Raw genomic sequence first — 55,544 nt, forward strand, 5'->3', positions numbered from 1 at the left:
ACGGCTTGAAGCAGACGCTGGGCGAATCGGCCGGCACCCAGACTTTCGATTCGGTCATGCAGTCGGATGTGATCATGGTCATCGGCGCCAATCCGGTCGCTGCGCATCCCGTGTTTGCCTCTCAGATGAAACGCCGCCTGCGCCAAGGCGCCAAGCTGATCGTGGTCGATCCGCGCACCACTGAAATGGTGAAGTCGCCCCACGTTGAAGCCGATTACCACCTCAAGCTGCGGCCCGGCACCAACGTCGCCCTGATTACCGCGTTGGCGCACGTGATCTTGTCCGAAGGCATGCAGAAAGAAGACTTCGTTGCCGAGCGCTGCGACCAGAAATCGTATGCCGACTGGAAGGAATTCGTGCTGCGGCCGGAGAATTCTCCCGAAATGACGGCCGCTATCACCGGCGTGCCTGCCGACCAGCTGCGCGGCGCCGCGCGCCTGTTTGCCACTGCCGGCAACGGCGCGATCTACTACGGCCTGGGCGTCACCGAACATGCGCAGGGATCGACCATGGTGATCGGCATCGCCAACCTGGCGATGGCGACCGGCAACGTCGGCCGCGAAGGCGTCGGCGTCAATCCGCTGCGCGGCCAGAACAATGTGCAAGGTTCCTGCGACATGGGTTCCTTCCCGCATGAATTGCCCGGTTACCGCCATGTATCGGACAGCACCGTGCGCGGCGAATTCGAGCAAGCCTGGGGCGTCACGCTGAGCCCTGAGCCGGGTTTGCGCATCCCGAACATGTTCGATGCCGCGCTCGACGGCAGCTTCATGGGCCTGTACTGCGAAGGCGAGGATATCGTGCAGTCCGATCCGAATACCCAGCACGTGACGGCGGCGCTGTCGAACATGGAATGCATCGTGGTGCAGGACCTGTTCCTCAACGAGACCGCGAAATATGCGCATGTATTCCTGCCCGGTTCGTCCTTCCTCGAAAAGGACGGCACTTTCACCAACGCCGAACGGCGCATCTCGCGCGTGCGCAAGGTGATGCCGGCCAAGGGCGGCTTGTCGGATTGGGAAGTCACGGTGGCCTTGGCCAAAGCCATGGGTTATGACATGCCGTATGCGCATCCGTCGGAAATCATGGATGAAATCGCCGCGCTGACGCCGACCTTCCATGGCGTCAGCTACGCCAAGCTGGAGCAGGCCGGCAGCCTGCAATGGCCGTGCAACGACGCGGCGCCGGACGGCACGCCGATCATGCATATCAAGGAATTCGTGCGCGGCAAGGGCAAGTTCATCAATACCCAATACTTCGCCACCGATGAAAAGGTAACGCTGAAATTCCCGCTGATCCTGACTACCGGCCGCATCTTGTCGCAATATAATGTCGGCGCCCAGACCCGGCGCACCGAGAATGTAGAATGGCACAGCGAGGACCGGCTGGAGATCCATCCGCATGACGCCGAGGACCGCGGCATCACGGATGACGATTGGGTCGGCATCGAGTCGCGCGCCGGGCAGACGGTATTGCGCGCTACGGTGACTGAACGGGTGCAGCCTGGCGTGGTGTACACCACATTCCATTTCCCGGAATCGGGGGCGAATGTGATCACCACCGACAATTCCGACTGGGCCACCAATTGTCCCGAATACAAAGTGACTGCGGTGCAGGTGATGCCGGTCAGCCAGCCGTCCACATGGCAGAAGCAGTTCAGCCGTTTCACTGAGCAGCAGCTGAAGCTGCTGCAGGGGCAGGCGGCCGAGGCGGCGGTCAGCAAATAACGGTACAGAGGAAAAACATGGTTTCACCCGAATACGCCAGCAGCACCGAAGTCGACGTCGAGCAGTGGCGTAACGGCGCCGTCGGCAAGAGCCGCGACGTGGTTGCGGAAGAGGTGCCGGTGGCGCTGGAATACAACGGCATTTCGCACGCCGTGATGATGGCGTCGCCGGCCGACCTGGAAGATTTTGCCCTGGGGTTCTCCTTGACTGAGGGCATCTTGCAGGATCGCAGCGAGCTGTTCGATTGCGAGATCGTCACAGCGGCCGACGGCATTCAGGTGCAGATGCAGATCGCCACCGAGCGTTTTGTCGCGCTCAAGGAAAAACGGCGCAACCTGACCGGCCGTACCGGCTGCGGCTTGTGCGGCGCGGAAACCTTGCAGCAGGCAGTGCGCAAGCCGGCGCCGGTGGTTTCCGCCGCGCGGTTTTCAGCGGCCGGCATTTATGCGGCGATGGCGCAGATGCAGCAGCAACAGCATTTGCAGAAGGTGACCGGGGCTACCCATGCCGCCGCATGGCTGCAGGCTGACGGCAAGATCGCGCTGGTGCGGGAAGACGTCGGCCGTCACAACGCCCTCGACAAATTGATCGGGGCCCTGGCGCAAGAAAATCCGCGCCGGGATTTTTCCAGCGGCGCGGTGCTGATTACCAGCCGCGCCAGTTATGAAATGGTGCAGAAGGCGGCCAGCATGGGCTGCGGTTTTATCGTTGCGGTGTCGGCGCCGACCGCGCTGGCGATCCGCCTGGCGGAACAGGCTAACGTCACCCTGCTGGGTTTCGTGCGGGAGCCTGGCCACGTGGTGTACGCCAATCCGCAGCGGCTGTTGCCATGAATCTTGCCGGCCCGGCCGCCAACCGCAGAATCGCAGCAGAAAGGGTAGTCGTATGAATCTGGAACACCTGGTGAAGATGGCAAATCAGATCGGCGCATTCTTCGAGACCATGCCCGACCGCCAGCAAGCGATGGCGGATTTCGCCAGCCACCTGAAGCGCAGCTGGGAGCCGCGCATGCGGCGCGAACTGCTGGCGTATATCGATACGCAAGGCGGGCCGGAGCTCAATCCGATGGTGCTGGAGGCGGTGCGCCTGCACGCCGCCACCTTGCAGTAACTTCCGGTGTCGCCCGCAGCATCGCGCTAGCGCACAAACACCATCTGCGAAGGACTGCCCAGCCCGGTATACCTGTCGATGAATTCCAGCTTGCCGCTGTGCTTGTCGATGGCGAACTGGGTGATGTTGTCGCTGCGCTGGTTCAGCGCATAGATATAGCGCCCCTGTGGTTCGATCACGATGCCGCGCGGATAATCGCCGCGGGTCCAGGTTTCGCCTACCCAGCTGAGCTTGCCCTGGGCGCCGACGGCGAACTGGGCGATGCTGTTGTGCAGGCGGTTCGCCACATACAGGAAGCGGCCGTCATGGCTCAGGGTCAGCCCGGAGGCAAAACTGGTGCCCTGGTAGTTTTGCGGCAGGCTGGAGATGGTTTGCCGTTCCTGCAGCGTCCCGCTGGCCTGGTCGAAATGGTAGAGCGTCAGGGTCGAGGCTTCCTCGTTGATCAGGTAGACATATTTGCCATTGGGGTGGAACACGAAATGGCGCGGGCCGGCGCCCGCCGATGATGCGTCGATGAAGGCCGGCGTGTTGGGCGTCAGGCTGCCGCTGTCCTGGTCAAGGCGCCATTGGTAGATACGGTCCAGTCCAAGGTCGGTTGAAAAGACAAACTTGCCGCTGGGGTCGCTGGCGATCATGTGCGCGTGCGGGCCATTGTGGTCGCTGGCGGCAAAGCTGCCGACGGCCGCGGCTTCCGGCCGCGCCGCTCCCGCCGGGCCGGCGCTTTGCTGGACCGACACTGCCGGCAGCAGGCTGCCGTCTTTCGCTACAGGGAACGAAGCCACCGAGCCGCTGCCGTAGTTGGCGGCCAGCAGGTAGTCCTGCCTTGGCGTCAGCGACACATAGACCGGATTCTTGCCTTGCGCATCCTGCTGGTTCAACAGCGTCAGCGAACCGTCGGCCCGGTTCACCGCATATGCCGCCAGCACGCCGTGCTGGCTGCCGTTATAGCTGGCCACCTCGCTTGCCACATACAGGGTCTTGCCGGCCGCATCGAGATTGAGCTGGGCTGCGTTGGGCAGCGTGCTGACGACTTTCACCCGGCTCAGCGCGCCAGACTGGCTGTCCACCTTGAACAGGTATACGCCTTCGCCGTTGGGGTTATACGTCCCGACATAGGCGAACAGGGCAGGGGACGGGGTTTCGGCTTTTAGCGGCATGCTGGTCATGGTAAGCAGTGCGATGGAAAGCGCCATTCTTTTGGCGCCGCGAATGAAAGGTCTCTGGTGTTGCATCTTTTCTCCTGTGCCATTTGTTCCGCAAGAACCGAAGCTGCCCGGATTGCGCCAAGGTGGCGGGTTCGCATCATTTTTGCATCACCGAATCGAATAACGATGACGCCAGCAGCTGGTCCAGCCAAGCTGCCAGGCTCTTGTACTTGCTGGCATAAAACCATGCTTCGTCAACGTGTGCGAATTGCCGTATGAACGGAAAGATGGCCATGTCGGCCAGGCCCGGCCTTTCACCGCACAGGAATCCGTGGCGTGCAATGCGCGCATCCAGCTGCGCCAGGATGGCTTCGCCCTGGGCCCGGTAATGGGCCGCTGGATATTCCGGAAAACGCGCGGCATATTTGTAGCGGTCCAGCCAGCCCTTGAACGGGCCGTCATTCTGCTGGATCAGTTCTTGCGCCTGCTGCCGCACTGCGGGGTCCGGGCTTAACCACTGTGCCGGATCATGCTGTGCGAGCGCCCAGTGCATGATGTCCAGGCTTTGTTCAAGCGGCGGGCCATCCGCCAATTTCAGGACCGGGACCGTGCCTTTGGGCGAACAGTCCAGCATCGCTTGCGGTTTGTTCCTCAAACTGACTTCATGCATTTCCACCTCGACGCCGCTGATCTTGATCGCAAGACGGGCGCGGATGGCATAGGGACAGCGGCGGAAGGTGAATAAAATCGGTTTCAAGTAAGCGTATCCATGGCAGGCGGGCGTTAACAAAATAGCAGAAATTCCCGTTCGCCGGCAGCCGAGGCGCTTGAATTGAACGGCAATGCGTCAATTCACCGCCGCAATGGACGAACCTTGGGCGGCGCCTGCTGTCAGAACGCCAGGCGCTGAAATCTCGGGATGCGCCGTGTTCTCGGCTAAAATGGCGCTCGCATCGTGATTTTAAAGGCCGGGATGGACTTCCAATTCATTAGCCCCAGAAAAAATGCCCTGGTTTACCTGGTCAAGATCCTGACCGGCGCGCTGATCACCTGGTACGGATTGCGCGCCCTGGGCTTGCAAGAGCCGTATTGGGCCATGATTTCCCTGATTATCGTGACCGAGCCGGATGTCAACCTGGCCAAGGCGAATTTCCGGGCCCGCTTGATCAATACGTTGAACGGTTGCGTGGTTGCCTGCCTGGCGCTGGTGCTGTTCGGCCCGGGATTCCTGTCCTTGCTGGTTGCTTTGGCAACATCGGTGCTGGTAGCCATGCTGTTGCAGAACTATCCGGCCAACTGGCGCCTGGGGCCTGCGACCGTGGTGATCCTGATGTCCGCTGCGATCGGCGGCAAAGGGCTGCACCAGGAGCTGGAGTATGCTTTGTTGCGGGTCGGTGAGGTGATCGCCGGCAGTACCGTGGCATTATTGCAGTCGCTGGCGTATTCCTATGCGCTCAAGCGATTGGCGCCCAGCACGAATTGATGGCCGGCCGCGAGATTCATTGGTCTAATCTATTGACGTAATTTCCTTAGCAACACTATAGTGACAAAATGATTTCAGAATTCCATCAATTATCAGAAAAAATCGGCCAGCTGGCTGAGTTGACGCACACCTTGCGCCGGGAAAACGCCCAGCTGCGCCTGCGTGCAACCGGCTTGCAGAGTGAAAACGAAGAGTTGAAGCAACGCATCGGCGAAGCGCACCAGCGGGTTGCCGCACTGCTTGAGAAGTTTCCTGCGTTGCCGCAAGAGTTATCGCAAGAGTCGCAAGATCAGGAGCTTACATGAGCCAGTTAAGCGTTAACATCATGGGCCAGCCCTATACCTTGGCTTGCAAGGAAGGCGAGGAAAAGGCGCTGCAGGAAGCCGTGGCTTACCTGGACGGCAAAATGAGCGCCATCCGCGACGCCGGAAAAATCCGCGGCAATGACCGCATCGCCGTCATCGCCGCGCTTGGCATCGCTGCCGAATTATTGGGCAGCAAAGCGCCTGCCGGTCCGTTGTCCGACCTCACCATGTCGGAAGTGAAGCAGAATATAACTGCAATGCATACGGTCCTGGATGAAGCCCTGGCAGCGCAGGAAGACTTGTTCTGACCCTGCGGCCAGCCATGCTGCAGGCCGTGTTGCCGGTCGTGTTGCAGGAAAAACTTTCGGCAAAAGGGGTTTGACTTGGGATGCGTTTGGAGTAGACTAACGTCTCCTGCCGTGTTCGCGATTGTCATAAAATCCTTGAACCATTTATACGCAACGGCTGCGGAATTTTGTTCGATAGGTGTGAGCGTCGCTAGTCCGATGAACCCGAAATTGAACTAACTGCGGCCAACTTGAACTGCTTTGGTTCAGGATGCCGACAAAGCGGCACAGGCGGGACTTGATTCTGAAGCGGTTGCATGCATGTGCAGCCGCTTTTTTTATTGCCGGCTTGTTTCTAACTTTTTTTCTGATATCCAGACTAGGGGCGAAATGAATTATTGGCTAATGAAATCCGAACCGGACGACGCCAGCATCGACGATGTCCTGGCCATGGCCGGACAAACCATCGCCTGGTACGGCGTGCGTAATTACCAGGCGCGCAATTTCATGCGCGATGCCATGCAGGTCGGCGACGGCGTGCTGTTTTACCATTCCGGCTGCGCCGTGCCGGGCATCGCCGGCCTGGCCGAGGTGGCGAGCACGCCTTATCCCGACGACACGCAGTTTGATCCGAAGAGCAAATATTTCGATCCCAAGGCAGATCGCGAAAATCCGCGCTGGATGCTGGTCGATGTGCGCGCCTTGCGCAAGACTCGGCTGATTCCCCTGCCGGAATTGCGGCAGCAGGAAGCATTGGCCGACATGCAGATCCTGCGCCGCGGCAACCGCCTTTCCATCACCCCGGTCGGCGCCGCCGAATGGCGCCACATCGGCAAGCTCATGAAGGCGTGACGCTGCCCGCAGCCGGTAGCGCATAACGCTCGCGCAATACATTCTTTTGCACTTTGCCCATGGTGTTGCGCGGCAGTTCTTCTGCGAAGAACACCTGTTTGGGCACCTTGAAATTGGCGATCGAGGTTTTCATCATGGCGATCACATCCGCCGTCGTCAGGCTGGCTTCGGGCCGCTTGACGATCACCGCGGTCACCGCCTCGCCGAAATCGGCGTGGGGAATGCCGATCACCGCCGATTCCAGCACGCCATCGATTTCATCTATCACGCTTTCAACTTCCTTCGGATAGACGTTATAGCCGCCTGAAATGATCAGGTCCTTGCTGCGGCCGACGATCGCCAGGTAACCCTCGTCATCGAATTTGCCGACGTCGCCGGTCTTGAAATAACCGTCGGCGGTGAACTCCTCCGCAGTCTTTTCCGGCATGCGCCAGTAGCCATGGAACACATTCGGCCCCTTGACCTGGATGTCGCCGATTTCACCTGCGCCGCACAGCGCGCCGTGGCCTGCCCGGTCGCTCTTCATCAGGCGCAGCGAGACGCCCGGCAGCGGCAGGCCGACGGTGCCGCCGCGCCGTTTCTGCGCATACGGGTTGGAGGTCAGCATGGCGGTTTCGCTCATGCCATAGCGCTCCAGTATGGTGTGGCCGGTGCGCTCCGCGAATTCGGCAAAGGTGTCGGCCAGCAAAGGCGCCGAGCCGGACACGAACAGGCGGATATTGCGGCAGGCGTGGCGGTCGAAGCCGCCATGCGCCAGCAGCCGCACGTAATAGGTCGGCACGCCCATGAAGACGGTGCTGTGCGGCAGCTGGCGGCAGACTTCGGCGGCCTCGAACTTCGGCAGGAAAATCATTTTGCTGCCGTTCAGCAGCGCGCCGTTGGCCGCCACCAGCAAGCCGTGGATGTGGAACAGCGGCAACGCATGCAGCAGCACGTCGCCGGCCTGCCAGTGCCAGTATTGCTGCAGCACCTGGGCATTCGAACCGATATTGCCGTGCGAGAGCATGGCGCCCTTGCTGCGGCCGGTGGTGCCTGAGGTATACAAGATGACGGCAAGGTCGTCGGCCTGTTTTTCAACCGTGTCGAACGAATCCGGATGGTGCATGGCGCGCGCCAGCAGCGAGCCGGAATTCCTGCGGCCGTTGCCGCCTTCATCCAGGGTGAACAGGTGGCGGGTGCCGGCCTTGAATGCAATCTGCGCTACCCAGCCGAAATTTTGCGGCGTGCAGACAAACACCGCCGGTTCCGCATCGCCGATGAAATATGCGATTTCGGCAGCACGGTATGCGGTGTTCAGCGGCAGGTAGACAAACCCGGCGCGCAGGGTCGCCAGGTAGAGTATCAGCGCCTCGGGCGATTTTTCCACCTGCGCGGCGATGCGCGCGCCGCTCGGCAAATCCAGGCTGGCGAGCAGGTTGGCGATGCGGGCGGAAGCGCGTTCGATGTCGCCCCAGCTGTAGTACTGGCCGTCATGGGTTTCGATGCAGCAAGCGGTGTCGTCGGCCGGGAAGCGCGACGCAAAAAGGGCGTAAAGATTGGCGGTCATGTTCAGGGCGGGGAAGGCGTGCGGGAAACATGCGCCTGGCTGGCTGCCAGGCGCACGCCGGTTCAGGTAGCAGAGCGCGTTGCGGCCTTGGCCGGCGGCGCATCGGCGGGGCCTGCATACTGGCGCGGATTGCGGTAAGCGATCACCAGCAGCACGATGCCCAGCACGATCATCGGCACCGACAGCATCTGGCCGGCGGAAATGGTGATGTCGCCGAACGTCACGTTATAGTCCGGCACGCGGAAATATTCGGTGAAGAAACGGGCGCAGCCGTACAGCAGCGAGAACATGCCCGCCACCGCCATGCGCGGCCGCGGCTTGCGCGAGAATATCCAGAGGATGATGAACAGCAGTATGCCGTCGACCAGCATCTGGTAGATCGGCGACGGATGGCGCGGCAGGCTGTCGACATTCGGCCAGATCATGGCCCATGGCAGCGACGGATCGGAAACCACCCGGCCCGGCAGTTCGCCGTTGATGAAATTGCCGAGGCGGCCTGCGGCGTAGCCGAGCGGCACCAGCGGCGCGATGAAATCCATGATGTCCATCAGCTTGCGGCCCGCCTTGCGGCCCCACCAGGCCATGGCGATCATGACGCCGAGAAAGCCGCCGTGGAACGACATGCCGCCCTTCCAGACCGCGATGATTTCGGCCGGATGCGAGAAATAAAAGGACGGATCGTAAAACAGCACCTGCCCTAGGCGGCCGCCGATCACCACTCCCAGCACGCCGTAAAACAGCATGTCGTCAATGTCCTCTTTTTTCCAGCCGGCGGCAGCGACATGCGGCTGCTTGATCCTGATCCTGCCGATCCAGATAAACAGGATGAACGCCAGCAGGTACATCAAGCCGTACCAGCGTACATGGAGCGGACCGAGGGAAAAGGCGATCGGATCGGGCAGGGGATGAATCAGCATATTCTTTATTTCTTTCGTAACAGTTCCAAAAATGCTTGCAGTACCGGTGAAACATTATCGCGGCGCCAGGCCAGGCCGGTTTCGACCAACGGCGCCTGGTCTTGCAATTCACGATAGTCGACCCCCGGGCGTTGCAGGTTCGACACCGATTGTGGCACAAGCGCGATCCCCATGCCAGCCGACACCAGGCCGACGATGGTTTGCATCTGGATCGCTTCCTGGCCGATATGCGGGGTGACGCCGGCGGCGCGGAAGCAGCCGAGGATGGTGTCGTGGAAGCCGGGCGAGATGCGGCGCGGGAAAATGATCAGGGGCATGTCGGCCACAGAGCTCAGCGCAATCCTGCCTTTCGCCCGCAACGCCTTGAGGCCGCTGGGCGCAGCCAGGATCAGCGGTTCCGCCAGCACCGGCTGGTAATCCAGCGCCAGCTTGGCCTTGTCCGGCAGCGGCGGGATCAGCAGGCCGGCGTCGATCCGGCCCTCCATCAGCTGCGCCAGCTGGAGGTCGCTGGTGGCTTCCTGCAGGTCGATCTGCACCTGCGGATAAGCTTCGCGAAAAGCGCGCAGCAGCGGCGGCAGGATGCTGTAGTCGGCGGTCGAGACAAACGATAGCGTGAGCAGGCCGGATTCGCCCGAAGCCGCGCGCCGCACCAGGTCGGGCAGGGTAGCGGCCTGCTGCAGCAGGCGCTGCGCTTCCGGCAGCAAGGCCAGCCCGGCCGGCGTCAGCGCTACGCTGCGCTTGGTGCGGGCAAAGAGCGGCGTGCCAAGGTTGGCTTCCAGCGCCTGGATCGCTTGCGACAGCGGCGGCTGCGTCATGTGCAGGCGCAGCGCGGCGCGGCCGAAATGTCTTTCTTCAGCAACCGCGACGAAATAGCGCAATTGCCGCAGCTCTATGTTCATGGATCCGAGCCTATGGGGCTAATAAAAAAGCCGGGAGGTACCGGCTTATGTTGTGCAGTCCCGCGCGTTTCAGCGCCGTTTATGGGGGTCGAAAGTCTTCTTGACCCGGTCTTTCCTGGTCTTTTCGATTTCCTCGTGGGCCTTGCGCTTATCCAGGCCCAACAGCCGCTCCAGGAACTCGAACCAGATAAAGGCCACCGCCATCAAAGCAGCGATCCACCACCAGGAGATACCGGCAAACGGGCCGACTTCGAAGTATTTTAACGCTATTAACGAAACGATAATGATAATCAGTGGCATGGCATTCCCTTTTCTTTGCGGAAAGGATAGGGCGAAAGATGCTTGTGGTCAACGGATGTCGGTCTGATATGTCGGATTCCAGATGTATGTAGGTGTTTCAGGGATATGAGACAATGCACGCGGGCAGGTAAAATGGTGTCACATTTTTTTGACGGAGATAAGAATGAAACGTTTGTTGATCTGTGCACTGCTGGGCGCAGTGGCCTCGGGATCCGCTCTGGCGGACGCCGGCCTGGACCTGGCGAAGAGCAAGAACTGTATGGCATGCCACTCGGTGCAAAACAAAGTGGTCGGCCCGGCATACAAGGACGTTGCAGCAAAATACGCGGGTCAAAAAGATGCGGAAGACAAGCTGGTGCTGAAAGTGATGAAGGGCGGATCAGGCACTTGGGGCGCGATCCCGATGCCGGCCAATCCGCAAGTCAGCGAGGCTGAAGCGCATACCCTGGTGAAATGGGTTTTGTCGCAGAAGTAATTCCGCTGGCAAGGCAACAAAAATGGCGCTCGATCGAGCGCCATTTTTTTTGGGGAAGACCAGGACCTTTATTTGGTTACCGTCAGCTGGGAGCGTTGCGCGCCCCGGTAAGTGTACAAGGTGATGCTGCCGTCCCTGATGTCGCCCTTGGCGTCAAACGAGATCATGCCGGTCACGCCTTGGTGGTGGATCTTGGCCAGTTCCGGCAGGTATTTTTTCGGATCGGCAGACTTGGCTTTTTGCATGGCGTCCACCATGGTCATCAGGGCATCGTAGGTGTACGGCGCATAGATCACGATGTCTTTGCCGTACTTGATCTTGTAGGCGGTCTTGTAGGCGTCCAGCGCTTTCCTGCCTGACTCTTCCACACCGCCGGCTTCCGCGCAGATCACCTGGTCGTTGCTGATGCCGTCGCCGGCCAGCTTGGGCAGGTCGGAAGTGCAGATGGCGTCGCCGCCCATGAACTTGGCCTGGATCCCCAGCTGCTTCATCTGGCGCAGCATGGGGCCGGCGCCGGCGTCGAGTCCGCCGAAGAATACGACGTCGGGTTTCTTGGCCTTGAACGAGGTCAGGATGGCGTTGAAGTCGGTCGCCTTGTCGTTGGTGTACTGGGTCGCCACGATAGTCATGCCGGCAGCCTTGGCAGCCTTGATGAATTCCTCCGCCAGGCCCTGGCCATAGGCGGTACGGTCATCGATCACGGCGGCTGTCTTGGCATGCAGGGTGTTGGCTGCGTAGCGGCCCAGGGCGCCGCCCAGCTGGCTGTCGTTGGCCACCACGCGGAAGGTCGTGTTAAAACCCTGCTGGGTGTATTTGGCGCTGGTGGTCGACGGCGAGATTTGCGGAATGCCGGCGTCGTAATAAATCTTCGATGCTGGAATCGAAGTGCCGGAATTGACGTGGCCGATGACGCCGGCAACTTTGGCGTCTACCAGTTTTTGCGCAACCGCGGTCGCCTGCTTGGGATCGGATGCGTCGTCTTCCGCCATCAGTACGAACCGGGTTTTCTTGCCGTCGAGCGTGATGTCCTGCTTGTTCAATTCTTCGATCGCCATCCTGGCGCCGTTTTCGTTGTCCTTGCCGAGATGGGCAATGGGACCGGTGATCGGGCCGACATGGGCAATCTTGACCGCCTGTTCCTGCGCGTATGCGCTGGTGGACAGGGACAAGGCGGCGGCTGCGGCCAGCGGAATCATTCTGATGGTATGCACTGGATTATCTCCTGATGATTTGCAATGTTATTGATGGTAAAAATTTTTGGAGCCGCTGACTTCGGCTTCCGTCTGGTCTGGGTCTTAAACGTTACAACAATACAAAAGCTGCGCAAAGCGCTTTTATATGTTTTTTTGTCAATTCGACAGAACGATCTGCGTAAAGCGCAGGGCAATGGCGATTGAAATAAAAAAAAGCGTCCCGGCGCTGAGGCCGGGACGCTTCCATGAACTGCAGGTGAATGTTATTTACTTGGTGACGGTCAGCAAAGTGCGCTTGCCATCCTTGTAGGTATACAGGGTCAGCGTGCCGTCCTTGATGTCGCCCTTGGCGTCGAAGGCGATCATGCCGGTTACGCCCTTGTGATGGATCCTGGCCAGTTCCGGCAGGTATTTCTTCGGATCGGCGGAGTTGGCTTTCTGCATGGCTTCCACCATGGTCATCACTGAATCGTAGGAGTAGGGCGCGTACAGTTTGACTTCGGCATTGAATTTTTTCTGGAATGCCGCCTTGAAATCTTCCAGGCCCTTCTTGCCCGACTCCTCGACGCCGCCGGCTTCCGCGCAAACCACCTGGTCGTTGGCCAGTCCGTCGCCGGCCAGCTTGCCCAGCTCGGCAGTGCACATGCCGTCGCCGCCCATGAACTTGGCCTTGATGCCGAGCGCCTTCATCTGGCGCAGCATCGGACCGGCTACCGCATCCATGCCGCCGAAGAAGATCACGTCCGGATTCTTGGCCTTGATCGAGGTCAGGATGGCGTTGAAGTCGGTTGCCTTGTCGTTGGTGAACTGGGTGGCGACAATATTGACGCCCGCGCTTTTTGCGCCCTTGGCGAATTCCTGCGCAACGCCCTGGCCGTAGGCGGTGCGGTCGTCGATCACGGCGATATTCTTGGCTTTCAGCGTGGTGGCTGCGTAGCGTCCCAGGGTGCCGCCCAGCTGGCCGTCGTTGGCGACCACGCGGAACACGCTGTTAAAGCCTTGCTGCGTATACTTCGGGCTGGTTGCCGCCGGCGAAATTTGCGGGATGCCGGCATCGTAATAGATTTTCGATGCGGGAATCGTGGTGCCGGAGTTCAGGTGGCCGATGACGCCGTCAATCTTGGCGTCCACCAGTTTTTGCGCCGCCGCGGTGCCTTGCTTGGGATCGGATGCATCGTCCTCCGCCAGCAGCACGAACTTGATTTTCTTGCCGCCCAGGGTGATGCCCTTGGCGTTCAATTCTTCGATCGCCATCTTGGCGCCGTTTTCCATGTCTTTGCCGAGGTGGGCGGAAGGGCCGGTAACCGGGCCGACATGGCCGATCTTGACGATTTGTTCTTCAGCGTGCGCCGAGCCTGCAGCGACCAGCGCCAATGCGATTGCTGCAGCCAGCGGCAACATTTTGTTCTTCATCTGCACGTGTTTCCTCCTGATGGTTTATACAAGGTAAGTGAAAGCAATTTCCGCTGCCCAACGAGCGGAACATGCAAACCTTACAACATAACAAAACCTTCGTATAGGTCTTTTCCTGCATTTTAAGCAATACCCTTGCGATCCATGCGGGGATTAGGGCAGGCGGCGGAATGGCGTGCGGGTTTTCAACAGGCGAAAAAAAACGCCCCGGCTGCCGGGGCGTTTTTATCAGGGACGCGCGACGATTATTTTGTCACGGTCAGCAGGGTGCGCTTGCCATCCTTGTAGGTGTACAAGGTCAGCGAACCGTCCTTGATGTCGCCCTTTGGATCAAAAGCGATATCGCCGGTCACGCCTTTGTAGTGGATCTTGGCCAGCTCAGGCAGATATTTTTTCGGATCGGACGAGCCGGCTTTTTGCATTGCCGCCACCATCGCCATCAGCGCGTCGTACTCGTACGGTGCGTAGATCACGACTTCCTGGTTGAATTTCTTCTGGTAAGCCACCTTGAAGGCTTCCAGCGCAGCCTTGCCTGCATCCGGCACACCGCCGGCTTCAGCGCAAACTACCTGGTCGTCTTTCAAGCCTGCGCCAGCCAGCTTGGCCAGCTCAGTGGTGCACAAGCCATCGCCGCCCATGAACTTGGCCTTGATGCCCAGCTGGTCCATCTGGCGCAGCATCGGACCGCCGACAGCGTCCATGCCGCCGAAGAAGATCACGTCCGGGTTCTTGGCCTTGATCGAAGTCAGGATGGCGTTGAAGTCAGTCGCTTTATCGTTGGTGAACTGGGTCGCCACGATGGTAGCGCCGGCCTTCTTCGCGCTCTTGGTGAACTCTTCCGCAACGCCTTGGCCGTAGGCGGTACGGTCATCGATCACGGCAATATTCTTGCCCTTCAGGGTATTGACCGCATAGCGACCCAGGGTGCCGCCCAGCTGGCCATCGTTGGCGACTACGCGGAATGCCGTGTTGAAGCCTTGCTGGGTGTATTTCGGATTGGTGGCGGAAGGCGAGATTTGCGGAATGCCGGCGTCGAAATAGATCTTCGATGCAGGAATGGTGGTGCCGGAATTCATGTGGCCGATAACACCCTTGACCTTGGCGTCCACCAGTTTCTGCGCAGCTGCGGTGCCTTGTTTCGGATCGGAGGCGTCATCCTCTGAAGCCAATACGAAAGTCACTTTTTTGCCGCCGATCATGGTGCCTTTGGCATTCAGTTCATCGATTGCCATCTTGGCGCCGTTTTCATTGTCCTTGCCGATGTGCGCGTTAGGACCTGTGAGCGGGCTGACCTGGCCGATGGTGACTGTTTCTTGCGCCGAAGCCGAGCCTGCGAAAGCGAAAGCCATGGCAACTGCACCTGCCAACGGAATCAATTTGATCTTGTTCTGCATGAATATCCTCCTGAGGATTTAAAATAAAACAAACTAGTTACAGTTTCACCGTCCGCTGCTTATTTGTTATTTATTCGAACTTGTCCGAATAGAGCAACGTTACAACATAAAAAACGCTTCGCATAGCGGTTTTTGCGAATTCTTGACACAGCTGCAGCAGCCCCTGATCCCCTGGCATGAGCAAACATTACACCCTAGACAAAGTCGACCGCAAGCTGCTTAACTTGCTGCAGCGCGACAATCAAATGCCGACCCGCATGCTGGCCGACAAAGCCCACATTTCCCAGCCCACCTGCCTGCGCCGCCTGCGCGATTTGCGCGACGCCGGCATCATCAGCGCCGACGTCTCGCTGGTCGATCCTTTCGCGCTCGGCTACGGCATGCTGGCCTTCCTCGAAATCTCGCTGAACCACCAGTCAGACGAGCACATGCAGGAGTTCGAGCTGCGCATGAACAAGGAAGCCGAAGTCATGCAATGCTATTTCGTGTCCGGCGATTACGATTATTTCCTGGTCGTGCATGTGATCGATATGGATGCCTATTATCAGTTCGTGCGCCGGGTCATTTCCGGTTCCGGCAATGTCCGTCATTTCCAGTCCCGTTTTCCGATGAAGCGCGCCAAGTTCGTGACCCGCGTCGCCTTCGACGAAAAACCGGCCACGGTCGAGGTGCGCGTCGCCAAGTGATGCACTCCAACAGTGCGCCTGGACAATAAAAACACGGCGCTGCCGACTTCCGCAGAGACATACGCAAAAACCGCGCCATGTCGCTCCAGGCAAAAAAAAGACCGATGCTGTCGCCAGCACCGGTCTTTTTTATCGCCTCCCTGCAACGGGCGCGGCGGTCATCATGCTTGCACAGGGCGCGGCAGGATCAGCGGCTGCGGAGCCTGCCGCGGCATGCCGGTGAACGCGAAGTCGACTTCCGGCCGGCGGCCCGAGACGATCTCGGCGATGGCGCGGCCGGAACCGCAACCCATGGTCCAGCCCAGCGTTCCGTGGCCTGTATTGAGGAACAGGTTGCTGATCCTGGTCTTGCCGATATAGGGCACGTTGGATGGCGTCATCGGCCGCAAACCGGTCCAGTAAACCGGATTGTCGTAATCGCAGCCGTCGGGGAACAGTTCGCGGGTGCGGCGCGTGATCGCTTCGCAGCGGGTGGTGTTGAGCTCGCGCGTGTAGCCGTTCAGTTCGCAGGTGCCGGCCACCCGCAGGCGGTCGCCCAGGCGCGACACCACCAGCTTGTAGCCGTCGTCGGTCAGCGAAACGCTAGGCGCCGCTTCCGGGTTGGTGATGCGGTAGGTGGCGGAATAACCCTTGCCCGGATAGATCATCAGTTCGATGCCGAGCGGCTTCAGCAGCGGCGTCGAGAAGCTGCCCATGGCGACCACGAAAGCATCGGCATGCAGCACTTCGTGGCGGCCGTCGGCATTGATCACTTCGACGCCGGTGATCTTGGCGCCGGCGCCGCTGCCTTCGGTGATCAGGCGGGTGACGCTGGTGTTGTACTGGAAATCCACGCCGGCTTCGGCAGCCTTGGCGGCCAGGCCCGAGGTGAATTTGTAGACGTCGCCCGATTCATCGGTGGCGGTGAAATCGCCGCCGACGATCTTGTCGCGGATGCGCGCCAGCGCCGGTTCGATCCGGACCACTTCATCGGCGTTGATCGATTCGCGCGGGCAGCCGAGGTCGCGCATCAGTTGCGCGGCAGGCAGCGAGATGTCGAATTCTTTTTGTTCGGTATAGAAATGCAGGATGCCGCGCGTCAGGCAATCGTAATCGACGCCGGTGTCGGCGCGCACGGCTTGCAAGGTCTGGCGGCTGTATTCGCAGATGGCGACGATCTGGCGGATATTGTCGTTGGTGCGGGCCGGCGTGCATTCGCGCAGGAAATTCAGCGCCCACTTCCATTGCAGCCATTCCGGGCGGAAGCGGTACAGCAGCGGTGCATCTTCCTGTCCCAGCCATTTCAGCACCTTCAGCGGCGCCTGCGGATTGGCCCAAGGTTCGGCATGCGACACCGAAATCTGGCAGCCGTTGGCAAAACTGGTTTCCTGGGCCGCCCCCGGCTGGCGTTCGATCACTGTCACATCGTGACCTTCCTTGTTCAGGAACCATGCAGAACTGGTTCCGATAACGCCTGCGCCCAATACGATTACTTTCATCTCATCTCCAAAAACCACCGTTTAATTACTGTCGAGCCACCATTTCAATAGCGCTATTGTAAGAAAACAGAGATTTTTTAGGCGATCAAAATGAGATCTGTTTTTTTTACTTTTATCTACCGTATTGCAAAATGTGATTGAAAAACAAAAAATTTACGTTAAATGTTTGTTTTTTTTAATTTGACTAATTCCAGGCTCACGGCACGGGAAATCACCTCGTCCAGGGTCTGGTGCAAACCCTCCCGGATTTGCGCCGCCATGCCCTCCACCGCGGTTTGCAGCACATCCGCCAGGCCGTCGCGCACCCGTTGCTCGATGACAAAATCGATCCGGTCCTGCAGCTGCTGCAGCACTTTTTCCCTTACTTCGGCTTCCAGCCGCTCCCAGTCGTGCTGGCTCAGGGCGCGCGCAACGGTTTCTTCCTGGCGTGCCCTGGGCAGCTCGAAACTGCCGTCATCCTCGGCAGCCTGCGCGGCGGCGCCGGCCGCGGTCGGCGGCGGCGTTTCTATAATGTCGGTCAAAGTCGGCAGCGGGACAATGACCTCGGTCAATAAAGGAATATTGGCGTCAAGATTGCTCATTACAGATTCCTCTATGTCTATCTATACATTGTCAGCAACGAAATGGGTCAGGGGATAACCGCGTTGCTGGTAAAAGCGGTAGCGCTCGCGTCCGCCGGCCTTGTCGTCGTCGGCCAGCGAGATGATTTCGAACATTCTTTCGAAGCGGGCGAAATGCTGCGGCGTACTGCCGGACAGGTTGATCAGGATCTGGTGATGCGGCCATTCGATCTCTTCGTCGGCGGCCAGGATCACCGGGGTTTGCGCCGCCAGCGGATCGCCGGCCCTGACGTGGGGCAGGAAATCGTGCTCGGAAAATGTCCAGAGCGCGCGGTCAAGCGTCGCCAGGTCCTCGGCATTGCTGCCCAATATGACGATCTGGCGCTGCGCCGCGCGTGCTTTACGCACCAGTCGGCAGGTGTACAGGAACTTGTCCGAAATATTGGTGTGAAAGTCGATTTGCGTCATGAATGGAAATTGTCGGGCGGTAGCGTTTTAAAAACGGAAGCCGGGCGGCGCATTGCCGGCTGCCGGCGGAGTGTCGCCATTGCCGGTGCTGGCGGCAGCAGGCGAGGCGCTCTTGCCGGGTGCGGCGGCGGCCGGCGCAGCGGCGACCGGGGCGGCATTGCGATAGGTTTTCGGCAAGCGGCTGGTTTCCGGGTAGCCGGCGGCTGTCAGCGCGGTGCCCCAGGCGCTGGGGGAAAAGCCGCTTTCCTTGTTGCGGCCGACCGTCAACAAAGGCAGCTGGCTTTCGCTGGTAACCTTGCGGAAGGCGGCGATATCTTCATTGCTCTTGATGGTCTTTTCGCTGAACGGGATGCCGCGTTCGGTCAGCATCTTGCGGCCGTCGTCGCAGGGAATGCATTTCTCCGAGCTGTACAGCGTGACCGGACTGTTCTTGACCGCCTGCGCCAGTTCATAAGGCATGCCGTCGTTGACGTCGCTGATGCCGGCGCCGGTTTTCTGCTGCGTCACATTGCCCTTGGCCGGCGGGATGTCGCTGTAGGTGACTTTGCCGTCAGGGCCGGTCGATTTGTACAGTTGCGCTTGCGCGCCCGCGGCCAGCGTCAGCAGAAAAACCGTTGCAGCGAATTTCGTCCCAGCTTTCATCCTTTTTCCCCTATTGTAAGAATCGCCGTTGTACAGCGAAGGTTTGGTAGTGGTGTTGCTTCGATCCTGCTTGTCTTTACGCTTCTTTGCCGCCGCTTTGCCTACTCATGCCGCCATGCCGCTATGGCGCAGCAAGGCGTCTATGTTCGGTTCGCGTCCGCGGAAAGCCTTGAACGATTCCAGCGCCGGGCGCGAGCCGCCGACGGCCAGGATTTCGGCGTGGAACTTTCTTCCGGTTTCCGCCGAGACCACATTGCCGCCGTGCGACGCTGCTTCTTCAAACGCGCTGTAGGCATCGGCCGACAACACTTCAGCCCACTTGTAGCTGTAATAGCCGGCAGCGTAACCGCCGGCAAAAATGTGGCCGAACGAGTGCTGGAAGCGATTGAAAGGCGGCGGGCTGATGACGGCGACCTTGCCGCGCACCTGGTTGATCACGTCCTGCACGCTTTGGCTGCCATACGGATCATAGTCGTCGTGCAAGCGCATGTCGAACAGCGAAAACTCGACCTGGCGCAAAGCCTGTAGCCCAGACTGGAAATTCTTGGCGGCGATCATCTTGTCGAACAGTTCACGCGGCAACGGTGCGCCGCTTTCCGCCTCGGACGTCATGTGCTGCAGCACATCCCACTCCCAGCAGAAATTCTCCATGAACTGCGATGGCAGTTCGACCGCATCCCATTCGACGCCGGAAATGCCGGAGACGCCGATCTCGTCGACCTGGGTCAGCATGTGATGCAAGCCGTGGCCGAACTCATGGAACAGGGTGATCACTTCGTCATGCGTAAACAAGGCCGGCCTGGCCGCGCCGTCGACCACTGCCGGCGCCGTGAAATTGCAGGTCAGGTAGGCGATCGGGGTCTGGATTTCGCTGCCGAGGCGGCGCCGAGCGCGCGCATCGTCCATCCAGGCGCCGCCGCGCTTGCCGTTGCGGGCATACAGGTCGAGATAAAACTGGCCGATCAGCTTGCCGTCTTTCTGGATCTTGAAGAACTTGACGTCCGGGTGCCACACCGCTGCCTGGTCGGCGCTGATGTCGACTGAAAACAGTTTCTGCACCAGCTGGAACAAGCCTGCGACTACCACCGGTTCCGGAAAATACTGCTTCACTTCCTGTTCGGAAAAAGCGTAGCGCTGCTCGCGCAGTTTTTCCGCGGCATACGCCAGGTCCCAGGCTTCCAGCGCGGCCAGGTCCAGCCGTTCCGCCGCGAACGTGCGCAGCTCGGCCAGGTCTTGTTCGGCGAACGGCCGCGCGCGCTGGCCCAGGTCTTCCAGGAAAAGCATCACTTCGGCCGGGGTCTTGGCCATCTTGCGCACCAGCGACAGCTCGGCGTAGTTCTTGAAGCCCAGCAGTTTTGCTTCTTCATTGCGCAAGCGCAGGATCTCGACGATGTTGGCGCTGTTGTCCCATTCCGGCTTTTCGCCCAGCTCGGAGGCCTTGGTGGCGTTGGCGCGATAGATTTTTTCACGCAAGGCGCGGTTGTCCGCGTATTGCAGGATCGGGAAATAAGACGGGAAATGCAGCGTGAACTTGTAGCCGGGCTTGCCGTCCTGCTCGGCGGCGGCGCGCGCCGCCTGGCGTACATCGTCCGGCAACCCGGCCAGTTCGGCTTCGTCGTCGACAAACAAGCCATAGGCGTTGGTGGCGTCGAGGATGTTTTCCGAAAAGCGGGTGGTCAGCGCGGCGTGTTTTTCCTGGATTTCGGCGAAACGGGCCTTCTTGGGCGGCGCCAGTTCAGCGCCGCCCAGCCTGAAATCGCGCAGCGCATTGTTGACGATCTTGCGGCGCGCTTCCGACAGTTCGGCAAAGTCGAGATTGTTCTTGATCGCCTTGTACTTGTCGAACAAGGCCAGGTTTTGCGCCAGCGCGGTCCAGAACTCGATCAGTTTCGGCTGGTTTTCGTTATAGGCGGCGCGCAGGTCCGGCGTGTCGGCTACCGCATTCAGATGGCTGACGATGCCCCAGGCGCGGCTCAGCTTCTCCGTCACGTGTTCCAGCGGGACCACAAAATTGTCCCAGGTCACGGTGTCGGCAGGCGCTTCCAGCAAGGTCACCACGGTCTGCGCCTGCTGCAGCAGCGCCGCGATCGCCGGACTGATGTCGGCCGGCTTGATCTGGTCGAATTTGGCCAGGCCGGTAAAGTCGAGCAGGGGATTGCTGGTCTTGGTAGCGGTAGATGTCATTGCAATTACATTCTTTCTGCGGCTTCGATGGTATTGACCAGCAGCATGGTGATGGTCATCGGGCCGACGCCGCCTGGCACCGGGGTAATGTAACCCGCCACCTCCTTGGCGTTGGCAAAGTCGACATCGCCGCACAATTTGCCGTTATCGTCGCGGTTCATGCCGACGTCGATCACGGCCGCACCCGGCTTGACCATGTCGGCGGTGACGATATTGCGCTTGCCGGTAGCCACCACCAGGATGTCGGCCATGCGCGTGTGCAGTCCCAGGTCGCGGGTCTTGGAATTACAGATGGTGACGGTGGCGCCGGCCTGCAAGAGCAGCATGGCTTGCGGCTTGCCGACGATGTTCGAGGCGCCGACGATCACCGCATGGGCGCCGCGCACCGGGAAATTCACCGATTCCAGCATTTTCATCACGCCGTAAGGGGTGCAGGGGCGGAACAGCGGCTGGCCGGTCATCAGCAGGCCGGCGTTGCTGATATGAAAACCGTCGACGTCTTTTTCGGCGGCAATGGCTTCGATCACCTTGTGGGCATTGATATGCGCCGGCAGCGGCAGCTGCACCAGGATGCCGTTGATCTTCGGATCGTGGTTCAGCGCATCGATGCGCGCCAGCAGGGCCGCTTCGGTCAGGTCGGCGTCATATTTTTCCAGCACTGAATACAGGCCGTTGTCTTCGCACGCCTTGACCTTGTTGCGCACATACACCTGCGAAGCCTGGCTGTCGCCGACCAGGATCACCGCCAGGCCGGGCTGCTTGCCCTGCGCGGTCAGCGCGGCGGCGCGTTTGGCGACGTCGGCGCGGAGTTGTTGGGAGAGGAGATTTCCGTCGATCAGTTGAGCAGGCATAGTAATGGCAATGGAAGATTGAGAGCAAAGCAGGATTATAAGGGGTGCGCGCGCCGAAGACTGCGCTGGTGACGTGTTGCCTTGTGGAAATTTGCGAATTTTTGCTGTTTACTTTGTCATCGGCCTGCGCAAATCCATTGTAAATTGCCGATTTAATAAAATTAAGCCTCGCCCGGCGTACTACCCGGGCTCCCGGACGATTGTAAATTGCTGTCCAGCTGACATCCAACGCGTTCTTTCATTTTCGGCTATTCTCGCCTTCTACGACATCTGCATGTCATCGACCATGCCCGGAATAATGCAACAGGCGGCCGCATGGCAGAGCTGGCAAATTTGAATAAAAGGATGCTGAATTGACCGATCATTACACTCGCCGGCTGGCGCTGCTAGGACAAGAGCAGCATCGCGGCTTGCTAGGCCAGGGCCTGCGCGGCATCGAACGGGAAACCCTGCGCGTCGAGCCTGACGGCCGGCTGGCCTTGACGCCGCACCCGCGCGCGCTGGGTTCGGCGCTGACCCATCCGCAGATCACCACCGACTATTCGGAATCGCTGCTGGAGTTCATTACCCCGGCCGAACACGATATTGCGACCGCGCTGACCGAACTGGATGCGATCCACCGTTTCGTCTACACCAAGCTGGGCGACGAACTGCTGTGGAGCCAATCGATGCCGGCCCACCTGCCGGCGGAAGAACAGATCCCGATTGCCTGGTATGGCACTTCGCACATGGGGACCTTGAAGCACGTCTACCGGCGCGGCCTGGCGCTGCGCTACGGCAAGCGCATGCAATGTATCGCCGGCATCCACTACAACTATTCGCTGGCTGAAGGGGTGTGGCAGACCTTGCAGCAGGCGGAGGGCGCCAGCGGCACGGCGATGCACTTCCAGTCGGAAAGTTATATCGCGCTGGTGCGCAATTTCCGCCGCTACAGCTGGCTGCTGATGTACCTGTTCGGCGCTTCGCCGGCCTTGTCCAAATGTTTCCTGGACGGCCGCCAGCACCGGCTGGAAGAGCTGGACAAAGATACCCTGTACCTGCCTTACGCCACCAGCTTGCGCATGAGCGACCTCGGCTACACCAGCGAAGCCCAGGCCCGCCTGACGCCGCAGTTCAACAGCCTCGACAGCTATATCAAGAGCCTGGCGCGGGCGGTCAGCCAGCCTTATCCGCCGTACGCCGAAATCGGCACCCACCGCAACGGCGAGTGGGTGCAGATCAACACCAATATCCTGCAGATCGAAAACGAGTACTACTCGACCATCCGGCCGAAACGCGTGATCAATTCCGGCGAGCGGCCGATCCAGGCGCTGTCCGCGCGCGGCGTGCAATACATCGAAGTGCGCTGCATGGACATCGACCCGTTCGAACCGATGGGCATCAACCTGGAAACCTCGCGCTTCCTCGATGCCTTCCTGCTGTTCTGCGCGCTCGACGACAGTCCGGTGACCAGCGACGAAGAAAGCCTGGAAAACACTGAGAATTTTTCGCGCGCGGTGAAAGAAGGGCGGCGTCCGGGCCTGCAGTTGCGGCGTGACGGCAATCCGGTCGGCCTGCAAACCTGGGGCAAGGAATTGCTGCAGCGGATCGGTTCGGCGGCAACCCTGCTCGACGCCCAGCGCAGCGACGGCGCCCATGCGGCATCGCTGGCGAAACAAAACCTCAAGCTGGAGTCGGTTGAACTGACGCCATCGGCGCAGGTGCTGGCGATCTTGCGCGAGAACCAGGAATCGTTCGGCAGCTTTGCGCTGCGCCAGAGCAAGGCGCACGCGGCTTATTTCCTGGCGCATCCTCCGAGCTCGGAAGAGCGCAGCTATTTCGAAACGCTGGCGGCCACCTCCCTGTCCGAGCAGGAAAGCCTGGAGCGCAGCCAGACCGGGGATTTCGATACCTTTGTCGCGGCTTATCGCGCCAGTACGCTGGGCAACATGAGTGTCTAGCAAAAACGCCATCGGGTAATCTTGCCGGCGCCGGCGGCTTAGGCGGCCGGCCGGGTTCTCGTTGGCTTGAATGCGGAAGCGCAGGTCGCGCATCATTCTGAAAAACGCCTGTGAACACAATAGCCTGTGAAAGATATTGGAGAACTGCGTTCATGCTTAAGCCGGATTTGTTTGTGGACACCGGTGTCCAGCAATACTGCACTCCATATTGAAGTCCGAGCCAAGTCTCAATACAAACAAGCCGTTAAGCTAGCTTTCATTCCGCAATCCCTATTCAGCGCATGCCTGCAAAACCTTGCCAGGCCTTGCGGACTAATTCTTTGCGGAACAATAGGCAGCCCCAGATAGATTTCGAGAAAACTCAAATATTTCTGATAAAGTCACCCAGCTTGAAAGGCCGCGGTCGGCTATCGATTCAACCGTTTCCCCGTCACTCGTCTTTAACTAGGTATTCATATGTCAGCCAACTATCTTCCCAACGTACGGGATCAGTATGAATCGCTGCCTTACCCACCGTGCAATCCGCAAGACGAAAAAAAACAGTTGATACAGACATGGCTGGAAAGCCTTGCAATGATCAATCATTATTGTTTTTCTGGAAAACAATCGTTCCAGGAGCATTTTCGGGTCTTGGCGGCAGGCGGTGGAACAGGAGACGCAACAATTTACCTGGCAGAACAATTGCGAGGCACCAACGCCGAGATCGTCCATCTGGACTTGAGCTCGGCAAGCATTGCAATCGCCCGAGAGCGCGCGGAAATAAGGGGGTTGAAAAATATAACGTGGATCCAGGATTCCCTGCTGAATCTACCACTGCTTCAAATCGGGACGTTCGATTACATTAACTGTAGCGGTGTTTTGCACCATCTTGAGGATCCTGACGCAGGATTGCACGCGCTGCGTACCGCACTCAAGGATACCGGCGCAATCGGCCTCATGGTATATGCCACTTATGGCCGAACCGGCGTGTACCAAATGCAGGAACTGATGCGTTTGATCAATGGCGAAGAATCCGATGCCGGCGCCAAGATCCGGAATACGAAGGAGATATTGAGTAGCATACCTGGGTCCAACTGGTTTCAGCGTGGCGAGGACCTGCACCATGACCATAAGCTGGGCGACGCCGGCATCTACGATTTGCTGCTGCATTCCCAAGACAGGGCCTATACGGTTGGAGAGCTGTTCGACTGGGTACAAGACGCACATGGCCTCAACTTGGAACTGACGGACGTTGGGCGAGGAAGATCCGCGTATCTTCCACATATGATTTTAGGTAAAAAGCCGCCAAAAAATCTGGGAACCTTGAAAGGCCTGCCGATGCAAAAGCAATATGAAATCGGTGAGCTGTTGATCGGCAACGTCATCACCCATTCATTTTATGTGACACGGTCAGCCGCATGCAAAGCGCCGTATGGCGATGCTGACTACGTTCCGTTTTTTTATCACGAACCGCTGACGGGTCCGCTGATGGCGCAGGTATTCAGCGCCAACAAAGGGCAGCCGTTCGTTCTTAATCACCAACACTCAGAAGTGAGCCTGATGGTGAATCCTGGAAAATATGGCGCAAAAATCCTGCACCATATCGACGGCAAACGCACTTTTCAACAAATATTCGATGCAATTCGATCCGCATCGGGAACAGACCAGGCAGCGCTGAGCAACCAAGATTTTTTTGCTGATTTCTTTGAGTCCTTCGACACGCTTAACGCACTGGAACGGCTGCTATTACGGCACGTTTCGGTGACAGAGCGTTGATATATTCCTGGCACGACCGGCGGCGGCTCCATGGCGTGTGCGCGATACTTATCGTGATCGCTTGAGGAAGGCCTGTGGCCGCAATCGGGTGTGGATTCAACGGGTGTGGCCGGCTCAAAACGGCCAGTAAAAACCAATCTGTAAGGCGAGGTCCGCCCTCAATCCGGCCTGTTCCAATTGGATGAAATCACTTCGTTATGGAGGGCGCCGGACTGATATTGGGCATAAGAGACCACCGTCGAAACGAAAATCAAGGCGAAGGCAATAATGCTCCAAAATGCCGACCTCATTTCTGCCTCATCTCGTCCTGTTGATGGCTTATATTACACCCACTTGGTTAAACTAATGTAGCAGCTATTTCGAGGCGCCGGCTATCAGCCAGAAAAAGGCGGATGAGCGCTTCTTCATAGTGGCCGTTGATTCATGTTGTGTTCTATTTTTCTGCATTCGTATCATTGAGTACGATATTCAGCCGCCGGCGGTAAAGAGGTTTCAACCACATGTAGCTCAAGCGGGAGGATGTGATGAGTCAATTGAAAGACGTCAAAAAAGTGTTGTTCGTCGGCCAGCAGCCGGAAACTGTCGACTTCTCGGACCCAGCGTTACCGCCGGGTTTCAATGCGGAGAAGATTCATGCCGGCATTGCCGTTGGGATGCGGCAGATGGCTGATCGTGGGTGGCATGCCGACCTCTGCCTGGTGCGGCCGGATGAATCCGCAACTGTGGCGCTCGAGCGTCAACTCGCCAGCGCGACCTATGATTGCGTTGTCATCGGCGGCGGAATCCGCATCCCTCCCAAGAGCCTGCTGCTCTTTGAAAGGCTTCTGAACAGCGTCCACAAATCGGCTCCCAAGGCATCTATCGCTTTCAACACAGTACCCCAAGACACCGCGGACGCGGCTGGTCGATGGTTCAAAACTGAATGACGAATGCACGTCATTTCAGATATTGCCTAGCTGCGTGGGGCCGGATGACTTTCGCAAAGACAGCTTTGGAACGAATTGAGCCTGTCGCGACTGCCTCAAAACGGCCAACAACAGCCGTCCGATCAACCTGCGGATCCGGTATATCAATGTTAATTATTCGATGATCAGGATGCATACAACGACAGGCGTCAACATATGACCACACAAGTACCGGAAATCCTATTTAATGCCACAGACTTTGAAGCTAGGAAGTTAACCGAGGCCGATCTCCCCGCGTTGCAGGATTTCTTCGTTGCCAATCCCGAATATTTCCTGGCGGTCAACGGCATGTTGCCTCGGCCTGATGAGGCCAAACAGGAATTCGAAGATCGACCGCCCCCTGACATGCCCTTCGACGAGGTCTACGTGATCGGCTTCGTGGACAGAACAGAGCACCTCGTGGGAATGGCAACGGTGCTTTCAAATCTCATCGCTCCACACGTTTGGCACATAGGCACGTTCATCGTCGCCACTTCGCTTCACGGGACGGGCGCAGCCGGGTTCTTGTACGACCGGCTTGAGGAGTGGACCAAAGAAGAAGGCGCGCACTGGTTACGCTTGGGTGCCGTGACCGGCAACTTGAAGGCAGAACGCTTCTGGGAGAAGGTCGGGTACAAGGAGATCCGTCGTCGCACCGGCGTGCAATTAGGCAGCATGACTCATACGATTCGAGTGTTCGTAAAACCGCTTTGTATGTTTGGCCTACCAGAGTATTTGAGCTTGGTCGCTCGCGATCAGCCGGAGCTATAGTCTTTGAGAGATCGAACTCTAAACTTCGCTATCGACGGTGATAAGTTGACCGTCAGTAGCGGTCTTTCGCGGGTGCCTTCTAAATGCTATTGTTTTGCCAATCATTTCGTGCCAGGATAAACGACAAGGGAAAGTTTGCCGAGAAGCCTCAATGAACGACACCATCAACATAGAATATGAAATTCACATGTCCGAAATTGTTACAGGAATGAAGGACCCGAATGCCATTTGATAGATGGGAGCGAATCCGCGGCGGCCTGTATGGCTTATTAATCGGAGATGCGCTGGGTGTCCCCTACGAATTTTCGTCTCTTGACGAGATTCCTGCGCGACACCTCATTGAAATGTCCCCGCCGTCGAATTTTTCAAGGGCACACTCGACTGTTCTGGCAGGGACTTGGAGCGACGACGGCGCTCAAGCCCTTGTGCTTCTAGATGCATTGGTAAAAAATCCTGAGCTCGACCTCAAAGAGTTTACAAACGGACTGCTGACATGGTACCGCACTGGCTTTATGACGCCAGATGACCATGTCTTCGATGTCGGCATTCAGACCACGCATGCACTCGAAAACTACGCGAAAAACGGTAATCCACTCACCTGCAGCCCAACCGACGATTGGAATAATGGAAATGGCTCTTTGATGCGCACGCTGCCTTGTGCTTTTATTGCGGCATCGGCGCCAATTGATATCATCGGGCGAGCAAGAAAGCAGAGCATTCCAACGCACGGACACCCGCGGTCTCAATTGGCCTGCGCGTTTTATTCGTTAATGGCTTGGCAGATGGTGGAGGGGAATGCGCCTGTCGAAGCATTGGATTACGCACAGGAGACGCTTGAGCATCTGATTCACCCCACTGAGAAACAGGAGTTAACTATCCTATTGGATGGTCGCCTTGAGCCCTCGAAAGGCTCGGGATATGTGGTGGACAGCCTATGGTCGGCAATTCGATGTGTCTTGGCGACGTCGGACTATGAAAACTGCGTCCGCAATGCAATCGCTCTTGGTAACGACACGGATACTACGGCCTGCATCGCGGGCGGCCTCGCCGGCATACTCTATGGAGAACAAGGTATTCCGGTCCGTTGGAGAGAGGCTTTGAAAGGCCCCGCTATTGTCGAGGACCTGCTTAGTCGTTTGAAAGCGGCTAAGCGTGACGCCGAAGGCGCGCATTGAGCTGGCGCTGCTGTGTGGTGTGGCGCCGTTTACATCCACGTTATACGTTTTAGATAAGAGCATTTATGTTTTCGAGCGATTCAATTTACGTTCAGATTTATACAAGCCACTTCCTGATTCAAAATATGGACTCCGGAGCCATCGTCCAGATTCAACGGGACCAGAAGTTCGCGTCGCCTAGAATGTTGATTGCAGACTTCACTATGGCCGAACATCAGCTTCGCCAAGCAATAAAAGAGATTCGGCGCGGATTTTTTAAACCAAATATTTTAATGCACCCACGGGAATTAATTGACGGGGGGATTACTCAGGTCGAATACAGAGTTTTTACCGAATTAGGCCTTGGCAGCGGCGCAATCAAAGTGGGAACCTGGAGTGGACCTGTGCTTAACGACGTTGAATCTGTAAGGAAAGCAATACGCGACCACAAACATTAATCAAACCTATCGAAAATGCTCGTCACGCTGGGGAAGGCCAAATGAACACCTTAGTTCAATGCGACTGCTGCGACTACTTCACTATTGCCAAAGGTGGGGATTACGAAATTTGCCCAGTTTGCTTCTGGGAGCAAGACTGGGGTGGTGTATCGAAACCGAATCAACATTCGGCCGCTAACCACGGATTAATGTTGAGTGAGGGCAGAAGAAATTTCCAGTCATTTGGAGCCTGTTTAGAACGCTTCAAAAATAAAGTTATATCGCCTACCGAACGAGGGAAATATAGTTTTCAACAGCGTATTCTCTAAATTCAACTTGCCGTCAGATATCAACGCTATCAGACGGTCAGCAATCGGCCAGAACCAGACTATCAGCAGCAACCTTCAATTAGAAGCTGTCGATGTTGTCACAGCACCTATGCGACGGTAAATATCGGTAATGCTGCACAAATAATTATTTTAGAGGACCACTAGTCCGATTACGAAGGAGCGTAGCTATGGAATTTAAAGCGATTGCTGATATTGAGCGGATCGCCACCGAGAGTGCGACAGCGGTGGTAGCTTTTGGACAGAAAAATTTCGGGGAACACCTCGATTACTCGGACGCCAGCATCGAAATAGTGGAGCGGATGCTGGAAAGTGCCCATTCGGCCTACCGCAATGGACAATTGGCGGCTGAGGCTGTCCAACAGCAGGCGCAGTTTATCGGTTCATATATCGGTGAAACATACCGCCGAAATCACGGCGCCGATTGGGGGCTCGTCACGAGTGATGGCGCGAAAGCAGTTGGATTGCAAAGCAAGTCTGGTGTGCTGTTCTGGCCTGTTACACGCGTTGAAAATCGGATTCTGAACGGGGGTGAAGACAATGTCCTTCACTACTACCAGCTCCTCGTTCGCAAAAACGGCACACCTGTTTGACGTCGAATTTTTTCTAACTCAATTGAACGACTGCGTCCAAGCGACTCGGGTGTCTGGTTTGGGGCGAAATCCACGTATCGCGACTGGCTAAAAACGGCCAGGAACCGCCGGTCGAAAATTCTCTTTAAAGCACACGTTCGCGCCGTCGCTTTTGGCAAACTGCCGTGTTAAATTGAAATTTTGCAACATATGGCAGATAAAAATCCATGACCTATTTTCTCCTAATCAGTATTTCGCTCGTCGCTACCGGACTTGCCTGGAAACGGATATTTGGAAAAGATGAATTTTGGGTAATCAAATTTGGCTATCTGGTTTTGTCAGCTGTACCGCTTGCTGGACCGCTTTTCTATTTATTGATTGATCTGCCCGAGAGTTCTCCAATAGCTGTTCCGCCCGAAGAATTCTGGACTCCCAAAAACCCGAAGGTTTGGCCGTCCTTTAATCCACTGGTCAATTCACTGCGCAGACTTTTTTGTAGATCAGCAAATAAGGACCTATAGAAAATGATTTGGTACTCTTGGTCAAAAGGTCCAATGCGTGCTACCGGCCAGGAACCGCCGGTCACGAATTTGCATGAAAGCGGTCAGTCAAATGCGTAAGGCGTGACCATTGTCTAAAAAGTTGCTCTCAAGTGTTGGCTTCAATACGGTCAATGCTGATCAATCCAATGGCGCATAACAAATGATCGTTTGTTATGTCGCTTTTGCAAAAATCCATGAATAAATTATTGTTTTAAGGAAATATAATCAACGGTATTATTGTGCCTTTTCGCCTTTACATCCTGGTTGAGCAGAGCGTTGGCTCGAAAAGAAAGATTGCATGAAAAGACTGAACACTGCATTGGTGTTGCTATCTTTGTTCTGAACCCCGTCGCTAGGGAAAATTAATTAAGCTAGACCTTATTATTTACAACAATGAGAATTTCAAAACATGAAAGAACTAATAGTAGCTCTATGTTTATTTTTTCCAATTCATTCATATTCGGCTGAGCCTCAGAGCACAAATTTCAATGATTACAAAAATATAACTGATAGATTGGCTGCCGAATGTACGTCAAAAGGAATGCAAAATTTTAGTGGGTTCTGCATTTCGAAAAAATACGACGATCAAACAAAAACCTCAATCACTATCGCATTACAACTGATTAGCTTTGAATATTTTAATAATAAATGTGAGAGCTCAGATTTTTCGGATCGAAATGGCTTACTGGCTCAAGCATTGAAAATAGATGAAGCAAAATTATTTGTGGATGAAATGAAGCCGCAAAAGGAGGCGCTAGAAGCATATTCGAATCATTTTGATTTCTGCAAAACAAAGGAAGAAAATAGTTTAGCAGTTTCGAATAAATTGAAATGGTTCGAATACATGAGCAATAAATATTCTAGCAAGGTATTAACTAGCAATCAACCGGCCAGAAAAGTTGTTGGATGCATTCTTGATAAATACAAAGGCGCAGGTTTTTTTGCTGACGGACTGCTTACAGCAGATGGGAGCATATCAATTCAGTTGTTTGCACCTGTAAGGGTGATTCTGGCAACAGTTGAAAATAAGCCAGAAGGTTCCATAACTCGATATATTAATGTCAAAAATAGCAACGGTAGGGTTATTCCTCAAGCAGATACATTTGATAATGCGGTGAATAAATGTCAATGATCTCAACCAAAGTTGAGTGACTATTATTGGTAATCGCTAATGACCGCAACGGGTCGAAATGAGGCTGCCGCGATTGGCTCCAAACGGCCAAAAGCTGCCGTCCAGCGATGCGTTACAAACTGTGTATTTTCCAATGCCGATGTGGTGCTAGGCGCGAGAAAATTAGGATAAATCGTGAAAATATTCAATCGTAGCTGGCCAGCACCTCCGAAAATGTCTCAATCAGAATACCTTCGCTATCGCTTAAGATTGCTGAGTTTTTTTATACTGTGGATATTGGGCGCATCCATAGCGGCATTTTATTGGGAGCAGTTGCATATTATCTTAAAGGGAATTTTGATTGCATTGGGATATGTTTATGTCCCATCAATGGGAGCTGTCGAACAATTATTTGTGCCTTATGAAAAATATTTCAAAGAAGGGTTGTGGTAAGCGCAGGTTTAGAGTCTTTCCAGCGCTAACGGCGGCCACCGTCATCATTGAGTGTCTGCTTTGAAGAAAATCGAATGTCGCTTTTGGGGCGAAATCGACCTGTTGCGGCCGGCTCAAAACGGCCAAAACCTGCCATTGTCATATCCGATCAATTCAACATTGCTTTGCCATTTTTTTCGTGGCAGCATGCGCAGTTTATTGCTCCAAAGTTACAAACTGCTCGTTAGATACTAAAAAATATACGCGCTGGCCAATTTTTCATCAGGCACTATGGATCCATACCCAATTCAGCACGATCATTCACCAAATTTGCTTGCCCCGACCAAGAGAAAGCGCAGTTTTTGGCGCGGTCTTGTTGCGGGTGTTACGGTACATTATTTGGTGTTGTTAGGACTCATTTTAGTCTTGTGGGTCGTAAGACCATTCATTTGGGCCACCGTCTACGGAGTTCCATACGTGGCACCAAAAGGCCCGATGGATCCCAATACCAACGAGTGGCTCATAGTTCAAGCGATTTATTTATTAAGCTGGATTGTGGCGGGTGCCGCAACAGCAAGGTGGTCCAAACCTAGGTCCTGGGCGCCCTTGACACTACTCATTATTTTTTGTGCCATCTTAATCTTCATGGAACCTAAGCCAGGACCGACCTCCGTTCTGCGCTTAACACTCTGGTTCCTTGAAGTCCCTTTGGGGCTTTTATGCGGCCAGCTGCTGTATATGCACAGGGAGAGGGAGGTCAATCGTATGCATGCTGATGGATAATGCACAAAAAGGTGAAAGTATACGCTCCACCCAGCTGGAAGAATTTTAGCTATCGACGGAATGTGCGCGAGCAATCAGTGCATTGGATTAATTCACTTGAGATTTCTTTTTGGGACCAACTACAATCGTCGGACGCTTTATATGGCCTCACCGTTTTTTCGTTTTCGTATCAGTACAGCATTGCTACTCGTAGCACTTGCCGGGTTTCCGTTCGCAGCCATTTGGGTGCACATGCCAAATCCGTTTCCTGAATCAACAACTCTTGGATTCTTTCATTCTTGGTTGTTTTTAGACCTGTCGCCATCTCTATTAGGCATTGGTTTTCTAGCGTCGTTTGTTACAACCGTTGCTGTAGCATTTCAACGTAGATGGCGGAGTATCCCTCAATGTATTGTCGAAATGGCTGTTTGTGTCATATGCCTTTCCTTTGTTCCTGTGTACTAGCTGAGGTTTGTCATGCGACCGTAACACTACTGGGACAGTAGAAGTAATATGTTGAGCGTCCGCTTTGGAGAAACTCGACCGACGGCTTGAGGTCGAATGGAGTCTATCGTGACTGGCTCAAAACGGCCAAAAGCGGACATGTAATCGCCATCGAAAAAAATGTTAGCGCACACGGCCTTGCAGACAATCAAGGAAATTAAGAAATGCTAATCAAAGAACAGCATCTACCGATAGAAAGGTTCGACCGTGCCTTTTACTTTAGTCATCAAGGGGTTGCCCTTCCGATCTAGCGCCTTTCCGGCCGGGATTTTAATCCATCCCTCGCTGATGCAATATTCCTCAACTTCGAAGCGCTCTTTATCGTTAAGTTTAATACCAACATCATGTTCAAATATGGCGGCATTATAGTAAGGGCTACGAGGATCGACTGAGAGCCGATCAGGAAGTGGGGGGCGGTTTTGGATATCGTTCATGGCTACAATTATCAACTATAAGATTGACCAAAACAAATTTTTTGCGTGGCTTCGCTAAATCGCTTGCTTGACCGCACTCGGCCAAAAGCCGCCGATTCCATTTTTTGAGGATCCAATTATGACAACATTGGAACGAGCAATTGCAATTGCAGCAGCGGCTCACGCAGGACAGGTAGACAAGGCAGGACAACCTTATATCTTGCATCCGCTACGGGTTATGCTACGTGTCACATCGGAGCATGAGCGAATGGCAGCAGTGCTTCACGACGTCGTCGAGGACACAGGCGTGTCGTTGCAGCAGCTTATTGCTGAAGGTTTTCCGCCTCAGGTCATCGCGGCCGTAGATGCACTAACTAAGCGACATGGCGAATCACGCGTGGAGGCAGCGCAAAGAGCATCTGCCAACTTAATTGGATGCGAAGTTAAACTGGCAGATAATGCGGAGAACATGGACCTAACTCGTATTCAGAACCCGTCGGCCCGTGATTTCGCTCGACTTGAAGAATATAAGGTTGTGCGTGAAATTTTGCTGAAGCGCGGAACCGTGAGCTGAAAGAACCATTCGGCTCTAACCGGCCAAATGCGGTCGGTCGTCTTTTTGCAAATGGAGAACAACATTGGAAAATAGTCAGTGCGCGTTTAACCAGATGGCCACTGCAGAAGCATGGGCGCGAGGATGGACTCTTACGAGGGGGAAGCCTCGTCCCGTAAATCAAACGTATGGATACAAAATTGACTTAGGCGCGCCCGACCACCTCGAGCGCCATGTAGTAACCAATTTTGATACGCAAGCTTTGCGCGAGCTATCCAGCAGCTTAACGGTTCCTGGGACATGGCTTAAAGTCTGCGCTAACCCGGAAATGGTAACGCCTTTTCTTCGTGATATCTGGACGGTTCAGCCGCCTGAGTATTTGATGGCTGCGGCATTGCACAACGACGCCATCATTGCACGCGATGACTACCAGCTATCAATTAACACAAGTGGTGCGGTCACCGATGCTGAACTCAGGAGCAAAGACGGACAATTAGCCGCGAAGGGACGTGTAGCTCAAAGCAATGGCTTTGCAATCTTTGACCAAATAGTGACTGAGCCGGAGCATCAAAGGAAGGGACTGGGGCGCATTGTCATGGGGGCACTGAGCAATGTTTCCATTGCGAGCGAATCAAAAACAGGCGTACTTGTTGCCACTGAAGATGGCTGTGCGCTGTATAAGGCGATTGGTTGGACGATTGTTTCACTGGTCACTGCAGCGGTCATTGGGTAAGTTTTACCGCCTGATGTCGAATAAATTTCGCCGCTCGGGCGCCGGTTGCAGAGGGGCAGGAACCGGCCAGGAGCGATCGCTCAGAATGCCAGCGAAAGTTCGTCGCCACAGTTATCGCAAATAGAAGAGATATTTATGGAGACCGTCAAATCAATCCTGGCGCCACTACTAAATCCGATTTCGCCCGAAATCTTTGCATACTTTGACGATATTGCAAACGGTGCGTTGTCTGGAATGGACAAAATCGGACTTAACCTCTTGCCTGACGTGGATGTTGCACGCTTGTCCAAACAGTTTCGAGGCTTTCACCCACTCGTAAGGAGGATGGGCGGTTTGGTATTAGATGATGGGAACACGAGCAATCATCACGTCTACTTACGTCTGGGCCACTCGAAGATTCAATACTATTCCTTGATCATGACGGCGATACTCGAGTTGTATTCAGTTCTCTTTCGGAGTTTCTCGTTGCCGGATGCAATGCAAAATCTAAGAACTTGCATCTCGAAAACCTTCACCCCGCATATTCACCGCTTGAATCTAATCAACAACCTCTCAATGCCTTCGCGAGTGATCAGTTAGAAGGTGATGATGCGGATGCTGTGATCCCTGCTCTGTTACATTCAATGAACTTACAAGACTTGGAGCTGCTCGGACGCATTGCGATCGAGCCAAATTTTCTATTGGTCGAAGCTGTGGCAGAGGCGATCCAGAGGCGTCCCTCGAATCATCTTCGCGCAATTGCAGAACTTTGCGCTGCAAATTGGCATGCTCAGGCTGCGAATGCCGGACGGCGCGCTCTTGCGGCCATTGAAGCAGATGGAATCAAGTCGGAATTTTCACCCGTTTAAGGCAGCAAATGCGGCCGTTTCCAGCCAGTTCCAGCCGGTCGCGAGTGCCCGGTCCGGGGCACTCGTCAACGGACCGGAGTCGTGCGAAACCTAGTGATGTCGATAATGTCTCGTTCGGACCGATTCGTTTGGCCTTTGCCAAACGTCTATGCATATACGAGCTCTCCATGTCCGGGTTCGCGGAGTATATCCATGTCAAGTCGACAGATCGTCGCGCTGCCAGCCAGGAGAAGACTGCTCGCCACTGTGCTAGCCTTAGGGGCAGGCACTCCGTTTGTTTCGTTCTCCCAACCGAGGTCCAATGCCATGACACCCAACATCAACACCGATGCCAAACTCACCACACTGATCAATGTCTTCAGCGTTGCTCCGGCTGACCGCGATCGCCTGGTTGCTCTATTGAAGGAGGGCACGGAGGCCTGGATTTCCAAGGTCCCTGGTTTCGTTTCGTCCTCTCTCCATGTCTCGCGTGACGGTCAGCGCGTGGTCATATACGGTCAATGGCGTAGCGCCGACGGGATTGCCGTGATGCGTCAGCGTCCGGAGATGCCGGCATACTTTGAGCGCATCAAGGCGATTGCGCAGATGGAAGCCATAACTTGCGACGTCGCGTCGACCGTTGTTGCGTAAGCCGTATAGCCGGCTGGCTGCCGCAGGGCGGCGCATTGGAGGTTTGGCCGAATGACTCGAACGTCACCACCCGACTTGAAACCGCTGTCGTCAATCGATCTCGACCGCCTGCGCCCCACATTGCATCGTTACTGCGCTCGCATGGTGGGTTCGGCGCTCGATGGCGAGGATATCGTGCAAGAAGCGATGTTGCGAGCGCTGGAATCTGGCGTACCCGACCGGCCCATCGAGAACCCCGAGGGCTGGCTGTTCCGCATTGCGCACAACTTGGCGCTGGATTTTCTGCGACGCCGAGCACGCCTTGTCGACACGCAAAGTGACTACGATGTGGACTTGATCGCTCATCCGGTTGACGAGCAGGCGCGGCGCGAAGCCGCTGCCGCAACGTTTCCGGTCTTCATGCAAATACCCGCATCGCAGCGCAGCGTGGTCATTCTCTTCGACGTGCTGGAGTACTCGGCAGAAGAAGTCGGCGCGCTCTTGGGCGCCACGGTACCAGCGGTGAAATCGACCTTGCAGCGCGGGCGTAGCAGCTTGCGTACGTTGGCCAGTCATGCGATGGCGACTGGCGAGCGAACCACATTGCCTGATGCGGAACAGCAGTTGCTTCGAAGGTATGTCGATTTGTTCAATGCGCGCGACTTTGACACGCTGCGCACGATGCTGGCCGCCGACGTGCAGCTCGATTTGGTGAATCGCCTGCGGCTACAGGGGCCGGCCGTCGGTGAATACTTTGCGCGATACGGGCAGACGCAAGGCTGGAGGGCGTGGCCCGGCGTCGTCGAAGGCCGGCCGGCCATACTGATCCAACAGCACGAGCGTCCGGATATGCAGCCGGACTACTTCGTGGTGCTCGGCTGGACCGATCAGCGCGTGTCGACAATTCGAGATTTTCTCTTTGCGCGCTACGCGACAGCAGACGCCGAACACTACTCGCTGTAGCCACGCCGGTTTCGACAACGTCCGCAGGGCGACGCATTTCGGGCAACCGGGTTGGTGACATCGATTGACTGGAATGGGTCGAAATCGACCTGTTGCGGCCGGCTCGACACGGCCAGGAACAGTCGTTCGAGAAAGCCCTTCAATTCTGGCATTGACGCTGTTTTGTTCATGACATGATGCAATTTAATGAATGTACTTTTTCTACAACTCCGTTAGCGGTAGTTGCGATAGCCTTTAACGACCTAAGGGCAAGCAGCTAAATTGATCTTACGATTGCTAAGAGACAAAATAATCATGGAATTCAACCCAAACAACAACGTTGTTAAACTCTGCCTTCAAGGTATGGACTTGGAAGAAAAAAGCAAACCTGAAGGAGCAATTATGCTGTTTCTTCAAGCTTGGAGCGAAGCGACAAACGACTTTGAAAAATTTATTTCAGCTCATTATGTAGCACGACATCAAAAAAATATTTCCGATAAATTGAAATGGCTCGAAACTGCGTTGCAGTTTGCATTCAAAATAAATAACGACTCTGTCAAGAGTGCTTTCCCTTCCCTATATTCAAATATCGCCAAATGCTATGAGGACTTAAACGACTCTGACAAGGCAAAAATGAATTATGAATTAGCAACTTCGTTTAAGGATAAACCTTCTGACAAAGGCCCTTTTTATCATGGGACGAAAGCAGATTTGCAGGTTGGCGATTTGCTGACAGGAGGGGGAAATTCTAATTACAAACCTGAACTCAAAATGAATCACATTTATTTCACAGCCCTTGTTAATGGGGCGGGACTGGCTGCTGCATTAGCAAAAGGCGATGGACGTGAACGTGTTTATGTCGTGGAACCGACAGGCGGTTTTGAAAATGACCCGAATGTTACAGACAAAAAATTTCCGGGCAATCCGACGCGCTCATATCGCTCCGAAGCGCCTTTAGAAATCGTTGGCGAAGTAACAGACTGGGTGAGACAAACACCTGAGGAACTCCAAAATTGGCGTAAAAAATTGGCCAACAACAAAGGAGAAATTATTAATTAATTTCTGAGATGCCCATACCTTACCCATAAAACAACGAACCGCTAACAACCGCATCAACACGGACTGGCAATTCCGCCGCGCTCCGTGACCAGCCGGTTATGCGGAGCGCTGAATGACCGGTTTCTGGAAGTCGCGATGTCAGGTTTGGGCCGACAGCGGGCAGTCAACATTTTCGCAACTTATATTTCGCCGTGCATATTGGTAGTGCGATGCAAAATGCGTGTCGATTTCCCAGTTCTCGCGATTTTTCCGTGCAGCAGCTATTTAGCCAGATATACTCGCTGACGGTTACGTTCGAACAATTTCCACCAAATCGTAACCTTACTTTGATTCGAATGGACTTACGCCCATGACTCGTATCCTCGCCTTTGTGGCTGCAGCCATCGCGTTGACGTCGCCAATCGCTACCGCATCTACAGCCACCGCAAATCTTTGGCTCACTGAGACTGAGATTCAGTCCTTGCGCGCCCAGCCGGCTCGCATCGCGCCTCTCATCCGGCGCTGCGACAAGGAAATCGATACGCGCGCTGCGCCCGTCTCCGTATTTTCCCCGCCGCCGCACTACACCTCGGGCGGCGTTGTTGAGACGGACATGTCCAAGCGCTTCTCGAGCGATGGCACGATGGCCTGGCGCGCTGCACTGTGCTATGCAGTGTCGCAGAATCCACTTTATGCGAAACACGCCCAGTCCATTATTGTCGCATGGGCCGATACCATGCGAGAGGTGAAGTCGGAGCAGGGTGCATCGGAAATCAATTTCGACCTGCCACAGTACATCCTAGCCGCCTCGATGGTGTGCGATGTGGGGAGCTGGAACGATCAGTCATTCCGGCGCCTCCTCACCGACATCGCCTTACCTCTATCGCATAGCGACCGCAAGAACAATCACGCCAACTGGGGTGTTTTCCTCAATGTAGCCATCGCCGCATACACGGGCGACACCGCCTTGCTCGAGCAAGCTAGGGCACGCTGGCTGGTGCTGATGGACAGTGAGGTGGCGCCAGACGGATCGCTGCCGTTGGAAATCTGCCGCAGTGACACAAACAATTATTGCGGGGGAACGCACAAGGGAGTCAACGGCCTAAGCTACACGCACTACACCTTGCTGCCAACCACGGCAGCGGCGCGCATCTTTGAGATTGCAGGACGCAGTGTATGGCAAACGCCACAAGGCAACAAATTGGCAGCCGCCTATCGGCAAGCCGCCGCATGGACGCTACACCCGGAGAACTTCCCTTACTACGACAGCAATGGCGGACACTTAAACGGCGTGCGCAACGCCGCCTATTTCGCTCTGCTGCAGCGGGTATTTCCTAACGATGATGGTGCGCGGGTGATTGCGAGTGGCAGCATTGGGATGAATGGGTTGGAGTGGTTGGTGTTGTTCGAGTGAACTGAGTGCATTTGTTTGGAAAAGGGGCTGTTGTAAGCTTATGGGATGAATAGACCGATAGAATTATTCGGTCGTGACAGAGATGAAATATCCTCTGCCAAAACTGCCTAACATTTCCGCCAATGGGATGCGCAGCAAACTGATTTCTCTCCATTTGGTCGTCATTCGTCACGTTGAATGTCAGGTTTCGAGAAGTCGCGAGGACGGCTTCGGGGCGAAACGCGATGGCCGGCTATGGCCAAATCCAGACGGTAGAGAGTTCGCCCAAAAGAAGACATTCGCACTCAATTAAGTAATGTTAGGCAGAGATTTTTTACCCTAATTCAAGTTAGGCATATCGTATGAGCACAGAAGAAATCGAGCGCCGCCTCAATGTCTGGCAAGCGTTGTCAGAGCTATTCCTGGACACAGAGCTCGATACAGCAACATATACGTATGTTGCCAGAGCGGTGATTGATTCACTGTACAGCGCGAATGAAATATGCAGCATCCTCTGGAACGAGGTATTCCCCATTCTGGAGTCCAATCTCAGAAGTGTCACAGGCGTGTGGGAAGGGTACTCTCGCGAATGGCTCAGGCAGCATCTAAAGATGGCAAGTTTTACGGCTCCCGTATTTTCATCTTCAGAGGTGGCTGAAGATATCAAGTCGTGCTGGGTCAAAGTTTGCGAGCATCTTCCAAGCGAATATGCCTAACCGTCCAGTGATTTGTGCCAGTGGCTTTAGATATGCCTATTTGGGTCAAAATTGGTCTATTGCGACTGGCTCATAGCGGTCAGGTGCGGTCGCTTGCGGTGCCTGCCAAACTGATGGCGATTCAATTCAATCGGCGCGAACCCATAGAATTCCAACATGGTAATATTTCGCCATGGTCCGCCGATCCCCCTATTCGGGCACCATGAGACCAGCGACAAAGTAGGGTGCCATCTCAATCCGGAGCGTCCAAATGTGGAGCGTCTTGACCGATTTACTTATCGGAATTTTCGAATTCGTTATTGATGTTGTGTTGTTCAGGGGCTTGCGCAGCAAGCACGGCAGCAGCAAGCGCAGCATTACCGAGGACGCGCTCGAGATCGCGTACTTCGATTTCGTCACGATAACTTTCACCGCCCTAGCATGCTTCGCACTGATACTGTTCCTGGTATTCGGGCTGGGGCTGCCAGCCGGATGGAGCGTGGGGATCGGCATCGCCGTCACCGCCGCCTGGGTAGTTTGGCGCTATTTTCAATTGGTACGTGAGCGTTGAGCGCGTCGTGGCGTCTGAGGCTAGATTACGTGAAGTTGGGCTGGCAAGCCCAACGCTGGCCATGGCAAACTGGTGGGCTTTCCAACCTAGCCAGCAAACTGCGATCAAGCGGTGAACCGCACGATTGCCGACCGTCTCTTTCCACGCTGTTTTGGGAAGTAACCTCTATCAAATTTTGATGACATCTGATTTCAACTTTCCTATTTTTGCGATGAGTACTGCGGTCATACTCCTGACGCCTGGACCGACCAATACCTTACTGGCGGCAGTTGGCCTGGAACGGGGGGCGAGAGGCGCGCTGCCACTCATTGCATGCGAGCTTTTCGGCTATCTGATTGCGATCTCGGTCTGGGGCGCAGTGCTTGCACCCTTGCAAAGCAGTTATCCGTGGGTAGCGATCTTGGTACGCGCCGCCAGCAGTCTTTACCTGGTTTACATTGCAGTGATGGTATGGCGAACGGCATCCGTGCAGGCGACATCGGGACAACGGTCGATTGGTTCCCGTGCCTTATTTGTGGCAACCCTTCTCAATCCAAAGGCGCTGCTTTTTTCGTCCGCAATTTTCCCCATCGTCGCATCTGACAATATGCAAGTCTATTTGACAGCGACGGCACTGTTTTCGTGCCTGTTGATACCTATCGGCATCGCTTGGACCATGTTCGGCGCAGCGTTAGCCAACGGGCGCTTGAAGTTTGTGGACCGAGTCAAGTTGCAGCGTGCAACTGCGTTGGTACTTTGTGCGTTCTCGGCGTCTATCGCCTGGGCTACTTTTCGTTGAATTCACCGGTTGGCATTGTTGGGAAAAATGCTCGCCAACGGCGTGAGCACAAGAGCCTGCTTGTTGTCGGCCACCCGCGAGAGCGATCGTCGCGCGCAACCAACCCGATGAACACGAGCATGTTTTACCGCACGATTCGTCTAACGAAGCATAAAGGCGGCGACTACGGCCTTGTAGCGCCGGCTAAGAAGAATGCCTCCCCCTCAACGTCCGCTTTCTGCAGGAGCGACTGTCGCCTTCTGGTCGAAATCGGCCTGTCACGGCCGGCTCAACACGGCCAATAGCGGGCACTAGAGCCCACGAAGTCGCTGCACTGAATCAGCCATTCGCAGTATGCGATAGGATTAGGCCGAAGCACATCAAGCCCATCCGGATTGCAGGGAGGAAACACCCAAAATCCAGTGGGTAAATCTGTTCCGCTTATCCGGCGTTTTCGGCTAGCGGCAGGCTGATGGTTAATCCAGGTTTTTGCAGGGAATATCAACGATGTTTGACTTATCCTCTTTAACCGAGGATGGCTAAGCGCGTTGTCACACACTTGAGCGGCGTCGCGGTCGCGTATCTCAGGGAAGACAACGTCCCGGCGCGCCAGGTACAGGTCGATTTCCTGCGTCTTGACAGGGTTGTTGTTACGGCCCCGATCGGGTCGAGGTCTGAAACAAGTTGGCAGCAATATTTGTTGAAAGACCAGCGTCGCCACGCACTGGCGACGCTGGCGCAGCAGGCCCTGTCTGTCCTTGAACCAGACAAGGCCGCAGTCGGCATTACGCGAGATCGAAGCGGTCCGCGTTCATGACCTTGACCCAAGCCGCAACGAAGTCCTTGGCGAACTTCTCCTTGGCATCCACAGTTGCATAGACCTCGGCATAAGCCCGCAGCACCGAGTTGGATCCGAAGATCAGATCGTTGCGGGTGCCTGTGTACTTGACCGCGCCGGTCTTGCGGTCGCGTCCTTCGAACAATTCGGCCTCGCTGTCCGCGGCTTTCCACTCCAGGTCCATGTCCAGAAGATTGACGAAGAAGTCGTTGCTGAGTACGCCGACCTTGTCGGTGAACACCCCGTGCTTGCTACCATCAAAGTTGGCGCCGAGTACCCGCAGGCCACCGACCAGCGTGGTGAGCTCCGGTGCAGTCAGCGTCAGCAACTGGGCCCGGTCGACCAGCAACGCTTCGGTCGGAGCACTGAACTTGCCCTTGTTGTAGTTGCGGAAACCGTCAGCGAGCGGCTCCAGCACGGCAAAGGCCTCGACATCCGTCTGTTCCTGCCTGGCGTCGGTGCGGCCCGGTGCGAAGGGCACCTCGATCGAGATCCCACCCGCCTTGGCCGCCTGTTCAACACCAACGCCGCCGGCCAGCACAATCACGTCAGCCAGCGAGGCCTTGCCCGAAGCCTTCTGAATGTCGACCAGCTTTGGCAAAACACTCACTGCCGTCGCGTTGACTTCCCAGTCCTTCTGAGGGGCCAGAGCCAGGCGTGCGCCATTGGCGCCGCCGCGTTTGTCACCGCCACGGAAGGTGGAGGCGGAAGCCCAGGCCACCGACACCAGCTCGGCTACCGACAGACCAGAGGCAGCGATCTTGGCCTTGATATCGGCAATGTCGGCCGGTGACGGCTGGTGCGTCGCAGCCGGCAACGGGTCCTGCCAGATCAAATCTTCCTTCGGCACTTCGGGGCCGAGGTAACGCGCCTTTGGGCCCATGTCACGGTGGGTCAGCTTATACCAGGCGCGCGCAAAAGCGTCTGCAAAGGCTTGCGGGTCCTCATGGAAGCGCTTGGATATTTTGCCGAACTCCGGGTCGAAGCGCAGCGTCAGGTCGGTGGTCAGCATGGTGGGCTTGTGGAACTTGCCTTGCACATGCGCGTCGGGAATGATGTCCTCGGCATTCTTGGCCACCCACTGCTTGGCGCCAGCCGGCGAATGGGTGAGCTCCCAGTCATACTTGAACAGGTTTTCGAAGAAGTTGTTACTCCACAATGCCGGGGTTTTGGTCCAGGTCACTTCCAGGCCGCTGGACACGGTGTCTTTGCCGTGGCCGCTGCCAAAGTTGCTGTTCCAGCCCAGGCCCTGGGCTTCGATGCCCGCGCCTTCCGGTTCGGGGCCCTTGTGCGATTCGGGCGCGGCGCCGTGCGCTTTGCCGAAGGTGTGGCCGCCGGCGATCAAGGCAACGATCTCCTCGTCGTCCATGGCCATGCGGCTGAAGGTGGCGCGGATGTCCTTGGCTGCAGCCATATAGTCGCCGCTGGCGTTCGGACCTTCCGGGTTCACATAGATCAGGCCCATGTGGGTGGCCGCAAGGTTGTTGTCCAGTTCGCGGTCATCATGGAAACGTTTGTCTGTCCCCAGCCAGGTGGTCTCGGCGCCCCAGTTCACGTCCAGGTCCGGTTCCCACACGTCTTCACGGCCGCCGGCGAAACCGAAGGTGCGGAAGCCCATGGATTCCAGCGCCACATTGCCGGCCAGGATGAAAAGGTCGGCCCAGGAGATTTTCTGGCCATATTTTTGCTTGATCGGCCACAACAGGCGGCGCGATTTATCGATATTGACGTTGTCGGGCCACGAATTGAGCGGTGCGAAACGCTGTTGCCCACGACCGCCGCCGCCTCGACCGTCGAGGGTGCGATAGGTGCCGGCCGAATGCCAGGCCATGCGGATGAACTGCGGGCCATAGTGACCAAAATCGGCCGGCCACCAGTCCTGGCTGTCGGTCATGAGTTTGATCAGGTCTGCCTTGAGCGCCTTGTAGTCAAGTTTCTTGAACTCTTCAGCGTAGTTAAACTTCTCGCCCAACGGATTGGACTTGTTGGAATGCTGGTTCAGCAAATCAATGCGTAGCTGATTCGGCCACCAGTCTTTGTTCGTTGTGCCGCCACCGGCGTGGTGGAAAGGACATTTGGCTTCAGTTGACATGGGGATCTCCTTTGTCGTGGGTAGGTTAGGTGACTACAACATCTCTTTAACCAGGTCGTTCGGGCCAACAGTTTGTGAACTTTGATTATCACCTATTGCTGCGCCCTTATCCCGAGTGGGAGCTGCTGCAATGCTTGGGCCGCTGCCAAGGGCAATGACCGCCACCGCGATGGTCGCTAGACATAGAGCTGGCAGCCCGATATAGCGCCCGGGAAATGAAGCATTTTTCATGGGGCATCTCCTGATTATCAAATGGCGTATCTATAGTAATTTCAATTCAATGATATATGAAATTAATTATCACCATCGAATCGATAGCTATATACAATCACTCGCTCGACTTAGACTAAGATAGCCCGAGTCATTCGACCGTCTGCTAAGGCGTGTTGACATTCACTTCAGCCACAGCGCCGAAGCAGCGATCACCACAAACGGCTCGAAGCGCGAGACGAGTTTGCCGTAGCGGGTGGCGATTCGATGGAGTTGCTTCAGTTGAGCAAGGAATCGCTCAACAGCACCAGCCGCGGCTCGCACGTCCGCTTTGGATAAATCTCATAGAACGCTTTGGATCGGAAGCTGTCCCTACGCAGCACCAGTCCGTATTCTTGTAGTCACCTGCCAACATCAATTCTAGAACCGCTTTGCCCACTCCATCGTAGTCTGGAAAAAATGAGGCGGCTGAAACCCCAGATTTGTCACAACGGTGCAATAATTTATCGGCTAAGGTTTTCGGTCTTAATGATGATACCGGTTTTACGCTTCACGGCATGGAAGGGACGCCAGCGACACTGTTTGGGATTGACGTGCTGAAGCAACGACGTCTGTCCATTTCCAAAGGGGCTCGGCAACTCTGTTCCGGTGAAAATTAGTATAGGTCAGTCATCACATCGAAGGGAAAGAAATCATGGCTACGAACACAATCCGGCTTCATCGCGTGCTGCGGACCACCCCGGAGAAAATCTACCGGGCGTTTCTTGATGCCGACGCGATGGCTAAATGGCTTCCGCCCAATGGCTTCACCGGCAAGGTCCATCATATCGATGCCAAAGTCGGCGGCACCTATAAAATGTCGTTTACCAACTTCACCACGAAAAATAGCCATTCCTTCGGCGGCGAGTATCTCGAGCTGATACCTGACGAACGCATTCGGCATACGGACAAATTCGACGACCCTAATTTTCCGGGAGAAATGCAGACGACAATTTCCTTGCTGAAGGTCTCCTGCGGTACGGAAGTAAACATTGTGCAAGAGGGCATACCGGAAGCCATTCCACCCGAGGCTTGTTATCTCGGATGGCAGGAATCGCTCGCTCTTCTCGCACAATTGGTTGAGCCGGAGATTACCGGGTAACGTGCGTTTTCGATGTAAAACCAGATGCTTGGGCTAATCCACTGCGGTTATCGCCTGGCCGCTCGGCGACGAATCCGAAGGCGCCTTCGGTAAAGCTTTCCGGCGCCCGAGGCCGGATGCCGATGTCAGCATGACTCGGCCAGCGCCACCGCATCAGCGCCGGCAGCAAGGCGAACCGGGTACGACGGGTCGTTCGCCGCGCGCCATACCGCTTCCGCCACATCCTGTGCCCGCGTGACCGCGGACGACTGCCGCCATGCCGCGAACACATCCTGCGCCAGGCCGGCGTAGGCCTCGGGGATGCCATCCTGTATCCGCGGCTGGGCGTTTTCGCCGAAGCGGGTTTCCGGCGCCCGTCCCGGCAGCACCAGGCTTACCCGCACATTGAACTGCTCGAGCTCCAGCGCGAGAGACTCGGTGAATGCGTTGACCGCCGCCTTGCTCGCTGTGTACACGGACAGCAAAGGGAGCGGCTTCAATGTCACGCTCGACGTGACGTTCACGATGACGCCGGCCTGGCGTTGCCTGAACTGCGGCAGCACCGCCTGGGTCATCGCCATCGTGCCAAGGGTGTTGGTCTCGAAGACGTCGCGGGCAGTTTCCATCGAGGTGCCTTCGAGGGCGCCCAGCATGCCGATCCCGGCGTTGTTGACCAGGACATCGATAGTCCCCGCGGCGTCCACGGCCCGGCGGATGCTGTCCGGATCGGTGACGTCGAGGGCGAGCACGCGCAGATGTTCGGAACGCGGCAGGAGATCCGCGCGCGGCGTGCGCATGGTGGCGATGACGCGCCAATCGCGAGCTAGGAAGTATCGGGCGGTTTCGAGGCCGAAACCGGATGAGCATCCGGTGATGAGGACGGTTTTCATGGGCGATTCCTGTAGGTGGTTTGCAGTACCTGGACTGTAGCTCGGCATGGTCGGACGTACTACAATCATGAGTCCATGTTTTATTCGCAGGAGTCCAGTTATGGTCGATCCACTCACGGAGGTTGTCACACTCCTCCAGCCGCAGGCCCGGTTCTCGAAAGTCGTCAGCGGCGCAGGCGCCTGGCGTGTGCGCCGCTCGGAAGCAGGGCAGCCCTTCTACTGCGTGATCCTCGGCGGTTCCTGCCGGCTCGCGGTCGACGGCCGCGATCCGATCGGACTCGAGGAGGGCGACTTCATCCTGATTCCCGCGGTGCATGGCTTCACCATGTCGAGCATCGAGCCGACAATACCGGAGGACATAGATACCGTGCCCGTCGCGCTGCCCGATGGCGAGTTCAGGCTCGGCGAGCAAAGCGGGCCGCCCGAGGTTCAACTGCTTGTCGGCTACTGTGTCTTCGGTTCGCCGGACGCGTCCTTGCTGGTTTCGCTCCTGCCGCAGCTGTTGCACGTGCGCGGCGAGAAGAGACTGGCCACCATCGTGCAGCTGGTGGGAGAAGAATCCCGCGCGCTGCGGCCCGCGCGCGATGTCATCCTGGCGCGCCTGCTGGAGGTCCTCCTGATCGAAGCCCTGCGATCCGCGGCGGGGACTGCGGCGTCGCCGGGCCTCTTGCGCGGGCTTGCCGACGAACGCCTCGCGGTCGCGATACGACGCATGCACGACAGCATAGCCCGGCCGTGGACGGTGGCGCAGCTGGCGAAAGAGGCGGCGCTTTCCCGCTCGGCGTTTTTCGAGCGCTTCAGCCGCGCGGTAGGCGTCTCCCCGATGGCGTATTTGCTTGCCTGGCGTATGGCTTTGGCAAAGAACCTGCTGCGGCGGAAAGAGAGCGGTGTGGCTGAAGTTGCTGAACGTGTCGGCTATGGCTCCGCCAGCGCTTTCAGCGTCGCATTCACCCGGCATGTCGGATTGCCGCCAACGCGTTATGCGCGGGAAGCAGTGTGAACACAGTGCGCCAGATTCACGATGGCGGCTACGGGCGCGGCTTCTGCGACCTGCTTGCCAGCACCAGCGCAATGCCGCCAAGGATGGCCACGGAAGCAGCAGCCAGGCGCGGTGTGATCGCTTCCGACAGGAACGCCACGCCGCCGAATGCGGCGATGAGCGGCACCGACAACTGTACCGTGGCGGCGCGCATGGCGGACAGCTTGCTCAGCGCGGCATACCAAATGACGTAGCCGATGCCTGACGTGAGTGCGCCAGAGACAATGGCCAGGGCAACCCCCGCCGCATCCGCGTAGACATTGGTGACGGACAGCAAGCTCAGCACCAGGGCCAATGGCGCCGCCCGCGCGAAGTTGCCCGCCGTGGCCGCCAGCGGGTCGGGTACGCCACGGCCGCGCAGCGAGTACACGCCCCACGCCAGGCCCGCGATCGCCATCAGCGTAGCGCCGAGCGGCGGCGGCGCAGCGACGCCGGGCGACACCAGGTAGACCAGCCCCGCGACAGCCAGTGCGAGACCTAGCCATGCAATGGCTCCGAACATCTCGCCCGATCGCAAGCCTGCGATGAACATGGTTAGTTGAACCGCGCCGAACAGTATCAATGCGCCAGTGCCTGCGGGCAAGGTCAGGTACGCGAACGAAAAGAATGCGACATAAGCAAACAGCATGGCCGCAGCGAGCCAGTCGGCATGGCCGGGCGTAAGCCGTGCCGCCCTGAAGCGCACGATGACGGCGAGCGTGATGGCGCCGGAAACCAGCCTGATGCTGGCGAAACTGGCGGGATCGATGCCCCTTTGCTGCAGCGCCAGCCGGCACAACAGGGAATTGGCCGCGAAGGCGAACATCGCCGCCGTTGTGAGGATGATCACCGGCAAGCCGGGCAGGCCGTTGCGCTCCTTATGCATGGATCGCCACCAGGACCACAGCCCAGGACAGCAGCGCGACGCCGAGCGGCGTGCTGAGACGCGGTCCCCAGCGCACGTTCTTTTCGATCGCCATCACGGCCGCCAGCACGAGCATCCAGCCGAGGCTGCCGGTGCCGAACGCGAACATCAGCAGCATCAGCGCCCAGCAGCATCCGACGCAGAACAGGCCGTGCTGCACGCCAAGTGCAAACGCGTGCCGCGCGTGCGCCTGCCCGCGCCAATGTCCGATAACGAAACTCAAAGGCGTACGGCATTTTTCCAGGCATCGGTACTTGAGCTTGCTGAACTGAAAGACGCCGGCCAGCGCAATTGTCGCAGCGCCGATCATCCAGCCGTGCCAAGCCAAGGAGGGCACGGTGGCAAGCAGCGACAGCATGGCGCCATGCAGTGCGTGCGCCAGGAGCCCGAATGCGCCCCAGGCCGTCATGTATCCCAGGCCGAGCAGCGCCAGGAGACGCCCGTGGTCCGGACGCTGGGCCGTCAGCCGGTCGAACGTATTGAACAACGGCAAGGTGGTCGGCAGCATCATGGCTGCCGTCATGAGTATCCACGCCGCGGCGTACAGCACCATGGGCACCACCACTGCGCCGCCAGGAACGACACGGCACAGGAACGCCGCCGGCCCGGATGCGGTCCAGTCGCCATGTTCGAGATAGCGGCCGTAGGGACTGCGCCCCCATGCCCATAGCGACAGCCACGCGAGCGCAATCAATGCCGCCAGGACCGGCAGGAACACGCGCTGCCGGCGGGAGTTTCCGGGCGGCAGCGAACCAGCCGAAGCGCTCATGCGTCGAAGACGAAGGTGCTCTGCAAGGCGTTGTGGTTCTTGATGTTCAGATCGATGCCAAGGGCAGCGTTCTTGGAGCGATAGGTCGGAGCCTTGCCGACAAACACCGGCGCTCCCGGCACCGTCGAGAACACGGTGTCGGACAGGGTAGTCTGGCCGCCGGTGGCGCCCAGGTAGGGTTCAAGTTCGGCATAATAATCGTTGCCGATCTGAAGCTCGCCTTTACCCGAATTCACGGTGAAACGTATCGGCGCCCGCTCTACCGACACCACTTCGCCGATCAGCTTGGCGAGTTCTGCGACCGGCCCGCCGGCCTGGCCGGTGTAGACCTTCAGCAGTGCATCTTCCTGCGCCTTGGAGGCCTGGTCGTCGACGTAGATCGCGGCGGTCCAGTTGCCTAGCAGAATATTGCCGGGTACATGCGCCACGGCAGCGATGGTGTTGCCGCTGACATCGACTCCCTCGATCGTTCCCTTGTCTATGCGCCAGGCGACGATAGTGTCGCAGGTGCCGTTGTCAGGATCCTCGCCGATCCAGCAGGGGCACAGGACATTGCAATTGCAAACTTCGAGCAGACGACCTTCCAGGTGATAGCTCATACAAACCTCCGTTGCAGCTATACGAACACCGGCTTGTCGCCGCAGTTCGCAACGGCAAGAGATAAATTATTCTAGGCTGCGCGGTGGGGCAATGCAAGTTCGATAACGTGGCATTTCCTTGTTGTTATTGGCGCCAATTTCTTTGGCATCGTTTCCGTCATTTACACGTTCCACAGACGGCGTAATAGCGAAGCGCATTACGCCGTATGTTTGGTCGACATCATGCAGTTTCTCTTACTGCTATTCGCCCCAATTCATTTGACATCGCTTGCCTTAGTGATGCATCACATGCGGCGTAATGCGCTTCGCTATTACGCCCTACAGGGTGTGCCTTACCGCGCGTTTAGGATTGCTTGGTAGACTGCGCATGGAACGTTGTAGTGGGTTTCGATGCCGCGATACTGCATGCCGAGCCGCTTCATCACCGCAATGGAGGCAATATTGCCAGGATTTGCGACGGCCACCACTTCAGCAATGCCCAGTTCTTTTGCGAACAAGACGATTCGTTCAGCAGCTTCAGTCGCGTAACCCTGTCCCCAACAGTCTCGCCTTAACCGCCAACCGATTTCCGGGACGGCGCCTGTCTGGGCAGCCAATGGCTGCAATGTCGCAGCACCAATCATCAGATTGTCGTCTTTGCGGAACACACCCCACCATGAGAATCCGTGCGAGGTCCATCTCGGTTTGACGCGATCGATCATCGCTTGGCTTTCGGCCTCAGACATTGGGGCGCCGCTGCCGATGTAAGTCATGACCTCTGGATCACTATTAATCGCCGTTAAGCCAGCAAGGTGTTCGTCAGAGAGTGGAATCAATTTCAACCGCTTTGTTTCAAGAGTAGTCATGATTTTTCAGTATTGAGCGAGGACTTGCGACCGGCCGCTATTGGCCGTTTTGAGCCAGTCACGATAGACTCCATTCGACCCAAAGCGGTCTATCAGATTTCTCCAAAGCGGACGTTCGAGCAACGGCTATCCGTCAGATAACCGGCTGCCAGGAGTACAGCACGAGACAGTTCAATTGACTGCAGGGTGGCCAGTCCGGCTTGACCTAATAGTTAAGCGTGTTTTACTTCGTCGATTACAAGGAAACCTATGCAGGCAGACAAGAGAACCTTTGCCCCATGAGCGCTCGCGAAAATGCCTCGCACACAAGAGCCCGCGCGACCAGCCGCACTATCCTTTGGCTGCGCCATACGAAACAAAGCGCTCACTGGCTCGAATGAACTCGGTAAAGCATGAATATTAGCAACATTCCCGCTCGGGGATGGCGCCTGAAATACAGAACTATTGGTCGGGATTTCTTCGGAGGCGAGTAAATGAAGTATGTAGAACGTACCATGTCCCGCGATATTAACCGGCAAGAATTCAATTTCTGTAAATATGGCCAGCTGATTGCGCACCGTTACAGAGACCGCCAACGCGTTTGGATTGAAGAGAACCGGCGTCGGAACCAAACTCGGGTCGCGAAGCTGTAGATTTGGCGGCTCCCATTTATCCAAGAGTCTTTCCCGTTTACGCAAACGTTCGTCGTCCCAAAGAAAGGCGGCGTCGTCGAACCATTCTGCAGCGAACTGTCCATTCGGAAGAGATGCCGGTTTGATGCGATAAATTACCATCGATGTGGAGCGCTTAGCACAAAAGTAAAGGTAGCCGCGAGACAAAACATTTGTGTGACCGCTTTCAGGTAAATTTGTGAATGCCCGCTCATGGCTGTGGATTCAACCGGTGGATGCAACAGATTGATGACATCGTTTAGCCGCTGTTTGGAAGTTTAACGCTTATTTTTGTCAGAGATGTCCGCTTAGACTGGACCGCCAACATGTTGAGTCAATCGATTAATCAACAAAGATACATCAAAGCCGTCAGATACGACAGATTTTGGCACGATATGATAGAGCCTAGGCATCGGATAGATGAGAATGTAATTGTCATTCTGACGCCACTTCACCAAGTGGTTCCAGATGAGTTTTCCATCTGCATTCGGAGAAATAAAACGGACGCCATCTTGGAGTAGTTCAACTGTGAACTCCTCATGAATGGCTTTGTATTTTCTATAGTGCCGACGAGCCATTATGGGGGCAATGATGTATCGCCCCAGCACCGTCACAATCAGCCCTCCCGCAAGTCCACCGATTGCACCGGCTTTGACAACTAACGAACCAAACACAGCAAGCGCGATTAGGACCAGTGCTAACGCTGCATAAATGAAAATTTGCTGTCGAGTTAGCTTAGCAAACAGCTTCATCGTGTTCACGTAGTCTTCTTCTGAAATTCGATACTTAGCTTGCATGCTCTCCCAATCGGACGCCTGTTTAGATGCGGGCATAAATACTACGTGGACCGACACGCATATGCGTCGATATTGAACAACTTAATCGTGGCGGAAAAATTGTTACCGTATGTTGCCACTTGGAACTTAACAAAGCAATATCGTTTTGGTGAAGTGCATCCAAGTCAGCTTTTGGCCGACACCGGTCGCAGCCCGTGTATTTTGTGGCGCCAATGGGCCATCATGCAACCAACACCAAGGATATCTGCCATCGATTTTGCCATTTGGATTGATTGTCAATGCACGACCAGCAAGTTTTGATTTTCTGACAGTAGGGCTAATGAACATTAGCGTAAATATACTCGGCCCAACCTTTGGGCATGTGTTTGGTACGTGGGCACTATTGTCATTGGTCTCGATGATTCAGTGTAGCTTGGTCGTCGGCTTGATGTACTTCCTCCGCTGGATTAATAAGATTTTTTTTGGAGTCGGTAATGTGGCCTGAGAGAGTGATTTGTCTCCAAACCACCATGGATGCCGAATCCGGCCAAATGCAGACGGTTGCCTGGACCATAGAATTAGTGAGTGATGGAAAGCATTTCACAGAAAGAGGAAGAGGAAACGGCAATATGCGCAAGGCAACGGTGATTCAGATTGTAGCTGCAGTGATTGGCCTTGCAGTCCTCTGCGCCATAGTTACGTTGGGAGTCGCATTCATTTCGACGGACGGAAACTACATGTGGAGCGCTGTTTACAGCAATCTGGTGGCTTTTGTCGTTACGGCCGCGATGTGGACAGGTGATATTTGGGGGCGGCCGGGGAGTAAGTCGATGAGGCCAGAGTCTTGGGGTGAACCAGCTATCGCAGAGCCCCATAACAAGCGAGCTCACGGGCATTAGGACAGGCTTTACGCTATCCCCCAAACCATTTCCGAACCTTGAGAATTAGTGACGTCACCAGCGGAGCTTGCCACGGAAAGAAAGCAGACCAAAATTGACAAGTCTATCGCGAGCCATAGATAAAAAATGCGTAGCAGCTTCCTCCGTGAAATATCAACCCATGCGCACCCAATCCACAACATCCATGCAATGAAAAAATAGAAGCATAAAATCCCCGCCGGATACGATGGCGCAAAAAAACTGGCTATCGCAACAATCAATCCAGCAACGCTCCATACCCAAGTAACTCGTAGGAGCGTAGGCAGGGAAAGAAAGTTATACCGGAACTTTGATATATATATTCCTAGGTTTTTCATTTTCAAATTCGGGTTCTATTCGAAATCCTGACGCAAACGTCATTGACCGTAATTGGGCATATTGAGCCTGTCGCGACAGGTCGATTTCAACCCAAAATGGTCGTTCTCTCTGCGGGAAGTTAAGCGGCCAACCTTGACTCCAAGACTGACAAGCGCGGCACCGGCAAACTGCTGAAAGCGCTGGAAAAGCATTGGCTTGGCTAGTAGCCAATGCCGCGCGCGGCCGCCAAGCGCGGCGGTGCAGAGGTTTACCGCGGTGCCCGATGTGATGGAAACTAGACCAAGAATGGCCGCTTGTAGCCCAGGATTGCCCAGAGACGGATTTATAAATTGAGGAAGAATAGCGAGAAAGAAGAGAGCTACCTTTGGATTTAACAGATTGGATACAGCGCCCTGTGCGAAAGGTGATGCCCGACGGATTTTGGATGGCTCCGTGGCGACAGAGGCAGGGCTGCGCAGCATTTTCCAACCAAGCCAGCAGAGGTAGACAGCTCCAATGGTCTTTACAACGACAAATGCCGTGGGTACTGATGCCAGAAACGCAGTGATTCCAAAGGTCGCAGCCCCTGCATGCACTAACGCCGCACAAGCGATGCCGGCACAGACCTGTGCACCGGCCGACGCGCCGCGTGAGACTGAATTGGACAGGATGCAGATGACGTCGGGCCCTGGAATCAGAGCGAAGCTCATATTGAGTAGAGTGAAAGCCAGGAGTGTGGAGAGTTCGATCATCTTGAGCCCTAACGTGATTTAAAGTTCATTTCGCAAATTTGACCGGTGCAAAAAAATGGGCGGCGAGTTCCTAATTCTTGGACAGCCTTACGAGTCTAGTTTAAATCTGCCAATAATTTTTTTGGACATCTGGGCAAGATCTTGAATGACCGTTACTGGCTGTGGATTCAACCAGTGGATGCAACACACTACTATAAACTGCTCAAACAGTGGGAGTGTTGCAAATGTCCCAAAGATCTCGGATCTATTACACGGAAAGCCAGAAGGCCTTGATGTGGGGCGCTGGCAAAATGAGCAAGGATCGCCTGGCTGACAGAGTTAAATAACAAACCATCCTGTTGGATACTGGCCGCAAATGAAGTCGACAAACGCCCGTACTTTCGGGCTCTGCAGTCGGCGCGACGTGTACAGGATCCAGAGTTCGACCTCCTCGCCGACCATTCCCCAAGTCGTCAGTCTGCCCTCGTCGACCAGGCCTTGCGCCAAGGATTGCGGCAGCAGCGCCACGCCGGCGCCGGCCGCGGCGGCATCGCGCACCATCAGTAACGACGACAGGTGCAGGACCGGCCGCGGCTCCACCACCAGCTTGCGGTCGGTAGCGGACCACAGGTCGCCGTCGCGGTAGGTCGGCGTGACTACCGCTGGCGTAGAGACGGGCTTGGTGGTTCGTCCTCCCGGGGCGCGCAGCGATGGGGCGGCGGCGAGAACCAGCCGGTCTCTGGCGAAGCACCTGCCTATCAGAGCGCTGTCCTTGCGCGGGTTGATACGGATGGTGACGTCGAAGTGTTCCTCCACCAAGTCAACCAATCGGTCTTCCGCCACGGCCTCGACCTGCACCTCCGGATAGCTCGCCTGAAACCTGGCGAGTATTCCTCCCAATGCCATCTGCGAAAAGACCAGGGGCGCCGCGATGCGCAGTCGCCCGCGCGGCTTGTCCACGCCTTCCCTGGCCTCGGCCAGCGCCTCAGCGAGTTCGCGCATCGGTGCTTCGGAGCGCTGCAGCAGGAGTCGTCCCGCCTGCGTCAGCTCAAGATTGCGCGCGCCCCGTTCGATGAGGCGGACGCCCAGCGCTTCCTCGAATTCGGCG

General features: G+C 56.2%; 60 protein-coding genes and 1 other RNA gene (1 of these 61 running past the window's edge). 34 read left to right on the top strand and 27 right to left on the bottom strand.

Annotation, left to right across the window (positions count from 1 at the left end):
* The 3 genes from fdhF to V8G57_RS20775 all read left to right on the top strand — a co-directional run.
* Positions 1-1,727 (top strand): formate dehydrogenase subunit alpha (gene fdhF, locus V8G57_RS20765; protein ID WP_342831000.1); only part of this gene is annotated, 1,727 nt, incomplete at its 5' end.
* A 17-nt stretch (positions 1,728-1,744) separates the two neighbouring features.
* Positions 1,745-2,560: a formate dehydrogenase accessory sulfurtransferase FdhD gene (fdhD, locus tag V8G57_RS20770; protein WP_092399016.1), complete on the top strand. Its 816-nt coding sequence runs from the start codon at positions 1,745-1,747 to the stop codon at positions 2,558-2,560.
* A gap of 52 nt (positions 2,561-2,612) precedes the next feature.
* Complete coding sequence (locus V8G57_RS20775; protein WP_092399014.1) at positions 2,613-2,837, top strand: formate dehydrogenase subunit delta; 225 nt, start codon at positions 2,613-2,615, stop codon at positions 2,835-2,837.
* 26 nt (positions 2,838-2,863) lie between these two features.
* Here V8G57_RS20775 and V8G57_RS20780 read toward each other — a convergent pair whose 3' ends face one another.
* Positions 2,864-4,069, bottom strand: a complete 1,206-nt coding sequence (locus tag V8G57_RS20780) for a lactonase family protein (protein WP_342831001.1) — start codon at positions 4,067-4,069, stop codon at positions 2,864-2,866.
* A 70-nt stretch (positions 4,070-4,139) separates the two neighbouring features.
* Positions 4,140-4,739, bottom strand: a complete 600-nt coding sequence (locus V8G57_RS20785) for a glutathione S-transferase (RefSeq protein ID WP_342831003.1) — start codon at positions 4,737-4,739, stop codon at positions 4,140-4,142.
* A 216-nt stretch (positions 4,740-4,955) separates the two neighbouring features.
* On the opposite strand from V8G57_RS20785, the gene V8G57_RS20790 reads away from it, so the two are divergent.
* The 5 genes from V8G57_RS20790 (at position 4,956) to V8G57_RS20810 (ending at position 6,909) form a co-directional block, all read left to right on the top strand.
* The gene (locus V8G57_RS20790) at positions 4,956-5,465 is read left to right on the top strand and encodes an FUSC family protein (protein WP_342831004.1); all 510 of its coding nucleotides are present in this window, start codon (positions 4,956-4,958) and stop codon (positions 5,463-5,465) included.
* A 68-nt stretch (positions 5,466-5,533) separates the two neighbouring features.
* On the top strand, positions 5,534-5,770 hold the full coding sequence (locus tag V8G57_RS20795) for a DUF904 domain-containing protein (RefSeq protein WP_092399006.1): 237 nt from the start codon (positions 5,534-5,536) through the stop codon (positions 5,768-5,770).
* Positions 5,767-6,078: a cell division protein ZapA gene (locus tag V8G57_RS20800; protein WP_092399004.1), complete on the top strand. Its 312-nt coding sequence runs from the start codon at positions 5,767-5,769 to the stop codon at positions 6,076-6,078. The genes V8G57_RS20795 and V8G57_RS20800 overlap by 4 nt, the downstream gene beginning before the upstream one ends.
* A gap of 100 nt (positions 6,079-6,178) precedes the next feature.
* A non-coding RNA gene (gene ssrS, locus V8G57_RS20805) (6S RNA) lies at positions 6,179-6,359 on the top strand.
* Between the two features lie 88 nt (positions 6,360-6,447).
* Positions 6,448-6,909 (top strand): EVE domain-containing protein, encoded by a 462-nt coding sequence (locus tag V8G57_RS20810; RefSeq protein ID WP_342831007.1) that lies wholly within the window; start codon positions 6,448-6,450, stop codon positions 6,907-6,909.
* Here V8G57_RS20810 and V8G57_RS20815 read toward each other — a convergent pair.
* From V8G57_RS20815 to V8G57_RS20830, 4 genes are all read right to left on the bottom strand, one after another.
* Entirely contained in the window at positions 6,896-8,455 is a 1,560-nt protein-coding gene (locus V8G57_RS20815; protein WP_342831009.1) for a malonate--CoA ligase, read from the bottom strand. The genes V8G57_RS20810 and V8G57_RS20815 overlap by 14 nt on opposite strands.
* A 62-nt stretch (positions 8,456-8,517) precedes the next feature.
* Complete coding sequence (gene lgt / locus V8G57_RS20820) at positions 8,518-9,372, bottom strand: prolipoprotein diacylglyceryl transferase (RefSeq protein ID WP_092398998.1); 855 nt, start codon at positions 9,370-9,372, stop codon at positions 8,518-8,520.
* Positions 9,373-9,377: 5 nt separating this feature from the next.
* Complete coding sequence (locus tag V8G57_RS20825) at positions 9,378-10,271, bottom strand: LysR family transcriptional regulator (RefSeq protein ID WP_092398996.1); 894 nt, start codon at positions 10,269-10,271, stop codon at positions 9,378-9,380.
* A gap of 69 nt (positions 10,272-10,340) precedes the next feature.
* On the bottom strand, positions 10,341-10,571 hold the full coding sequence (locus V8G57_RS20830) for a TIGR04438 family Trp-rich protein (protein ID WP_092398994.1): 231 nt from the start codon (positions 10,569-10,571) through the stop codon (positions 10,341-10,343).
* Positions 10,572-10,734: 163 nt separating this feature from the next.
* Between V8G57_RS20830 and V8G57_RS20835 the strand changes: the two genes are divergently transcribed.
* The gene (locus V8G57_RS20835) at positions 10,735-11,046 is read left to right on the top strand and encodes a c-type cytochrome (RefSeq protein WP_342831010.1); all 312 of its coding nucleotides are present in this window, start codon (positions 10,735-10,737) and stop codon (positions 11,044-11,046) included.
* 68 nt (positions 11,047-11,114) lie between these two features.
* Here V8G57_RS20835 and V8G57_RS20840 read toward each other — a convergent pair whose 3' ends face one another.
* Positions 11,115-12,242 (bottom strand): branched-chain amino acid ABC transporter substrate-binding protein, encoded by a 1,128-nt coding sequence (locus tag V8G57_RS20840; RefSeq protein WP_342831106.1) that lies wholly within the window; start codon positions 12,240-12,242, stop codon positions 11,115-11,117.
* Positions 12,243-12,281: 39 nt separating this feature from the next.
* On the opposite strand from V8G57_RS20840, the gene V8G57_RS20845 reads away from it, so the two are divergent.
* On the top strand, positions 12,282-12,443 hold the full coding sequence (locus V8G57_RS20845) for a hypothetical protein (RefSeq protein ID WP_342831011.1): 162 nt from the start codon (positions 12,282-12,284) through the stop codon (positions 12,441-12,443).
* A gap of 63 nt (positions 12,444-12,506) precedes the next feature.
* Here V8G57_RS20845 and V8G57_RS20850 read toward each other — a convergent pair whose 3' ends face one another.
* Both V8G57_RS20850 and V8G57_RS20855 read right to left on the bottom strand, forming a co-directional pair.
* Complete coding sequence (locus V8G57_RS20850) at positions 12,507-13,652, bottom strand: branched-chain amino acid ABC transporter substrate-binding protein (RefSeq protein WP_425458315.1); 1,146 nt, start codon at positions 13,650-13,652, stop codon at positions 12,507-12,509.
* 245 nt (positions 13,653-13,897) lie between these two features.
* Positions 13,898-15,046 carry a branched-chain amino acid ABC transporter substrate-binding protein gene (locus V8G57_RS20855; protein ID WP_092398986.1) on the bottom strand — a complete coding sequence of 383 codons (1,149 nt, stop codon included), beginning with the start codon at positions 15,044-15,046 and terminating at the stop codon, positions 13,898-13,900.
* 176 nt (positions 15,047-15,222) lie between these two features.
* Between V8G57_RS20855 and V8G57_RS20860 the strand changes: the two genes are divergently transcribed.
* Positions 15,223-15,732: an Lrp/AsnC family transcriptional regulator gene (locus V8G57_RS20860; protein ID WP_342831013.1), complete on the top strand. Its 510-nt coding sequence runs from the start codon at positions 15,223-15,225 to the stop codon at positions 15,730-15,732.
* A gap of 161 nt (positions 15,733-15,893) precedes the next feature.
* On the opposite strand, the gene V8G57_RS20865 is transcribed toward V8G57_RS20860, so the two are convergent.
* From V8G57_RS20865 to folD, 6 genes are all read right to left on the bottom strand, one after another.
* Positions 15,894-17,210 carry a D-amino acid dehydrogenase gene (locus V8G57_RS20865; protein WP_342831014.1) on the bottom strand — a complete coding sequence of 439 codons (1,317 nt, stop codon included), beginning with the start codon at positions 17,208-17,210 and terminating at the stop codon, positions 15,894-15,896.
* A gap of 158 nt (positions 17,211-17,368) precedes the next feature.
* Positions 17,369-17,791, bottom strand: coding sequence for a hypothetical protein (locus V8G57_RS20870; protein WP_092398980.1), 423 nt, complete (start codon positions 17,789-17,791; stop codon positions 17,369-17,371).
* Between the two features lie 21 nt (positions 17,792-17,812).
* The gene (locus V8G57_RS20875) at positions 17,813-18,238 is read right to left on the bottom strand and encodes a DNA polymerase III subunit chi (RefSeq protein WP_342831015.1); all 426 of its coding nucleotides are present in this window, start codon (positions 18,236-18,238) and stop codon (positions 17,813-17,815) included.
* Between the two features lie 27 nt (positions 18,239-18,265).
* A complete protein-coding gene (locus V8G57_RS20880) occupies positions 18,266-18,880 on the bottom strand; it encodes a glutaredoxin family protein (RefSeq protein WP_342831016.1) in 615 nt (204 codons plus the stop codon).
* 105 nt (positions 18,881-18,985) lie between these two features.
* Complete coding sequence (locus V8G57_RS20885) at positions 18,986-21,064, bottom strand: M3 family metallopeptidase (protein ID WP_342831017.1); 2,079 nt, start codon at positions 21,062-21,064, stop codon at positions 18,986-18,988.
* Positions 21,065-21,069: 5 nt separating this feature from the next.
* Positions 21,070-21,915 (bottom strand): bifunctional methylenetetrahydrofolate dehydrogenase/methenyltetrahydrofolate cyclohydrolase FolD, encoded by an 846-nt coding sequence (folD, locus tag V8G57_RS20890; protein WP_092398972.1) that lies wholly within the window; start codon positions 21,913-21,915, stop codon positions 21,070-21,072.
* Between the two features lie 353 nt (positions 21,916-22,268).
* Between folD and gshA the strand changes: the two genes are divergently transcribed.
* The 11 genes from gshA (at position 22,269) to V8G57_RS20940 (ending at position 31,941) form a co-directional block, all read left to right on the top strand.
* The gene (gene gshA / locus V8G57_RS20895) at positions 22,269-23,855 is read left to right on the top strand and encodes a glutamate--cysteine ligase (RefSeq protein ID WP_342831018.1); all 1,587 of its coding nucleotides are present in this window, start codon (positions 22,269-22,271) and stop codon (positions 23,853-23,855) included.
* Between the two features lie 456 nt (positions 23,856-24,311).
* Positions 24,312-25,610: a class I SAM-dependent methyltransferase gene (locus V8G57_RS20900; protein WP_342831019.1), complete on the top strand. Its 1,299-nt coding sequence runs from the start codon at positions 24,312-24,314 to the stop codon at positions 25,608-25,610.
* A gap of 524 nt (positions 25,611-26,134) precedes the next feature.
* On the top strand, positions 26,135-26,536 hold the full coding sequence (locus V8G57_RS20905) for a hypothetical protein (RefSeq protein ID WP_092398967.1): 402 nt from the start codon (positions 26,135-26,137) through the stop codon (positions 26,534-26,536).
* Positions 26,537-26,731: 195 nt separating this feature from the next.
* Positions 26,732-27,325 (top strand): GNAT family N-acetyltransferase, encoded by a 594-nt coding sequence (locus V8G57_RS20910; protein WP_342831020.1) that lies wholly within the window; start codon positions 26,732-26,734, stop codon positions 27,323-27,325.
* Positions 27,326-27,546: 221 nt separating this feature from the next.
* Positions 27,547-28,500, top strand: coding sequence for an ADP-ribosylglycohydrolase family protein (locus V8G57_RS20915; protein ID WP_342831021.1), 954 nt, complete (start codon positions 27,547-27,549; stop codon positions 28,498-28,500).
* 65 nt (positions 28,501-28,565) lie between these two features.
* Positions 28,566-28,937 (top strand): hypothetical protein, encoded by a 372-nt coding sequence (locus tag V8G57_RS20920; protein WP_342831022.1) that lies wholly within the window; start codon positions 28,566-28,568, stop codon positions 28,935-28,937.
* 41 nt (positions 28,938-28,978) lie between these two features.
* Positions 28,979-29,245, top strand: coding sequence for a CPCC family cysteine-rich protein (locus V8G57_RS26300; protein WP_425458316.1), 267 nt, complete (start codon positions 28,979-28,981; stop codon positions 29,243-29,245).
* Between the two features lie 188 nt (positions 29,246-29,433).
* Positions 29,434-29,856 (top strand): hypothetical protein, encoded by a 423-nt coding sequence (locus V8G57_RS20925; protein WP_342831023.1) that lies wholly within the window; start codon positions 29,434-29,436, stop codon positions 29,854-29,856.
* Positions 29,857-30,062: 206 nt separating this feature from the next.
* Positions 30,063-30,356 carry a hypothetical protein gene (locus V8G57_RS20930; RefSeq protein WP_342831024.1) on the top strand — a complete coding sequence of 98 codons (294 nt, stop codon included), beginning with the start codon at positions 30,063-30,065 and terminating at the stop codon, positions 30,354-30,356.
* A gap of 430 nt (positions 30,357-30,786) precedes the next feature.
* Positions 30,787-31,509: a hypothetical protein gene (locus tag V8G57_RS20935; RefSeq protein WP_342831025.1), complete on the top strand. Its 723-nt coding sequence runs from the start codon at positions 30,787-30,789 to the stop codon at positions 31,507-31,509.
* A gap of 174 nt (positions 31,510-31,683) precedes the next feature.
* Positions 31,684-31,941, top strand: coding sequence for a hypothetical protein (locus V8G57_RS20940; protein WP_342831026.1), 258 nt, complete (start codon positions 31,684-31,686; stop codon positions 31,939-31,941).
* 1,430 nt (positions 31,942-33,371) lie between these two features.
* Here V8G57_RS20940 and V8G57_RS20945 read toward each other — a convergent pair.
* On the bottom strand, positions 33,372-33,620 hold the full coding sequence (locus tag V8G57_RS20945; RefSeq protein ID WP_098497462.1) for a DUF3297 family protein: 249 nt from the start codon (positions 33,618-33,620) through the stop codon (positions 33,372-33,374).
* A gap of 118 nt (positions 33,621-33,738) precedes the next feature.
* Between V8G57_RS20945 and V8G57_RS20950 the strand changes: the two genes are divergently transcribed.
* From V8G57_RS20950 to V8G57_RS20995, 10 genes are all read left to right on the top strand, one after another.
* Entirely contained in the window at positions 33,739-34,173 is a 435-nt protein-coding gene (locus V8G57_RS20950; RefSeq protein ID WP_342831027.1) for an HD domain-containing protein, read from the top strand.
* 64 nt (positions 34,174-34,237) lie between these two features.
* Entirely contained in the window at positions 34,238-34,885 is a 648-nt protein-coding gene (locus V8G57_RS20955) for a GNAT family N-acetyltransferase (RefSeq protein ID WP_342831028.1), read from the top strand.
* A gap of 494 nt (positions 34,886-35,379) precedes the next feature.
* Entirely contained in the window at positions 35,380-35,733 is a 354-nt protein-coding gene (locus V8G57_RS20960; RefSeq protein ID WP_342831030.1) for a hypothetical protein, read from the top strand.
* Positions 35,734-36,039: 306 nt separating this feature from the next.
* Positions 36,040-36,363, top strand: coding sequence for a putative quinol monooxygenase (locus V8G57_RS20965; RefSeq protein WP_342831031.1), 324 nt, complete (start codon positions 36,040-36,042; stop codon positions 36,361-36,363).
* A gap of 51 nt (positions 36,364-36,414) precedes the next feature.
* Positions 36,415-37,305: a sigma-70 family RNA polymerase sigma factor gene (locus V8G57_RS20970; protein ID WP_342831032.1), complete on the top strand. Its 891-nt coding sequence runs from the start codon at positions 36,415-36,417 to the stop codon at positions 37,303-37,305.
* 612 nt (positions 37,306-37,917) lie between these two features.
* The gene (arr, locus tag V8G57_RS20975; RefSeq protein WP_342831107.1) at positions 37,918-38,343 is read left to right on the top strand and encodes an NAD(+)--rifampin ADP-ribosyltransferase; all 426 of its coding nucleotides are present in this window, start codon (positions 37,918-37,920) and stop codon (positions 38,341-38,343) included.
* Positions 38,344-38,692: 349 nt separating this feature from the next.
* Positions 38,693-39,736, top strand: coding sequence for an alginate lyase family protein (locus tag V8G57_RS20980; RefSeq protein WP_342831033.1), 1,044 nt, complete (start codon positions 38,693-38,695; stop codon positions 39,734-39,736).
* A gap of 341 nt (positions 39,737-40,077) precedes the next feature.
* Positions 40,078-40,431, top strand: a complete 354-nt coding sequence (locus tag V8G57_RS20985; RefSeq protein WP_342831034.1) for a DUF7079 family protein — start codon at positions 40,078-40,080, stop codon at positions 40,429-40,431.
* 262 nt (positions 40,432-40,693) lie between these two features.
* Positions 40,694-40,981 carry a hypothetical protein gene (locus tag V8G57_RS20990; RefSeq protein ID WP_342831035.1) on the top strand — a complete coding sequence of 96 codons (288 nt, stop codon included), beginning with the start codon at positions 40,694-40,696 and terminating at the stop codon, positions 40,979-40,981.
* Positions 40,982-41,105: 124 nt separating this feature from the next.
* The gene (locus tag V8G57_RS20995; RefSeq protein ID WP_425458317.1) at positions 41,106-41,759 is read left to right on the top strand and encodes a LysE family translocator; all 654 of its coding nucleotides are present in this window, start codon (positions 41,106-41,108) and stop codon (positions 41,757-41,759) included.
* 764 nt (positions 41,760-42,523) lie between these two features.
* Here the strand turns inward: V8G57_RS20995 and katG are convergent.
* Positions 42,524-44,668, bottom strand: a complete 2,145-nt coding sequence (katG, locus tag V8G57_RS21000; RefSeq protein WP_342831037.1) for a catalase/peroxidase HPI — start codon at positions 44,666-44,668, stop codon at positions 42,524-42,526.
* Positions 44,669-44,701: 33 nt separating this feature from the next.
* Entirely contained in the window at positions 44,702-44,899 is a 198-nt protein-coding gene (locus tag V8G57_RS21005) for a hypothetical protein (protein WP_139220081.1), read from the bottom strand.
* A gap of 673 nt (positions 44,900-45,572) precedes the next feature.
* On the opposite strand from V8G57_RS21005, the gene V8G57_RS21010 reads away from it, so the two are divergent.
* Entirely contained in the window at positions 45,573-46,019 is a 447-nt protein-coding gene (locus V8G57_RS21010; protein WP_342831038.1) for an SRPBCC family protein, read from the top strand.
* A 125-nt stretch (positions 46,020-46,144) separates the two neighbouring features.
* On the opposite strand, the gene V8G57_RS21015 is transcribed toward V8G57_RS21010, so the two are convergent.
* Positions 46,145-46,888: an SDR family oxidoreductase gene (locus tag V8G57_RS21015; RefSeq protein ID WP_342831039.1), complete on the bottom strand. Its 744-nt coding sequence runs from the start codon at positions 46,886-46,888 to the stop codon at positions 46,145-46,147.
* Between the two features lie 100 nt (positions 46,889-46,988).
* Between V8G57_RS21015 and V8G57_RS21020 the strand changes: the two genes are divergently transcribed.
* Entirely contained in the window at positions 46,989-47,888 is a 900-nt protein-coding gene (locus V8G57_RS21020; protein WP_342831040.1) for a helix-turn-helix transcriptional regulator, read from the top strand.
* A gap of 28 nt (positions 47,889-47,916) precedes the next feature.
* On the opposite strand, the gene V8G57_RS21025 is transcribed toward V8G57_RS21020, so the two are convergent.
* From V8G57_RS21025 to V8G57_RS21060, 8 genes are all read right to left on the bottom strand, one after another.
* On the bottom strand, positions 47,917-48,792 hold the full coding sequence (locus V8G57_RS21025) for a DMT family transporter (protein ID WP_342831041.1): 876 nt from the start codon (positions 48,790-48,792) through the stop codon (positions 47,917-47,919).
* Positions 48,785-49,600: a DUF2182 domain-containing protein gene (locus tag V8G57_RS21030; protein ID WP_342831042.1), complete on the bottom strand. Its 816-nt coding sequence runs from the start codon at positions 49,598-49,600 to the stop codon at positions 48,785-48,787. The genes V8G57_RS21025 and V8G57_RS21030 overlap by 8 nt, the downstream gene beginning before the upstream one ends.
* Entirely contained in the window at positions 49,597-50,199 is a 603-nt protein-coding gene (locus tag V8G57_RS21035; RefSeq protein WP_342831043.1) for a DUF1326 domain-containing protein, read from the bottom strand. The genes V8G57_RS21030 and V8G57_RS21035 overlap by 4 nt, the downstream gene beginning before the upstream one ends.
* Positions 50,200-50,531: 332 nt before the next feature.
* Entirely contained in the window at positions 50,532-51,044 is a 513-nt protein-coding gene (locus V8G57_RS21040) for a GNAT family N-acetyltransferase (protein ID WP_342831044.1), read from the bottom strand.
* Positions 51,045-51,256: 212 nt separating this feature from the next.
* Positions 51,257-51,817, bottom strand: a complete 561-nt coding sequence (locus V8G57_RS21045; RefSeq protein ID WP_342831046.1) for a hypothetical protein — start codon at positions 51,815-51,817, stop codon at positions 51,257-51,259.
* A 185-nt stretch (positions 51,818-52,002) separates the two neighbouring features.
* Positions 52,003-52,491, bottom strand: a complete 489-nt coding sequence (locus V8G57_RS21050) for a YcxB family protein (protein ID WP_342831048.1) — start codon at positions 52,489-52,491, stop codon at positions 52,003-52,005.
* Positions 52,492-53,764: 1,273 nt separating this feature from the next.
* A complete protein-coding gene (locus V8G57_RS21055; protein ID WP_342831050.1) occupies positions 53,765-54,457 on the bottom strand; it encodes a LysE family translocator in 693 nt (230 codons plus the stop codon).
* 318 nt (positions 54,458-54,775) lie between these two features.
* On the bottom strand, positions 54,776-55,544 hold the 3' portion of the coding sequence (locus tag V8G57_RS21060) for a LysR family transcriptional regulator (RefSeq protein ID WP_342831052.1). 107 nt of this gene lie beyond the right edge of the window; only the last 769 of its 876 coding nucleotides appear in the window; the start codon falls outside the window, past its right edge; its stop codon occupies positions 54,776-54,778.

This window comes from Collimonas rhizosphaerae (assembly GCF_038896935.1).
Classification (GTDB): domain Bacteria; phylum Pseudomonadota; class Gammaproteobacteria; order Burkholderiales; family Burkholderiaceae_D; genus Collimonas; species Collimonas rhizosphaerae.

Excerpts from the sequence above, each read along its gene's own strand:
- V8G57_RS20985 (WP_342831034.1), top strand. The coding sequence starts at position 40,078 with ATGAGCACAGAAGAAATCGAGCGCCGCCTCAATGTCTGGCAAGCGTTG.
- V8G57_RS21015 (WP_342831039.1), bottom strand. The coding sequence starts at position 46,888 with ATGAAAACCGTCCTCATCACCGGATGCTCATCCGGTTTCGGCCTCGAA.
- V8G57_RS21020 (WP_342831040.1), top strand. The coding sequence starts at position 46,989 with ATGGTCGATCCACTCACGGAGGTTGTCACACTCCTCCAGCCGCAGGCC.
- V8G57_RS20980 (WP_342831033.1), top strand. The coding sequence starts at position 38,693 with ATGACTCGTATCCTCGCCTTTGTGGCTGCAGCCATCGCGTTGACGTCG.
- V8G57_RS20915 (WP_342831021.1), top strand. The coding sequence starts at position 27,547 with ATGCCATTTGATAGATGGGAGCGAATCCGCGGCGGCCTGTATGGCTTA.
- V8G57_RS20840 (WP_342831106.1), bottom strand. The coding sequence starts at position 12,242 with ATGATTCCGCTGGCCGCAGCCGCCGCCTTGTCCCTGTCCACCAGCGCA.
- V8G57_RS20845 (WP_342831011.1), top strand. The coding sequence starts at position 12,282 with ATGTTATTGATGGTAAAAATTTTTGGAGCCGCTGACTTCGGCTTCCGT.
- V8G57_RS21030 (WP_342831042.1), bottom strand. The coding sequence starts at position 49,600 with ATGAGCGCTTCGGCTGGTTCGCTGCCGCCCGGAAACTCCCGCCGGCAG.
- V8G57_RS20880 (WP_342831016.1), bottom strand. The coding sequence starts at position 18,880 with ATGAAAGCTGGGACGAAATTCGCTGCAACGGTTTTTCTGCTGACGCTG.
- V8G57_RS20925 (WP_342831023.1), top strand. The coding sequence starts at position 29,434 with ATGGAATTTAAAGCGATTGCTGATATTGAGCGGATCGCCACCGAGAGT.
- V8G57_RS21050 (WP_342831048.1), bottom strand. The coding sequence starts at position 52,491 with ATGCAAGCTAAGTATCGAATTTCAGAAGAAGACTACGTGAACACGATG.
- V8G57_RS20945 (WP_098497462.1), bottom strand. The coding sequence starts at position 33,620 with ATGAACGATATCCAAAACCGCCCCCCACTTCCTGATCGGCTCTCAGTC.
- V8G57_RS21010 (WP_342831038.1), top strand. The coding sequence starts at position 45,573 with ATGGCTACGAACACAATCCGGCTTCATCGCGTGCTGCGGACCACCCCG.
- V8G57_RS20920 (WP_342831022.1), top strand. The coding sequence starts at position 28,566 with ATGTTTTCGAGCGATTCAATTTACGTTCAGATTTATACAAGCCACTTC.
- V8G57_RS21045 (WP_342831046.1), bottom strand. The coding sequence starts at position 51,817 with ATGGTAATTTATCGCATCAAACCGGCATCTCTTCCGAATGGACAGTTC.
- V8G57_RS20965 (WP_342831031.1), top strand. The coding sequence starts at position 36,040 with ATGACACCCAACATCAACACCGATGCCAAACTCACCACACTGATCAAT.
- V8G57_RS20930 (WP_342831024.1), top strand. The coding sequence starts at position 30,063 with ATGACCTATTTTCTCCTAATCAGTATTTCGCTCGTCGCTACCGGACTT.
- V8G57_RS20860 (WP_342831013.1), top strand. The coding sequence starts at position 15,223 with ATGAGCAAACATTACACCCTAGACAAAGTCGACCGCAAGCTGCTTAAC.
- V8G57_RS20970 (WP_342831032.1), top strand. The coding sequence starts at position 36,415 with ATGACTCGAACGTCACCACCCGACTTGAAACCGCTGTCGTCAATCGAT.
- V8G57_RS26300 (WP_425458316.1), top strand. The coding sequence starts at position 28,979 with ATGAACACCTTAGTTCAATGCGACTGCTGCGACTACTTCACTATTGCC.
- V8G57_RS20795 (WP_092399006.1), top strand. The coding sequence starts at position 5,534 with ATGATTTCAGAATTCCATCAATTATCAGAAAAAATCGGCCAGCTGGCT.
- V8G57_RS20870 (WP_092398980.1), bottom strand. The coding sequence starts at position 17,791 with ATGAGCAATCTTGACGCCAATATTCCTTTATTGACCGAGGTCATTGTC.
- katG (WP_342831037.1), bottom strand. The coding sequence starts at position 44,668 with ATGTCAACTGAAGCCAAATGTCCTTTCCACCACGCCGGTGGCGGCACA.
- fdhD (WP_092399016.1), top strand. The coding sequence starts at position 1,745 with ATGGTTTCACCCGAATACGCCAGCAGCACCGAAGTCGACGTCGAGCAG.
- V8G57_RS20910 (WP_342831020.1), top strand. The coding sequence starts at position 26,732 with ATGACCACACAAGTACCGGAAATCCTATTTAATGCCACAGACTTTGAA.
- V8G57_RS20810 (WP_342831007.1), top strand. The coding sequence starts at position 6,448 with ATGAATTATTGGCTAATGAAATCCGAACCGGACGACGCCAGCATCGAC.
- V8G57_RS20950 (WP_342831027.1), top strand. The coding sequence starts at position 33,739 with ATGACAACATTGGAACGAGCAATTGCAATTGCAGCAGCGGCTCACGCA.
- V8G57_RS20905 (WP_092398967.1), top strand. The coding sequence starts at position 26,135 with ATGAGTCAATTGAAAGACGTCAAAAAAGTGTTGTTCGTCGGCCAGCAG.
- arr (WP_342831107.1), top strand. The coding sequence starts at position 37,918 with ATGAATTATGAATTAGCAACTTCGTTTAAGGATAAACCTTCTGACAAA.
- V8G57_RS21040 (WP_342831044.1), bottom strand. The coding sequence starts at position 51,044 with ATGACTACTCTTGAAACAAAGCGGTTGAAATTGATTCCACTCTCTGAC.
- V8G57_RS20900 (WP_342831019.1), top strand. The coding sequence starts at position 24,312 with ATGTCAGCCAACTATCTTCCCAACGTACGGGATCAGTATGAATCGCTG.
- V8G57_RS20850 (WP_425458315.1), bottom strand. The coding sequence starts at position 13,652 with ATGAAGAACAAAATGTTGCCGCTGGCTGCAGCAATCGCATTGGCGCTG.
- V8G57_RS21005 (WP_139220081.1), bottom strand. The coding sequence starts at position 44,899 with ATGAAAAATGCTTCATTTCCCGGGCGCTATATCGGGCTGCCAGCTCTA.
- folD (WP_092398972.1), bottom strand. The coding sequence starts at position 21,915 with ATGCCTGCTCAACTGATCGACGGAAATCTCCTCTCCCAACAACTCCGC.
- V8G57_RS20885 (WP_342831017.1), bottom strand. The coding sequence starts at position 21,064 with ATGACATCTACCGCTACCAAGACCAGCAATCCCCTGCTCGACTTTACC.
- V8G57_RS21035 (WP_342831043.1), bottom strand. The coding sequence starts at position 50,199 with ATGAGCTATCACCTGGAAGGTCGTCTGCTCGAAGTTTGCAATTGCAAT.
- V8G57_RS20835 (WP_342831010.1), top strand. The coding sequence starts at position 10,735 with ATGAAACGTTTGTTGATCTGTGCACTGCTGGGCGCAGTGGCCTCGGGA.
- V8G57_RS20825 (WP_092398996.1), bottom strand. The coding sequence starts at position 10,271 with ATGAACATAGAGCTGCGGCAATTGCGCTATTTCGTCGCGGTTGCTGAA.
- V8G57_RS20875 (WP_342831015.1), bottom strand. The coding sequence starts at position 18,238 with ATGACGCAAATCGACTTTCACACCAATATTTCGGACAAGTTCCTGTAC.
- V8G57_RS20935 (WP_342831025.1), top strand. The coding sequence starts at position 30,787 with ATGAAAGAACTAATAGTAGCTCTATGTTTATTTTTTCCAATTCATTCA.
- lgt (WP_092398998.1), bottom strand. The coding sequence starts at position 9,372 with ATGCTGATTCATCCCCTGCCCGATCCGATCGCCTTTTCCCTCGGTCCG.
- V8G57_RS20780 (WP_342831001.1), bottom strand. The coding sequence starts at position 4,069 with ATGCAACACCAGAGACCTTTCATTCGCGGCGCCAAAAGAATGGCGCTT.
- V8G57_RS21055 (WP_342831050.1), bottom strand. The coding sequence starts at position 54,457 with ATGATCGAACTCTCCACACTCCTGGCTTTCACTCTACTCAATATGAGC.
- V8G57_RS20800 (WP_092399004.1), top strand. The coding sequence starts at position 5,767 with ATGAGCCAGTTAAGCGTTAACATCATGGGCCAGCCCTATACCTTGGCT.
- V8G57_RS20815 (WP_342831009.1), bottom strand. The coding sequence starts at position 8,455 with ATGACCGCCAATCTTTACGCCCTTTTTGCGTCGCGCTTCCCGGCCGAC.
- V8G57_RS21025 (WP_342831041.1), bottom strand. The coding sequence starts at position 48,792 with ATGCATAAGGAGCGCAACGGCCTGCCCGGCTTGCCGGTGATCATCCTC.
- V8G57_RS20855 (WP_092398986.1), bottom strand. The coding sequence starts at position 15,046 with ATGCAGAACAAGATCAAATTGATTCCGTTGGCAGGTGCAGTTGCCATG.
- V8G57_RS20775 (WP_092399014.1), top strand. The coding sequence starts at position 2,613 with ATGAATCTGGAACACCTGGTGAAGATGGCAAATCAGATCGGCGCATTC.
- V8G57_RS20790 (WP_342831004.1), top strand. The coding sequence starts at position 4,956 with ATGGACTTCCAATTCATTAGCCCCAGAAAAAATGCCCTGGTTTACCTG.
- V8G57_RS20865 (WP_342831014.1), bottom strand. The coding sequence starts at position 17,210 with ATGAAAGTAATCGTATTGGGCGCAGGCGTTATCGGAACCAGTTCTGCA.
- V8G57_RS20830 (WP_092398994.1), bottom strand. The coding sequence starts at position 10,571 with ATGCCACTGATTATCATTATCGTTTCGTTAATAGCGTTAAAATACTTC.